Origin of the sequence: Agrobacterium sp. CFBP2214 (assembly GCF_030209895.1) — a bacterium.
In the GTDB taxonomy this organism is placed as follows: Bacteria; Pseudomonadota; Alphaproteobacteria; order Rhizobiales; family Rhizobiaceae; genus Agrobacterium; species Agrobacterium radiobacter.
Genome location: NZ_JARVRC010000026.1, coordinates 1 through 57671 on the forward strand (window position 1 = coordinate 1; position 57671 = coordinate 57671).

Consider the following 57671-nt stretch of genomic DNA (forward strand, 5'->3'; position numbering starts at 1 on the left):
GCAATATCAAAAAAATCAAGAAATGTGACAGATTACTGATTTTAAAAGGGAATTTGAGATTAATCGTACAGATTAACGGATTTTAACGACTTTCGCCGTGCAAACGATAAGTGGGGTTAGCCTTCCCCTATATAGGGTTTCCATTTCGCAATTAAAGGACGCGAGAGACCTTACGGATATCAGTCGGAAGACGGGCTGAAACGGGCGACCAGGGCATGGGCATTGCCAGGATAGGTGAAGCGCACATAGGTCACGGCGCCGGAATTGCTCCAGGTACGACGCTCGACCACAAGACAGGCCTGTCTGTCGGAGATACCGAGCAGGCGCGCGATCTCCTTCGACGGCGCCTCGGCGCTGATCCGATGTTCGGCAGTGCTCCACGGAACATGGCCAAGTAGCCAGGGGCCTGGCGCAATTTCGGTAAAATCGGTTTCAGCCGCTTCCGGCACGGCCGTCAGACTGATGAGACGCTGCTCGACACAAAATTCGCGCGCACCGGCGAAATGGATGCAGAGAATCTCGAGCAACGATGTGCCGACGGAAACGTCGAGCCGCTCACGATCCCCGCTTTTGGCGCTGCGCCCTTCGCGCTCCAGGATCTTGAAGCCATATTCGAGGCCAAGGGATTCGACTTCCGCCCCGATGTCATGAATTTGCAGAACGGCAGACTGGATCTGAGGCTGGCGAACGAAACTGCCGGATTTCTTGCGGCGTTCGATCAAGCCGGCCTTGGCGAGTTGGCCCATGACCTTGTTCACCGTCATGCGCGAACAGTGATACTGATCGGCGAGGTCTACCTCGAAAGGCAGCCGGTGGCCCGGCGGCCATTCTCCCGAAACGATCCGGCCCTCGATGTCGCTGAGGATACGCTGGTGCAGGGTTTGCCCGGCCGATGCTTTCGTCACGTCCGCAATGCCTTTCCCCACTGGCTTTTTCCCGTTTCTGCCGAGCCCATATCAGCTATCGAGAAGTTCGGCCATGACCTTGTTGAAACGATCGGATATTTCACGACGGTGGATATGCCGGCCGGCTTGCACGCGCTTTTTGCCGCGCACCCAAACGGAATCGACGCCAACACCACCCGCAAATATCCACTGATCGAGAATCTGGGATATCGGAAGATAAGAAACGGCGGAAACATCAAGAGCGACAAAATCCGCACTTTTCCCGCTTTCCAGACCATTTGGCGACGCCAGAGCCCTGCCGCCGCCTTCGAGCGCCTGCCGGAAGAGTTTTTCTCCCGTGGAATGGCCAGCATCGGCGATGACATTACGTGCCCGATGCGAGAGGCGTTGTGAATATTCGAGGGTTCGCAATTCTTCCGGCACGGAAATCAGGATGTTGGAATCGGATCCGACACCGTAATGGCCGTTTTCGCCAAGGAAAGCCGGAGCCGGGAAGATACCGTCGCCGAGATTGGCCTCGGTGATCGGGCAGAGACCGGCCACGGCACCGCTTTTCGCCATACGCCGCGTTTCGGTTTCCGTCATGTGTGTCGCATGGATAAGGCACCAGCGACCATCGACCGGCGCGTTTTCAAGCAGCCATTCCACCGGTCTCGCACCGGAAAAGGCGAGTGAATCGTCCACTTCCTTCGTTTGTTCCGCCACATGAATATGGATCGGCCCACCCTTTGCCAGCGGCTCGATGGCTGCCAGCTCGTCGCCGGTTACGGCACGCAGGCTGTGTGGCGCAATGCCGAGGACCGCACCCGGCAATTTGTCCGCCACGGCCTGTGCGCCCTGCATCAGCTTTCCATAACTGTCGAGCGAATGGATGAAGCGTTTCTGCCCATCGATCGGAGCCTGGCCGCCGAAACCGGAATGGGCGTAAAAGACCGGCAGCAAGGTGAGACCGATGCCCGTCTGCGACGCGGCCGCGCCGATGCGTTCGACCATTTCGGCGATATTGCCGTAATGCGAACCGTCCCTGTCATTATGCAGATAGTGAAATTCGCCGACCCTTCCGAAACCGGCCTCCAGTATTTCCATATAAAGCTGGGCGGCAACGGCCTCGACATGGTCAGGCGTCATGGAGAGCGCGAATTTATACATGACGGTGCGCCAGCTCCAGAAACTGTCATCACCCGGGCCGCGGATTTCGGCAAGCCCCGCCATGGCCCGCTGAAAGGCATGGCTGTGGAGATTGGGCATAGCTGGAACGATGACGGCGTGACGCTCATCCTGCGGCTGCGGGGAAACGCCGGTTTCGACGGATGAAACAATGCCGTCATCGCAGATGATGCGAACATCCTTCGCCCATCCGCCCGCCAGAAGCGCTGCGCCCGCGTGAATTGCCGTCATGCCACCCTCTCCTTTGGTTCTGTCCGGCAAGGCCATTTCAAACACGAAATTGCAGCTTGCCAAGCCGATTATTATGTATATACATTTAACTCACAAAGGAAAGGCGAAAAGCAAATGCCAGGGAACAAATCTGCAAACGGAACGGCGACGGGGAACGCCACGGCTTTGTGGCGCAACGCCCGGCTGGCAACCTTCAACCCCGACGTGGATGGCATCGGCGCCGTCGAAAACGCCGTGATTGCCGTGCGTAACGGCCGCATCGCCTTTGCCGGTCCCGAAAGCGATCTGCCTGCCGATCTGGCGACAGCCGATGACACCACCGATTGCGGCGGCCGCTGGATCACCCCTGCCCTGATCGACTGCCACACCCATCTTGTCTTCGGCGGCAATCGCGCCATGGAATTCGAGATGCGGTTGAATGGTGCGACCTATGAGGAGATCGCCAAAGCGGGCGGCGGCATCGTTTCTTCGGTCCGCGATACGCGCGCGCTTTCGGAAGAGGTTCTGCTGGCGCAGGCGCTTCCGCGTCTCGACACCCTTCTTTCCGAAGGCGTTTCCACGGTCGAAATCAAATCCGGTTACGGTCTCGACATCGAAACCGAACTGAAGATGCTGCGCGTTGCGCGCAGGCTTGAGACATTACGGCCGGTGCGCATCGTCACCAGCTATCTCGCCGCGCACGCGACACCTGCAGACTATAAGGGCCGCAACGCCGATTATATTGGCGACATTGTTCTGCCGGGGCTGGAAAAGGCGCATGCGGAAGGACTGGCGGATGCGGTTGACGGCTTCTGCGAAGGCATCGCCTTTTCCGTCGCGGAGATCGACCGGGTTTTCAAGGCCGCTAAACAGCTCGGACTTCCTGTCAAGCTGCATGCGGAGCAGCTTTCCAACCTTGGCGGTTCCGAGCTTGCGGCATCCTATAATGCGCTGTCGGCCGATCACCTGGAATATCTTGATGAAGCCGGTGCGAAGGCGCTGGCGGAAGCAGGAACCGTGGCCGTGCTTCTTCCCGGTGCCTTTTATGCGCTGCGCGAAAAGCAGCTGCCGCCGGTACAGGCACTGCGCGATGCCGGAGCCGACATTGCGCTCGCAACGGACTGCAATCCCGGCACTTCGCCGCTCACCTCCCTGCTGCTGACCATGAATATGGGCGCCACGCTTTTCCGCATGACCGTGGAAGAGTGTCTGACGGCGACGACACGCAATGCGGCAAAGGCGCTCGGCCTGCTTGCGGAAACCGGCACGCTGGAGGCCGGAAAATCGGCTGATTTTGCCATCTGGGATATCGAGCGTCCGGCCGAGCTTGTCTATCGCATCGGTTTTAATCCGCTCCATGCCCGTATTTTCAAGGGACAGAAGGTTTCCCCATGACCATAAAAGCCATCACCCTTCATCCAGGCGCCGTGACGCTTGCCGAGCTTTCCACCATATACTGGGAAAACGGTACGGCAAAGCTCGACCGCAGCTTCGATGCCGGCATTGAAAAGGCAGCAGCCCGCATCGCGGAGATTGCTGCCGGCAATGCGCCGGTCTACGGCATCAATACCGGTTTCGGCAAACTTGCCTCCATCAAGATCGACGCGGCCGATGTGGCGACGCTGCAGCGCAATCTCATCCTGTCGCATTGCTGCGGGGTCGGCGCACCGCTTCCTGAAAATATCGTGCGGCTGATCATGGCGCTGAAGCTGGTTTCGCTCGGCCGCGGCGCATCCGGCGTGCGGCTGGAACTGGTGCGGCTGATCGAAGCCATGCTTGAGAAGGGTGTCATTCCCGTCATTCCCGAAAAGGGTTCGGTCGGCGCTTCCGGCGATCTCGCGCCGCTGGCCCATATGGCCGCGGTGATGATGGGCGAAGGCGAGGCCTTTTATGAGGGAACGCTTCTGCCCGCCGGCCAAGCGCTTGCGAAAGCCGGATTGACCCCGGTGGTTCTGGCAGCCAAGGAAGGGCTTGCACTTATCAACGGCACGCAGACCTCGACGGCGCTGGCGCTCGCCGGTCTTTTCCGCGCCCATCGCGCGGCACAGGCGGCGCTTATCACCGGCGCGCTTTCCACCGATGCCGCGATGGGGTCGTCTGCCCCTTTTCATCCCGATATTCACAGCCTGCGCGGCCATAAGGGCCAGATCGACGCGGGAGCGGCGCTTCGTAATCTGCTGGATGGTTCGGAAATCCGCGTCAGCCACATCGAGGGCGACGAGCGGGTGCAGGACCCCTATTGCATCCGTTGCCAGCCGCAGGTGGATGGCGCCTGCCTCGATCTTCTGCGGCAGGTGGCCCGCACACTGGAAATCGAAGCCAACGCCGTAACCGACAATCCGCTGGTGCTTTCAGACAATTCCGTCGTCTCCGGCGGCAATTTCCACGCCGAACCGGTTGCATTTGCCGCCGATCAGACGGCGCTTGCCATTTGCGAAATCGGCGCGATCGCCCAGCGTCGTGTGGCGCTTCTGGTTGATCCGGCCCTTTCCTATGGGCTGCCGGCCTTTCTTTCCAAGAAGCCGGGGCTGAATTCTGGCCTGATGATCGCCGAAGTCACCTCCGCCGCGCTGATGAGTGAGAACAAGCAGATGGCGCATCCGGCCTCGGTCGATTCGACGCCGACCTCCGCCAATCAGGAAGACCATGTGTCCATGGCCTGCCACGGTGCACGACGTCTGCTGCCGATGACGGACAATCTCTTCGCCATCCTTGGCATCGAGGCGCTTTCGGCCATTCAGGGTGTGGAGTTGCGTGGGCCGCTGAAAACCAGCCCCGAATTGCAGAAGGTGATTGCCGCGCTACGCGCCACGATCCCGTCGCTGGAAGAAGACCGTTATATGGCGCCGGACCTGAAGGCGGCGGCAGAGCTGATCGCTTCCGGCGCTCTGGTCTCGACGATTTCAGGCGGCATTCTGCCGAAGCTGGAGGTTTGAGATGCGTGTCTTTGACATCAAGGAAGGTTCTTCGCCGATCATTCTCGGGCTACCCCACACCGGCACGGATGTGCCGGCGGATATCTGGCAACGCCTGAACGAAAACGGCAAATTGCTGGCCGATACCGACTGGCATATTCACGAGCTCTATGCGGATCTGATCCCAGAAGCGACGACGGTGCGTGCCACCTTTCATCGGTACGTGATCGACGCCAACCGCGACCCCGCCGGGGTCAGCCTTTATCCGGGCCAGAACACAACAGGGCTTGTTCCGGAGACCGATTTCGACGGCAAGCCGATCTGGAATGAAGGGCAGGAGCCCACTCAGGACGACATCGCATACCGTCTGGAAACCTTTCACGCGCCCTATCACGCAGCGCTTGCGGCGGAAATCGAACGGGTCAAATCCATTCATGGCATCGCCATTCTCTATGATTGCCATTCGATCCGTTCGCATATTCCCTTCCTGTTCGAAGGCAAGCTGCCGGATTTCAACATCGGCACGGATATGGGCGCAACTTGCGACCCCGCGATCGAAAAAATCGCTGTCGAAGCGACCGTCGCTGCAGAGGGTTACGACAGCATCCTGAACGGTCGCTTCAAAGGCGGCTGGACGACGCGCCATTACGGAAAACCGCAGAGCAGCGTGCACTCCATCCAGATGGAGCTGGCGCAGTCCACCCATCTTCAAAGCGAGACGCCGCCTTTCGCCTATGACGCGGGCAAGGCCGACCGGCTTCGCTCCCATCTCAAAACCATTCTCACGCGCATGGAAAAATTTGCGCTCGACACGAAACGATAAGGGGAAAACACATGAACAATCCACGCCATAATATTCGCGATGTCCGCGCGCCGCAGGGCACTGAACTCAATGCCAAGAGCTGGATGACGGAAGCCCCGCTGCGCATGCTGATGAACAATCTCGATCCCGATGTCGCCGAGCGCCCGCATGAGCTGGTGGTTTATGGCGGTATCGGCCGCGCCGCCCGCACCTGGGACGATTTCGACCGCATCGTCGCGACGCTGAAAGATCTGAACGAGGATGAAACCCTCATCGTCCAGTCCGGCAAGCCGGTCGGTGTATTCCGCACCCACAAGGATGCGCCGCGCGTCCTGATCGCCAACTCCAACCTCGTGCCACACTGGGCGAACTGGGATCACTTCAACGAGCTGGATAAGAAGGGTCTTGCCATGTACGGCCAGATGACGGCCGGTTCGTGGATCTACATCGGTACGCAGGGCATCGTGCAGGGCACCTATGAAACCTTCATCGAGGCCGGCCGCCAGCATTATGACGGCAACCTGAAGGGCAAGTGGATCCTGACCGGCGGTCTCGGCGGCATGGGCGGCGCACAGCCGCTGGCCGCCGTCATGGCCGGCGCCTGCTGCCTTGCCGTCGAATGTGATGAAACCCGCGTCGATTTCCGCCTGCGTACCCGTTATGTCGATGCGAAGGCGCATACACTCGATGAGGCGCTGGCGCTGATCGACCAATGGACCAAGGCGGGCGAGGCGAAATCCGTCGGCCTGATCGGCAATGCGGCGGAAATCTTCCCGGAACTCGTCCGTCGCGGCGTTCGTCCCGATATCGTCACCGACCAGACCTCGGCGCATGATCCCGTCCATGGTTATCTTCCGGCCGGATGGACCGTTGCCGAATGGCGTGCCAAGCAGGAAAGCGACCCGAAGGCCGTTGCCGCCGCAGCGCGCGCCTCGATGAAGGTGCATGTGCAGGCCATGGTCGATTTCTGGAACGCCGGCGTTCCGACGCTTGATTACGGCAACAATATCCGCCAGGTCGCCAAGGATGAGGGGCTGGAGAACGCCTTTGCCTTCCCGGGCTTCGTGCCGGCCTATATCCGCCCGCTGTTTTGCCGTGGCATCGGCCCGTTCCGCTGGGCGGCCCTGTCAGGTGATCCGGAAGACATCTACAAGACCGACGCCAAGGTGAAGGAACTGCTGCCTGACAACAAGCATCTGCACAATTGGCTCGACATGGCGCGCGAGCGCATCGCATTCCAGGGCCTGCCGGCACGTATTTGCTGGGTCGGCCTTGGCGACCGCCATCGTCTTGGGCTTGCCTTCAATGAAATGGTCAAGAACGGCGAGCTGAAGGCGCCTGTTGTCATCGGCCGTGACCATCTCGACAGCGGCTCCGTCGCCTCGCCCAACCGCGAGACCGAAGCCATGAAGGACGGCTCGGACGCCGTTTCGGACTGGCCGCTCCTCAATGCGCTGCTCAACACGGCATCCGGCGCGACCTGGGTTTCGCTGCATCACGGCGGCGGTGTCGGCATGGGCTTCTCGCAGCATTCCGGCATGGTCATCTGCGCCGATGGCACCGACGATGCGGCTCGCCGGCTGGAGCGCGTGCTCTGGAACGACCCGGCAACCGGCGTGATGCGCCATGCCGATGCCGGTTACGACATCGCCGTGGAATGCGCCAAGGAACAGGGCCTGCGCCTGCCCGGCATCCTCGGCAATTGATCCTGCCACGGCCGGAAATGGGGAACACCGTTTCCGGCCGATCTTTCAAAAGTGGACAACCATGACCCTGCTGCGCGCAAGCGACTACAAGCGAATGCCCTGGAAAAACGGCGGCGGCGAGACCGTGGAAATCGCCATCTTTCCGCCAGGCTCTTCCGTCGATGATTTCGACTGGCGTATCAGCATGGCGACGGTCGCAAGCGACGGGCCGTTTTCGATCTTTCCCGGAATAGACCGCACCCTGTCCATTCTTGAGGGAAACGGCATGGCGCTGGCAATTGCGGCCGCCGATCCACTAATGCTGACCGTGGAAAGCCAGCCCCTGCCCTTTCCGGCCGATGTGCCCGTCAATGCGACCTTACCCGACGGCGCGATCACCGATCTGAACGTCATGACCCGCCGTTCGACCTTTCGCCATGTCGTCAGGAGGCACTTCGGCCTGTTTGCGGGGAAAGCAGGCGGAAACGCGACACTTATCCTGGCACTCGATCCACTGACGGTTTCCACCGGTGATGGCAAGGAGCAGCTGGGGAAGCTGGATGGTCTGCTGATCGAAGGCGGCTTACCGTTCACAGTCGAAGCAGGTCAAAACGAAAGCGCGTTTTTCCTGATCACGCTTGAGCGCCTCTGAAGCCGTTCCAGAAAAAGGCTTCAGAGTTCCGTCCCGATAATGCTCGAACGGCTGCCGCTCAATCCAGGCCCAGCGGATCAGCCACCCGTGGCCAAAGCTCGAGGCTCGCCTTGCGATAGGGCGTTTTTGCCGGATCGGTCGGATAGGACGTCGGGGCCGCTATATAAACGATCTCGGAGGCGACGGGCGCAAACCCCGCATGAAAATGGTTGGTCGACTTGACCAGCAGCACGTCTTTTTTCGCGAAATCGATGCCGAGATTGGAAAAGATATCCGGCTCATAAGTCTGCGTCCGGCTGGTGATGAGGATGATATCGATCTCCGTGCCGAGCGGCCGCACGACAGCGGCACGGCCGAGTGTTACGCGGCTGTTGCGGAAACTCTGCCAGCCGGCCTCGGCCGTGCGCATCACCTTTATACGGAAATCGAGCGGTTCGCCGCCTTGCGGGCTGGATTTGCCGCCGATGCGCAGGTCAATCTCGGCACCCTCCCCCGCCGCGTGACAGAAAGACACGGCGATCGGGTCCCAGATCGTCGCGACAGCGAAATTGTCCATGCCGCGGTCCACCATGCGCCGCAGAATATGGGTGGCATCACCGGCAACACCGCCACCCGGATTGTCCCAGATGTCCGATACCACGACCGGCTTCTCCTGATTGCCACTGCGAATGGCGAGAACCCGATCGAGACCCGTTTCTGTATCCAGCATCGGCATGGCGGTCAGCTTGCGCATGGCATAGAGCTCGCGGCCGAGCTTTTCAGCCAGCGCCTCACCCTTCGCCCTGTTATTATCGGTGACGACAACGATGCGCGTTCCCATATCCGGTACGTCGCCGGCCATGAAACCATGAATGACCGAAATCGACAGGATGCCGTCCCTGCCCTCCATTGCCTTCAGCCGGTCAACATAAGAACGCATCGGCTCGCGGCTGGTGGGATAAATAGTGATCATGCGGCAATCGAAAGTCGAGATGACCGGATTGATCTCTCCCCGAAGCGTGCGCAGCGCCATCTGCACTACATGTTCGCCGCGCTCTTCGAAATCCGTGTGCGGAAACTCCAGAAACGTCGCCATGATGTCGAGATTTTTGACCCGGAGCGCCGTCAGGTGGCTGTGGGGATCGAATTCCGCTGCGATCAGCACTTCCGGTCCAACCATCTCGCGGATGCGGGAGAGGAAATCGCCTTCCGGATCGTCATAACCCTGCGCCACCATGGCTCCATGCAGGCCAAGGACCACGGCATCGACGGGCATGGCGGCGGCGAGTTCGGCAAGAATCGTGTCCCGCAGCGTTTCATAAGTCTGGCGCTGGATAAGTCCCGCCGGTTCCGCCCAGCAGGAGGTTCCCTCAATCACCGTGAACCCTTCCGCCTTGCCGCGACGACGCAGGATCGGCACGGGCGACGAGCAGAGCGTCGGCGTTTCGGGATGCTCGCCCGGCCCGGCATAAAAAGCCGCACGAAAAGCGTCCATATCCGTCGGCACGGGGGAAAACGTGTTGGTTTCAGTGGCGAGCGACGCCGTGAAGATGCGCATATTTCCAGATTCTCGTTGCCGGTATCTGCATTTTCGCAGCTTCCGATTCCAGTTCAATTAGCCGGGTAACTTTACCAGACGGTACCGCGTGCTGTGACCTTCTCAACGCGTGTTACGACACCGTTTCGATGGAAAACCATCCTATCGAAAAGATTGCTGACGACGCAGGTGTGGTTCGGCACGACCTTTACCACATCACCGATTTCAGGCCGCCCGGAGGCGCAGCCGGACAGATCAACGACGGCGTGTTCTTCCGAAAGCGAGACGATTTTTGCGCCCTCATAACCTTCGATCAGCCCATAATCGCTGAAACCCAGGAGATCCGAGGTCAAGGCCTTGGATCCGCTGTCCAGCACCGCCCGATCGGCCGTAGGCCTCGAAACGACGGTGGCGAGAACATGCATGGCGAGATCGCCGGTCGTGCAATGTCCCGCGCGCAGCATGGCGCGATCATTATAGACATAGGTGCCTGCCCGATGTTCGGTCGCGGAAGGAACGAGATGGGCGGAATAAAAATCGGGCGAACCGCCGCTGGAACGGACCGGGCAGTCAATGCCCCTTGCCGCAAGCAACGCCATGGTTTTGCGAAGGAAGTTTTCCACCGTCTCGGCCCCATCCGGTGCCGGATAGGTCAAAATGCCCTTGAATCTGAGGCCCGGGGCCGCAACAATCTTTTCCGCAAGCGCCAATGCCGCTTCCGGCGTCTGCACGCCGCAGCGCTTGCCGCCCGTATCGCATTCGACAAGCACGGCAAGCGGCCTTACTGCCTCGAATGTATCGGCAAGACCGGCAATCGTGACCGCGCTATCGGCAACCACGCTCAGCCCGCCGATGCGCGCATTCAACGCCTTCAGCTGCGAAAGCTTTGCTGCACCGAGAATATTGTAGGTGATCAGGATATCATCGAAACCGGCATCCGCGAAAACTTCCGCCTCACTGACTTTCTGGCAATTAATGCCGATCGCGCCAGCCTGCAGCTGCTGTTTTGCGACAGCCGGTATCTTGTGCGTCTTGATATGCGGCCGGAAAGCCTTACCGTGTTCATCCAGATAGGATTGCGCCCTGAGGATATTGGCACTGAGCCTATCCTCGTCAATGACGGGCATTGGCGTTGAAATCGCATTGAGGGGTGTGCCCGCATCAGGCCAGGGATAGGTCATCATCTACTCTCAAAAATAGGCAAATTGGGCTTCAAGCCAGCGGCTTATAAGCGATAACGTCCATTTCCACCTTGGCATCGACCATCAGCGGTGATTGCACGGTCGAGCGCGCGGGTGGATGATCGATGAAATATTTCTGGAAAACGGCGTTGAAGCTCGAAAAATCCCGCGCATCATCCAGCCAGACATTGATCTTGACCACATCGGCAAGCGTACAATCCGCCAGCGCCAGAACATCCCTGATATTCGCGACCACCTGCTCGGTCTGCGCCACGATGCCGCCGGTCACGACCTCGCCATCAACAGTCGGCACCTGCCCCGAAACATAAACGAAATCACCGGCGCGAACGGCCTTGGCAAATGGCCGACGCTGTCCGCCGGCCTGACTGTCCGCCGTCTCGTATCTTACCAGTTTCTGTTTCTGCATTGGTCCTCGCAAATTATTTTCATAATTTCAGAAATTTACAGGGTTTATAGCCTCTTTTATGACGAACTTCCATAAGCTATGTAAATTATTTAGCAATCGCGGACATTGCCCCGCAAAGACGGTCTCGGTCTTTTACCCCAGTTGATTGCGGGAATACGCACTTTGAAGGCAAAAAGCGGTACGTCACCAAAGAACGTTCGTTGCTATCGTGCGGAAAGCCCACGCGACATTCATCAGCCGCCTCGAATCCGCGAATTCGGCCTCCAATGAATAGTCAGCACATTCATTCAAAGAAAAAGTTTGCCGCGGCTAACATCAAAATCAAGAGGCGCCGAGAATGTCTGTTATGACGGCACCTCTCGCTATGGTCGATTCTTCGGCCGGATCAGCCCTGTGCAGCAACCCGATCATTCGCGGTCACTCTCCGCGTAATCTCCCGCGCGATCTTCTGTGCCTGCACACGAATATCCGGAACAGCGGTTATCTCCCAGAACCGGCCTGCCGTCAGCGCACCCGCGGCGAAAAGACCGGGCCAGCTTCGTCCGTCCGTCCGCAGCAAATGGGAGTGGTCGTCAACCTCGACCCCGAGCCCGAAAGGGTCCAGTGAAATAACACCCTCGCCGCACATGGCTTCAAGAAGCCGCGAATGACCGATGCCGGCCCGCTCCATGCCCGTGCAATTGACGACCCAATCGACCTGAAGTTCCCTCACCACTTGTGTATGTCTGCGGCGGTAACGCACGGCAATCCCCTCCTCCCCTTCGTCTATGGACCGGAGGTAACCCGCATGAATTTCCAGAATGCCGTCCGAGAGCAACTTCTCGAAAGCACCAGAGACCTCAGGCGCGATGCGGTGCCGATGGATATTCCACCAAGGCAAGGCATGCCGAAGAAACCGGCTGCGCTGCGCAGGTGTAAGGCGTTGCCACAGCAATTGTGTTTTCGGCCGCAAACCATCCATAACGGTGCGCCACGGTGCGCCATCGCTGACCTGTTTGCGTAAAGACTGCAGCAACAGGCTGATCTCCGTCGAGCCATCAGGCAGCTCAGGCTCCGTGGGGGGAGCAGGCGGGCTGACATGCGGATGCGGCACCAGGCCGCGTCGGGAGAGAACATGGATCGGGCCCTGATGCCCTTTTCCCCGCAGGGTCAGAACCTGATCGATCATCGTCAGACCCGAACCCAGAATACAGATGCGATCTCCGGCCTTGACTTTGGACAGCCATCCCGGCTGCCAGCAGTGACCGATGATACGTTGTGGCCCCTCTTCTTCCCTCGCGACAGTTTGCACCGGCAAACTCGCCGCGCCGACACCGAGACACAAAACGACATTCTGCGCGCGCAGCTGCTCGCCATTCTCCAGAGCGAAAGAAAATCCACCCTTGCCATCCGGGCGACAGGCCGAAGCCTTGGCCCGAACGAAATCCACCCGCGCCCGTTGCTCCCTGCTTCTAAGCAAACCCGCCAGCCTGTCGCGAAGATAAAGACCATAGTCTCCACGCGAGGCGAACAGCAGAGGATCCTCCGCTATCCCATTTTCCGCCAACCAGTCGACAAAATCACCGGGGCGGTCAGGGAAGACACTCATTCGCCCGGCTGGCACATTCAGCCGATGATAGGGAAGTTCGGTACGATAGGCGGTGCCGCGCCCGAAATCCGATTCATCGCCCACGATAGCGATCGAGGCTTCCGCCGGCAGGGACGATAAAAGATGAGCGGCAGTACAAATGGCCGAGAAACCCGACCCGACGAGAGCGACATCATAGGACATTCATTCCTCCAACCTGCGACAGCTTGAACAGCCAGACGACGGGCGTCGAACCCAACGATACTCTAGTCAATGAGTAGAGATTAAACATCCGCGAATGTCCACCCTTCACTTTTTGCCGCGGGATGATCGGATGTGCAGTGGGTCAAAACCAAAAAGTTAGCCGCGGCAAACTTCTGCGCGGGCATGCATTCCTTGTGTGAAAAGACGCGATCCGCGCCCGTCTGTCTGATCGTCAGGGCGAAGTTAGCCGCGGCTAACCGTCAAACTGTCACAAAAAACAAAAGTGATTCTTCCACAATGCCTTAGCGCCACTTTCGCACCTGAGAAAAAAGCCTATTGCGCCAAAAAGAGAATCGGCGCTTATATCTCAGTTGCGGAAAAAACCGCCTTTTTCGAAAAAAACCGCTACTGCAATTTCGAGCGAAAGAAGACCGATGACACAGAGTGCCGATTTAAGACGTGCCGCAGGAGCACCCGACCTGACGAGTCTTATACAACAGCATTCGGCTGCGTTGTCAGCCCAATTGCAGGCTCATAATGCAAATACATTTTCACCACACACCGAAAAGAGCATGCGCCATTTCTCACCGGCAGAAACCGCGCGGCTGATCGGTATCGGCGAGGCCTATCTTCGTCAGATCGCCGCCGAACGCCCGGAGCTCGATGCGGCCCAAGCCTCCGGCCGCCGTTCCTATTCGGTTGAGGATATGGACGAGATCAGAAAATTCCTTGATCAGGGCGCGCGCGGCACCCGCCGTTATCTGCCACACCGCCGTGATGGCGAAGAGTTGCAGGTCATCGCCGTCATGAACTTCAAGGGCGGTTCTGGAAAAACCACGACATCTGCACATCTGGCGCAATATCTGGCGCTGCGCGGTTACCGGGTGCTCGCCATCGATCTCGATCCGCAGGCCAGCCTGTCGGCGCTCTTCGGTCATCAGCCGGAGATTGATGTCGGTCCGAATGAAACGCTTTATGGCGCCATCCGTTACGATGACGAACGCAGGCCGATCGCTGAAATCGTTCGCGGCACCTATATTCCTAATCTCCATATCGTTCCGGGCAATCTGGAACTCATGGAATTCGAACATGACACGCCCCGCGCTCTGATGCGCCGCGCGCCCGGCGATACACTGTTTTTCGCCCGCATTGGCCAAGCAATTGCCCAGGCGCAGAACTTCTATGATGTCGTGGTCATCGATTGCCCGCCGCAGCTTGGTTATCTGACGCTTTCGGCGCTGACCGCCGCCACATCCGTCCTCGTCACCGTTCATCCGCAAATGCTGGATGTGATGTCGATGAACCAGTTCCTTGCCATGACCGGCGACCTTCTCGCCGAAATCGGCAGGGCGGGCGCACGTTCCGACTATAACTGGATGCGTTATCTGATCACCCGTTTTGAACCGAGCGACGGACCGCAGAACCAGATGGTCGCCTTCCTGCGCTCGATTTTCGGTGAAAACGTCCTCATCCACCCGATGCTGAAGAGCACGGCCGTCTCGGATGCCGGACTGACCAACCAGACACTTTTCGAAGTGGAAAGAACCCAGTTCACCCGGTCCACCTATGACCGTGCGCTGGAAGCCATGAACAACGTAAACGCTGAAATCGAAGGACTGATTAAAAAAGCGTGGGGTAGGGCAGCATGAGCAGAAAACAGATATTCGCCAATCTTGGTACTCCGGCCGCCGACAGCAATGAGACCGCATCCGAGCGGTCGCGTCCGCGTATCAGGCCCATCCTTGGCTCTCCGGAACTCGTGACCGATGTTCTGAATTCCCCGGTGGGAATGATCGGCCAGTCGCTCAGCGAGGTATCGGAACGCGCCAAGCGTGCGGAAGAAATCGAAAGGCAGCTCGCAGAAGGTCTCACGATCGTTTCGCTCAATCCTGCCGATATAGATCCCTCTTTCATACCTGATCGCATGCCAGCCTCCGAAGAGGCGGATGCAGGTCTGGTTGAAGCCATTCGTGAACAGGGCCAGCAGGTTCCCATTCTGGTGCGCCCGCATCCCGAGTTCCCCGGCCGTTATCAGGTCGCCTTTGGTCATCGTCGCCTGCGTGCAGTCTCCAGCCTCGGTATTCCGGTCAAGGCGGTCGTACGTGATCTCAGCGATGAGCAGCTCGTCGTTGCCCAGGGACAGGAAAACAACGAACGTCGCGATCTCACCTATATCGAAAAGGCACGCTTTGCCCAGAAACTGCAGATACGGTTTCCGCGAGATACGATCATGGCCGCCATGTCGCTGCACAAGGGCGATCTCTCCAACATGCTGTCGGTTGTCGGCCGCATTCCGGAGGATCTGGTCGATCTTATTGGCCCCGCCCCAACTGTCGGCCGTCGTAACTGGATGGACCTTGCCGATCAGCTTTCCTCTTCTCAGGTCAAGGAAGCGGCCCGTGCCTATGTGAGGGATGCCTCGGTTGCTGCCCTGCCATCGGAAGACCGTTTCAAGTCGCTTCTGGATTTTCTGAAGCCCAAGGCGCAGGCAAAAAAAACCGGTGTCTGGTCATCCGAAACCGGCGGCCGGCTGGCAAAGGTCGTCGAAAGCGACCGCAAGCTGGATATCTCTATCGACAAGAACGAAGCACCGGAATTTGCCGAGTTCGTTCTGGAACATCTTCAAACGCTGTTTGCCGAATACCGGTCCAAGCAGTGAATTTTAACTCGAACGACTAACAGGAGACGCATCACAAAAGAAAAAAGCCCCCGAACGTTGCCGCGCGGAAGCCTTTCTTTGATTTAAGCACCCGAAGAATCTCATTTCCGCGAATCATAGTCAAGAGTCTTGGCATCGAATTTTTCGGTGAGCGATTTTCTTTTGCCTTGTGAAAGGTGAAAGACATGGACAGCACATGTGTAACGACGCCCTTTGGGCGGCGAGCGATGTCGTTTGGCGTCCTCGCGACCCAGTTTGCCGCGCAGAAAAACAAGAAGATCGAAGCGGTCGATAAATGGAAACTCTATCGTTCGGTCTGTGAAGCCCGGCCTTTGGTTGGCGTGACCGATCGCTCGCTTGCGGTCCTGAACGCGCTTCTGAGTTTTTATCCCAAGAACGAACTTTCCAGCGAAGCCGGTTTGGTCGTCTTCCCGTCGAATGCGCAATTGTCACTCCGTGCCCATGGCATGGCCGAACAGACATTGCGCCGGCATCTTTCGGCTCTTGTCGAAGCCGGCCTCATCATTCGCAAGGACAGCCCGAACGGAAAACGATACGCCCGCAAACACCGGGGAGGGGAAATCAGCGAGGCTTACGGTTTTTCGCTGGCACCGCTTCTTGCCCGCAAAGCGGAAATTGAGGAACTCGCCGAACGCATCGTCAGCGAGCGACTCGATCTTCAGCGGCTTCGTGAAAGTATCAGCCTTTGCCGCCGCGATATCCAGAAACTCTGCGACATGATTGCTGCGAGCGGTCAGGTCGAAGCCTTCGAAGGGTTTCAGACACGTTACAACGCCATTGCCCGCTCTCTCGGTCGCAATTCCAAGCCCGCGGAACTCAAAGAAATCGGCGGTTTTTTGGCCTCTTTGCGTGCTGAAGTAACCAACTATCTGGAAAATATTGAAAAATCGGAAAATTTGGGCGGCAATGACTGCCAAAATGAGCGCCTCATAAAGAATTCAGAATCCGAATCCATATCTAAACGGCAGGATTTGCACGAACCGGTAACCACTGCACCTGCCAGCACGGTAAGCGCCCAGCCGGCATATGCGGCACCCATCAGTGCAAAACCTTCACCGCCATCGCCAAAGCCTGTTCTTCATAAGCAATTTTTTGTTCCTGATATTGTTTTGGTTTTGAAGGCTTGCCCTGACATCGCGCTCTATGCCCCAGGCGGAGCGGTTACAGGCTGGCGCGATCTGGAAGTGGCGACATCGGTGATCAAAACCATGTTCAACATCAGCCAGTCCGCCTATCAGGATGCGCTTGCCACATTTGGCCGACAGGGAACCGCAGCCATTCTCGCCTGCCTTCTGCAGAAAGCAGACCAGATAAGTTCGCTTGGCGGGTATCTGCGCAATCTGACCCGTAAGGCGCAGGAAGGCGGCTTCGACCTGCAGACAATGCTTCTGGCGCAGTTGAGAGGGCGTAAGGACACTATGGAGGCCAGCATGCCCTGCTGAGTTAACGGAGCGTGGAAAACGGTCTCTGCTTGCGGAAAAAGCAGACCGAAGTTACATTGACGCCGTTTCCGCAAGAAAAAGAGATTCGCATGAGGCTGCTGATATCAACAGTGCAGCCAAGGGGTTTCTATGGTTAATGCAGGGTAATGAAAACTAAGTCCGAATTAGCTTTCGTTTGCGTTTTTCCGTGATTGCTTTCAAACGCTTGAGTCGGGCATACTTTTCGTCGGAAAAGCGCTGGCAAGGGCAGAACAGTGCAATCTGTATACACCGATCACCTGTCAAAGTGGGCGTGTAGCACCGGATAAAAGGCATGTCCGGCCGCTGTAAAACCCGGGATGAGTTCCACGGGAACGCACATTTGAAAGACGACGGGCCTCGGGTGGAGGCGGGCGATGTTGAACTTTCGGCAAGGTCCCGCGTTTGCGCTTCATTGCTTAAACGGATGGCTGAGCCGATGAATTTTCCGGATGATATGGAACTCTCCGTCGCTCTCTATATGGCGGACAACGCTTTGCCCCGGGACAGGGCCATTGAAAAGCTTCTGAGGGCGGAGCTCGAAAACGCCGGCCATCTTCCCGGCGGTCAAGGTAGGCCGCCCGAAATCATCGATGGGCAACCGAGCGCGGACTATGTCCAATATAGCTCCTACCTCGATGAGGACATCTGAAAGGGGCGGAACCAAAGCGGGCGAGGGCGGTTTATGGCGCAAACAATTGTGCCAGGATGCGTCCCATGTTTCCAAGATCATTTTTTCTCGCAGCCGCGCTCGCCACTATGACGGGCTTGCCGGTATTTGCCCAACCTATCGAGGTCAGCACGCTCGAGGTTTCCAGGGCAGATAGCACCCCACTTCCGCCAAAGGTCTTGGTCCCGAACTACATCACCGACGTGTCGGGAAAAAAGGTTCGTCTGGTCGGGCCGCGTTTTTATCCCGACAGTGCGCGGGCGCTGGAGTTTCCCGGTCAAAAATTGAACCCGGTCGAAGCGGGCAGCGAAGAGATTTTTTCCCAACGGTGAGAGGCCATTGGTGAGCGGACGTATCGCGACGACCAACATCTGACGGGGGTGGCATGAGAGCCAAGGGCGAGACTTATTCACGCAAGGCGGATGGGGAACGCTGGATAAGGCAGGAGGGGCAGGATGCCGGAAAGGCCAGTTTCCCCGAATTGTTCTTCGATCTGGTCTTCGTTTTCGCGCTGATCCAGCTCTCCCACGCCCTCGCCAAAGATTTTGGGCCGACGGCAGCGCTTGAAGCGGGCATCCTGATATTATCGCTTTGGTGGTTATGGATACATACCACCTGGATCACAAACCTGTTGAACACGGAAAAGGAACCGGTCAGGATTTTGCTGTTTGTCCTGATGTTCGGTGGCGTTTTGCTCGCCATCGCGCTGCCGGAGGCTTTTGCGGAACAGGGCCTTGTCTTCGCCCTGATCTACAGCGCGATGCAGGTGGGGCGAAGCCTCTTTGCGCTGTATGCTTTCAAGGATGAAGACCGGCAGTCTTTTCTGGTCTTTGTGCGCGTGACGATCTGGCTCGCGGTATCAAGCCTGTTCTGGCTGGCCGGTGGACTGGTCGATCTGGCGGATCGCATTCTTCTGTGGGGCATCGCGCTTGCAATCGAATATGCCGGTCCCGCCTGCCGTTATGTCGTGCCGGGCGTGGCCTCAAGCGACGAGGACCGGCTGCATCTTTCCGGCGAGCATCTGGCGGAGCGATGTGCGCTTTTCGTCATCATCTGCCTTGGGGAAACGATCCTCACCACGGGGCGCACGGCCACGGAATATATGAATTCGGGTCTGACATTCATCGTCTTCTGCTCGGCTTTCGTCAGCACCGTGGCGATGTGGTGGATCTATTTTCATCACGGGCAGGAGGAGGCCTCGAGAAAAGCCGAGAACGCCGAAGAAAAAGCGAAGATTGCCCATAATCTTTTTAACTACGGGCATTTGCCCATTGTAGCCGGCATTATCCTGACGGCGGTAGGTGAGGATTTCAGCCTCTCCCACGCGCGCGAAGGCGCGACCATGCGGGAGGCGATCGCCATTCTCGGCGGTCCCGTCCTGTTTCTGGCCGGCAATATCGGCGTCAAGATTGCCGCCGCCTATCAGCGGCCGGTTTCGCATCTTGCCGGCGTGGTGGCGCTCTGCCTGCTTTTGCCGGCGCCGGGTATTCCGCTTTTTGTGCTGCAACTGGCAAGCACGGGAATTCTCCTGCTCGTCGCCCTCTGGGAATATCTGGCGCTGAAAAAAGCAGGCACCAATGCCTGACGACTAATCACGCATTGGCCAGATTACGCGCCCTGTCGTTCCAGAGCCGAAGGCTACGTGCATAGGCTTCCTCAAAGGGCAGAGTCATATCATTGACCAGCATCAGCGCGATGGCGGCGGTGGAAATGATGATGGTTTCGGCTCTTTCGTCCCTCGCCGCCCCCGTCCAGACCGCCCGCCAATATTCGAAAGTGGTGAACATGGTCGGCATTTCGGCGGGCGGCGCCTCGCGGGCGGGAATGAGGAATTCGATATCCCTGCCCTTTGAAAGGCCAAAAATCCGGGTGGTGCGGAAAGGGGTGAATTGCGCAAAATCCCGCGTATTGCCGAGAATGGCGAGGTTTTCCACCGAAAGCAGCCGCGCCGTGTCCCGGTGAAGTTCCTGATAGGATGGCCGGGCCACGCCGATGATAGTGCTTCGGGCGCGAAGCGGGTTGAGAAGATGGACGACCGTGTTGAGCGGCAGGCGCATCTCCAGAATGCCATGCAGGCCGAGCAGGCTCTGAAATTGCAGGGACAGGCCACCGATCGGCAGATAGGCGATACGTTCTGAGGATGTGGCTTCGGCCGCCTGTGAAAGCGAATGACAAAGGGGAATGCCGCAGGCCTGTGCGGCAAGTTCAAGCTTGCCGCCGTTTTCGCCCTGACCCACATGGCCGTGCAAGAGAACGCTGTATCCCGCCATGGAAACCAGGCGGGCTGAATGCAGGAACCATGGCGCATCGCGATGTTTCGGCGACATGTAGGCCGGCCAGTCAAGATCCGCCGCCGCCGGCTGCTGCCGATCTCTTTCGATATGTTGCCACATGGCCTCGATGAAGCCGGCAAGTTCGGCCGCGGTCACGCCGCGATAATGCATGGTGGCGAGCAGTGCGCCGATCTGTATGGGATCGGCATCGCCCTCGAGAATGATCGACAGCGCATCCATTGCCTCGTCTTGGGCGAGCGGACGGCTGTTGCCGATGCCCATTGCCGAGGTCGCGATATATTTGGCAAGCCGGTGCTGCGGATCGGCATTGTGCCCGATGCGGGCGAGACGGTCGGCAATATTTTCCGGTGTCGGCTGGCCTTCCAGAAGAACGCTGGGGCGAAGGGAAAGCGGCGGCGCCTTCATCAATACCGGCTGTTCCCAACCGCTTTTATCGAGGGCGGCCGGCGCCTCCGGTCTGTCCTGCGAATAGTCGATCAGGTTTTCGGCCTCCGCCGCCAGCGATCGAATGCGCAGCCGCATATTCTCCGCAAAGGGGGTAGGGCGCAGGCCCTGGCCAGTACGCAAAAAAAGCTGGTCTCCGTATCTTTCCCGGAGCTGTTGCAGAATGCGGCTCATCGAAGATGTCGGCAGTCCCATGCCCGCCGCAGCCCGGCTTACACTGCCTTCCCGCAACAACGCATCAAAAGCGACAAGTAATTTCAGCTGTCCGAGCCTGTCGGGTTTTGTCGTGGAGGCTGGTTCTTCTTTTCTCTTGCCGGTTGTCATCTTGCGATTTTTTTACTCCGCCGCTTATTCGGGGAGCCCTTTTTGCAATTTCTGGAATTTAGAACTGTTCGAAAACAAACGCGTTGCGCCCGCATCCCCTCCTAAATAAGTGGGGTTAAATTCTCAAGTTAAATGCGGGGGCGTAACATGGAATTGAAGTACCGCGGTCAGAACAGGGCTGCGACAATAATAAAGACCGGTGTTTCTGCAGCAATGGCTGGCACGGCTTTGGGCCTTGCTCTGCCGGCATTTGCGCAGCAGGCGTCCGAGGGAACCACGGTTCTTCAGCAGATTGTGGTCACCGCATCCGGCTTCGAGCAGAATGTGAAAGACGCTCCGGCCAGCATCACAGTTGTCACGCGGGAAGATCTGGAAAAAGGGTCCTATCGCGATCTGACCGATGCATTGCGCGAAGTTCAGGGCGTGTCCGTCACCGGCATTGCCAATGAAAAGGATATTTTCATTCGCGGATTGCCCGGCGCCTACACGCTGGTTCTGGTTGACGGCAAGCGGCAGAGCACACGCGATGCCCGCACCAACGGCAATTCCGGCTTCGAACAGAGTTTCGTGCCGCCGGTATCGGCGATCGAACGCATCGAGGTAGTGCGTGGGCCGATGTCCTCGCTTTATGGTTCGGATGCCATGGGCGGCGTCATCAACATCATCACCCGCAAGGTCGGCGATGTCTGGTCCGGCTCGGTCACGACCGAAGGCACGGTTCAGCAACATTCCAAATTCGGCAATAGCGGTCAGGTCTCCTGGTATGCCAACGGACCGATCCTGAAGGACCAGCTCGGCCTGCAGGTCTGGGGCAGGGGCTTCACGCGCGGCGAAGACGGTATTCTGAACGGCACCACGGGCGCCAGGGAATATGATTTCAACGGTCGCCTGACATTCACGCCGAATGAAGATCATGACATCTATCTCGAAGGCGGCAAGACGCGGCTGCGTCGCGACGCCGAACCCGGCGAGACGCTGGCAGCGACGGATGCCAACGGCACCTACAACACCAATACGCGTGACCATTGGTCCCTGTCGCATACCGGCCGCTGGGGGCCGACCACATCCGAATTCTCGTTCCAGCAGGAATGGGCGGAGCGCACCAACTTCACCAGAAATATCCGCACGGGCCGCGTGACCGAAAACCCGCGCTCGCCGGAAGTGCGCAATACCGTTCTCGACGGCAAGTTCACCACGCCCTTCGAATTGTTCGGCAACCACACGCTGGTCACAGGCGGACAATATTTCGAGGCGCGGCTGACGGACCAGAATCCGGGACGCCGCACCGGTCGCGATGAGACATTTTCGGCGACGCAATGGGCGCTCTTCCTTGAGGATGAATGGCGCATTGTCGATAATTTCGCGCTGACGGGCGGTCTTCGTCTCGATAATCACGAGAAGTATGGCAATCACTTCAGCCCGCGCCTTTATGGCGTCTGGAGTGCGACCGAAGAGCTGACCATCAAGGGCGGCATTTCCACCGGTTTCCGCGCCCCGGAAATCCGCCAGATCGCGCCGGGTTACGCCTATACGACGGGTGGCGGCGGCTGCAGCTATGGCCCAAGCGGCACCTGCGGCGTGATCATCGGTGATCCCAACCTCGAAGCGGAAAAGAGCACGAGCTACGAAGTCGCCGCCCTCTGGGACAATGGCGACGTCGCTCTCGGCGCTACCTATTTCTATACCGATTTCAAGGACAAGATCTCCAACGCGCTGGTGCTCAATCCGGATGGAACACCGGCCCGCTGGAGCGAAGACCGCAACTATCGTCTCTGGTATAACTACAACATCGACGATGCGGTCATTCAGGGTGTGGAACTGACGGCGACCTGGTATGCGACGCCAGAACTGACGCTGCGCGGCAACTATACCTATACGCATTCCGAACAGAAAACCGGTGACTACGAAGGTTTCCCCCTGGCGCGCACACCTGAGCATATGGCCAATCTGCGCGGCGACTGGGTGACCCCGATCGATGGTCTGGAAGCCTGGGCCTCGCTGAATTACCACGGATCGGAAATCAACGCCGGCCCGCGCATCGGCACGAATGGCACGCCGGTGACGATCAATGGCAAGGCCGGTCGCAAATACGACGCCTACACCACGCTGGATATCGGGGCGAAATATGCGGTCGCCGAAAATGTCGACCTCAATGCCGCCATCTACAATGTCTTCGACAAGGATGTCGGCACCGACGATTTTAACACCGTCATGGAAGGCCGTCGTTTCTGGATCAGCATGACAGCGAAGTTCTGATCTGGACACAGTCACGAAATTCAGAGGCGCCTTCTGGCGCCTCTTTTTTTGAACGTTCGTCTATTGACCTCAACTATGGTTGAGGAATTATACCGGCTGCTCTTCAGTGTGTTTCCGCGTTTTCCGAGCGGAAATCGTTCCGGAAGCAGGAGCCAGAATGGAAAATACCATCTTCAAACACAGCCTGACGGTCGGGGAGGTTGCCCGTCGCAGCGGTATTGCCGTCTCCACAATCCATTTTTACGAGGCGAAAGGATTGATCGAGGGCTGGCGCACCGCCGGTAACCAGCGTCGTTATCATCGCGCCGTTCTGAGGCGCATCGCCATCATCCGCATCGCGCAGCGGGCCGGGATACAGCTCAGCATCATCAGGGATGCGATGGCCGATCTGCCGCAAGACAGGGTAGCGACGACGGCCGATTGGCGCAGGTTTTCCCAATCCTGGCGGGAAATGCTCCAGCTTCGCATCAACAACCTGATCATGCTACGCGATCAGCTTACCGGCTGTATCGGTTGCGGGTGCCTTTCGCTGGATGATTGTCCGTTACGCAACCCGAATGATGTTCTGGCCGATGACGGCGCGGGTCCGCGCCGTCTCGTGTCCGCCGAGTGAGCAGAAGTTTCGGGACGGGGCGATTGTCCCTCACTCGGAATCGGCTGGAACCCACACGCTGACGCTGCCGCCATTGGTGGGAAAGACGCCCTTGCCGCTCTCATCAAAGGTAATATGTTCTTCACGGTGCCCGAGAAAGTCGCGCCAGACCGCCCCGGCGTGATCGGGACCGAGATCGATCTGCTTTTCCGCCGGCTCGCCATTCGACATCACCACCACACAGCCCGGCGCATCGGCGGTGCCGTGGCGAATGAAGGCAATGCAACTCGGGTCGTCGAAAATATCCGTCTGGGCTCCGTTGGCGAAAAGGCTGCGGGCCTCGATGAGTTTCGGCAGGCATTCGATGGCCGGAATGATGATCTCGTGTTCGTTGCCGTCATTTCCGGTGTCGGTATAACGGGTGCCGAACAGATCGGGATAAAAGACGCAGGGCACGCCCTCTTCGCGCAGCAGAATGATGGCATAGGCAAGAGGCTTGAACCAGGGTTCCACCGGCGCTTCCAGCGATTGCAGCGGCTGGGTGTCGTGATTATCGACCAGCGTGACGGCGTGGTCGGGAACGGCGGAGACAAGCGAGCCATCGAAGATGTTGCGCATGTCGAAATCACCGCCCTGTTTCGAGGCGTCATGGAAGCTGTGGTGAAGGGCGACGTCAAAAAGCATGAGCTGCTTGTCGACCAGTTCGAGATAGCTTTTCAGCGCCTCGAGATCGGGGTGCCAATATTCCGCCACGACGAAGAGATCCGGATCGACCGTTTCGCGCATATGGCCGACCCAGTCACGGAAGAACCAGGCCGGAATATGTTTGGCGGCATCCAGGCGGAAGCCATCCACCTGTACCTGCTCGGAGAGCCAGCGGCCCCAATATTTGAGTTCCTCGTAAACCGCCCGGTTCCTGAACTCGACATCCGCACCCATCAGATAGTCGAAATTGCCGTTTTCCTGATCGACTTCCTCATTCCATTCCCCATCGCCATATTCGTTGACGAGGCGGAAAATGCCGTCTTCGGTCGGTTCCTCGATATGGTCGACACCGCTGAAGCACTTCAGGTCCCATATGAATTTGGAATGTTTGCCGTTGCGACCGGGAAAGGTGAAGCGTGTATAGGCAAGCGCCGGAAAGTCTTCATCATCGATCTCGGTACGGTCCTCAGGATTGACGCGGCGAACCCGCACCTTTTCCTTCTCGTCGGCACCCATCTTGTGATTGAGAACAACATCGTGAATGACGCGGATGCCGTTTTCCTTCAGCGTTCGTCCGGCATGTTCGAGCGCGGTGCGATCACCATATTTGGTGGCGACGGTGCCCTTCTGGTCGAATTCGCCGAGGTCGAAGAGATCGTAGGTGTCATAACCCACCGAATAACCACCGGCGGCGCCCTTGTAGGCGGGCGGCAGCCAAACATCGGTGATACCCATTTTCGCAAGGCTTTCGGCCTTTTCGGCCACCTCGCTCCATAATTTCCCTCCGTCTGGATAATACCAATGGAAGAACTGAAGCAAGGTGCGTCCGGCCATATTTCCCTCACAGTAGTTAGCAGGTCGCGCCATAAACGGCCCGGCGGCGAAAGGGTTCCGCCGCCGGGGATGCGCGATCTGCAATTGTGAGGCCCGATGGCCCGCCCGTATATTAGCCGGCTATGTCGAGAAGAGCAGCGCCCGCCTGCAGATAGTCGCCTTCCTTGACGATCAGACGGACTTTGCCGGCCTTGGGGGCGACAATCTGCGTCTCCATCTTCATGGCTTCCATGACGGCCAAAAGATCGCCTTGCGAAACCGTGTCGCCGTCTTCCACCTTGAAGGACTGCAAGGTGCCGGAAACCGGGGCGAGGATTTCACCTTCCTTTTCCTTGGTGGCGGCGGCGCCCGGAACAGCCGCGCTGCTGCCGCTAACCGCACCGAGACTGGAGAGCAGCAGGCTGGGCAGGCCAACCGATACGCGCTTGCCGTCGATTTCCAGAAAAGTGCGAGTAACGGAAGGGTCGTCGGCCGGTGCCGGTCGTTCCATCGCATCCGGCATGGCGGCGAAATCGGTCTCGATCCAGCGGGTATGAACCTTGAAACCGTCCGTGCCGATGAAGTCTTCGGTTTCGATCGCGGCGCGATGAAATGGCAGCACCGTGGCGATGCCTTCGATGCGGAACTCCTTCAGCGCGCGGCGGGCGCGACGCAGGACCTGATCGCGGTCGGCACCGGTGACGATCAGCTTCGCCATCAGCGAGTCGAATACGCCAGGCACGCTGGAGCCGCTGACGACACCGCTATCCACGCGAATCCCGGGACCTGAAGGTGCGTCGAAAACCGAGATCGAGCCGGGTGTGGGCAGGAAACCCCGGCCGGGATCTTCGGCATTGATGCGGAACTCCATGGAGTGGCCACGCGGCTCCGGCGTTTCAAGCACCCGTAGCTTGTGGCCTTCGGCAATGCGGAACTGTTCGATGACGAGATCGATGCCTGTGGTTTCCTCGGTAACCGGATGTTCCACCTGCAGGCGCGTATTGACCTCGAGGAAAGAAATCGTGCCGTCGACGCCGAGAAGGAATTCGACGGTGCCGGCGCCGGAATAACCAGCGGCAGCGCAGATCGCCTTGGCGGCCGCATGGATTTTCTGACGCTGTTCGGCGGACAGGAAGGGGGCAGGGGCTTCTTCGATCAGTTTCTGGTTCCGGCGCTGCAGCGAGCAGTCGCGGGTGCCGAGTACCAGCACATTGCCGTGCTTGTCGGCGAGAACCTGCGCCTCGATATGGCGCGGCCGGTCAAGGAAACGTTCGAGGAAGCACTCGCCGCGGCCGAAAGCGGCTGTCGCCTCGCGCACGGCGGATTCGTAGAGATCGGCGATCTCTTCCATCTTCCAAGCAACTTTCAGGCCGCGACCACCGCCGCCATGCGCTGCCTTGATGGCGACGGGCAGGCCGTGTTCTTCGGCAAAGGCTGTGACTTCGGCGGCGGAAGAGACCGGGCCGTCGCTGCCGGCGACCAGCGGTGCGCCGACGCCGGTGGCGATGCGCCGCGCCTCGACCTTGTCGCCCAATGCTTCGATAACCTGCGGGTCCGGGCCGATCCAGATCAAGCCGGCATCAAGCACGGCCTGCGCGAATTCAGCACGCTCGGACAGGAAGCCGTAGCCGGGATGCACGGCATCCGCGCCGGCACGTTTGGCAATCGCGATCAGCTTGGTGATATCGAGATAGGTCTCGGCCGGGCGCACGCCTTCCAGCGCATAGGCTTCATCCGCCAGCCGGACGAAAAGCGCATCCTGATCGGGATCGGCATAAACGGCGACCGATTGCAGGCCATAATCGCGACATGCGCGGATGATGCGCACCGCGATCTCGCCGCGATTGGCAATCAGCACTTTTTTCATCGCTCTTCTCCTCGGAATTCTATGTTCTTGGCCGCGATTTCGGCGAATAGGCCGATCGGGCGGAATTTGATTTTGGCGTTGACGGGGATCTGCCCGGCAAGATCGAGATGATATTCCGCCACCGCGCCGATGACGGGATAACCGCCGGTCAGCGGGTGATCGGCAAGGAAGAGAACCGGCTGGCCGCTATGCGGTATCTGGATCGCCCCTGTCGCCGTGCCTTCACTCGGCAGTTCGGCGCTGTCCTTGCGTTCCACCGGCACGTCGCCGGCAAGGCGGATGCCGACGCGGTTCGATTGCGGCGTGACCTGCCAGAACTGGCCGGTCAGCGTCTCGATACCCTTCTGCGTGAACCAGTCGGTGCGGGGGCCGAGAACGACGTCCAGTGTCACGACCTCACCGGTTGCCGGAGGTTCTAAGGCCGGAACTTCGTTGATCGATACGCTGGAGAGGCCGGACTTCTCACCCTTGAGCGAAAGGACGGCGCCAGCGCCCACCGGTTCGGGACCGACAACAGCGAGCGTATCGGTTGCGAAACTGCCGAGTACCGGCTCAACATCAAAGCCGCCGCGTACCGCAAGATAACAGCGCATGCCCTTCGGCGGCTGGCCGAAAGTCACGACATCGCCGGGTTCGAGGGATACCGGGCCATCGGTCTTTGCCGCGAAGCTGCCATCCGCCGTGGTAATGGTGACGGGGCAGGGCGCACCGGCAATGCCGATGACAGTGCGGCTTGTGCTCCTGAAGGAAAAACCGCCGAGCGTCAGTTCAAGGCACGGCGTATTAACCGGATTGCCGACGATGCGGTTTGCGGCGTTGAACGCACCGCGATCCAAGGCGCCGGAAGCCGATACACCCTGCCCTGTCTGGCCGAAGCGGCCGAGATCCTGAAAGATGGCGGGCATGGGTGCGGCGAGCACCTCGAAATGTGGGCCGTCCTTTATCGGTTCTTTTTGCGAACTACGCGGTGCCGAGACGGGAATATCGACCGTCTTGCCGGCCTTGTTCATGTCGAAGAAACGCACCCGGTAACCCGGCTGGAAAAGTGCGCCGGGATCGCGGTCAATATCCCACATTTTCACCGGCGTCGTGCCGATGATCTGCCAGCCGCCGGGGCTGTTTTGCGGATAGACGCCGCTGAAGGCACCAGCCAATGCCACTGAGCCGGCGGGAATGCGGGTGCGCGGGCTTTGCCGGCGCGGCACATGCAGGCCCGGATCGCCGCCGACCAGATAACCGAAACCGGGAGCGAAGCCGCAAAAGGCCACGGTGAATTCGCTTTCGGTGTGGCGACGGATGACCTCTTCGATGCTCATGCCGGTCAGTTCGGCAACATCGGCGAGGTCCTCGCCATTATAATGGACGGGGATTTCGACGAGATTGTCCGAAGGTGCAATTTTCGCCGAGAGATCGCGGCTTGCGAGCTGCGCGGCCAGCATCTCCGCACCGATCTTTTCGGGGCGAAAGCGGATCATCAACGTGCGGGCCGCCGGCACCGTCTCTTCGATGCCCTCGACCGGATCACTCTGAAGCGAGGCGAAAAGCGCCAGCGTTTCATCGAGATCGGCAAGTTCGACAAGAATGGTGGTGAGGCTGACGGGGAGAAAACGCATCATATCCTCACGCGTGATAGGCGGAATCGGGAATATCGGTGATGAACATGTGGCCCGGCGCATGGGTGATCGCAAAAGGCACGCCGGATGCCATGACCGCGGCCTGAGGGGTCACACCGCAGGCCCAGAAGACCGGAACCTCACCCGGCTCGATCCGCACCGCATCACCGAAGTCGGGTTTGGCAAGATCGATGATGCCGATTTCTTCCGGCGCGCCGACATGCACGGGCGCGCCATGCACCGCCGGAAAACGTCCCGAAATGGTTGCCGCATCGGCAACACGCGACGCCGGGATCGGCCGCATGGAAACGACCATATTGCCCTTCAGCCGACCCGCCGGACGGCAGGGCCGGTTGGTGAGATACATTGGCACATTGCTCTTGTCGGTCATGTGGCGGATTTCGATGCCCGCTTCCACCATCGGCGTTTCGAAGGTGAAGCTGCAGCCGATCAGGAAAGCGACGAGATCGTCACGCTCAGCCCACGCAGCGGTGGCATCAGCCGTTTCCTCGGCAAGCTTGCCGTCCCGCCAGATGCGGTAGAGCGGTAGATCAGTTCTGAGATCGGCACCGGGCGCGAGAAGCGTGGTGGGCGAGCCGGGATCGGAGACATCAAGCACCGGGCAGGGTTTGGGATTGCGCTGCGCATAAAGCAGGAAATCGAAAGCCCAGTCGCGCGGCAGCACGATCATGTTCGCCTGCGTGAAGCCGGGTGCTATGCCAGAGGTTGGGGCGACGAGGCCGTCGCGATAGATGGCGCGGGCCTTTCGCGCGGCGTCCGCGTCCGTGTGGTTGAGATAGGATGTCGGTATCGTCATCGGCTACCCTTTCAGCGATTGGATGCGAAGGAGCGGATGTCGATGCCATCAGCCTCGAAACGGCGGCGGATTTCCTGGGCGATGGCAACCGCGCCGGGGCTGTCGCCATGCACGCAGATGGATTGCGCCTCGATTTTTATGATGCTGCCATCGATTGCCTCCAGCGTGCCTTCGCGGGCGAGCTGCACCATGCGGTCGGCGATCTTTGCCGCATCATGCAGGACGGCACCGGCTTCCCGGCGGGAAACGAGCTGGCCCTGAGGCGTATAGGCACGATCCGCAAAGGCTTCGGCAACGACGGCAAGACCGGACTTGCGGGCGAGATCGAGGATGGGGGCATTGGCAAGGCCCATCAATACCAGCGACGAGTCTATCGCCTTGATGCCGTCGATAACGGCCTGCCCCTGTTTCGCGTCATTGGCGATGCGGTTGTAGAGCGCGCCATGCGGTTTGACGTAACGCACCGTGGTGCCGGCAGCGGCGGCGACGCCTTTCAGCGCGCCGATCTGATAGATGACATCGGCAATCAGCTCTTCCGAGGTCGCGTCCAGATCACGGCGGCCGAAGCCGACGCGGTCCGGATAGGAGACATGGGCGCCGACAACCACGCCTTTTTCGGCAGCGGCCTTGACGGTGCGGTAGATGCCGGCCGGATCACCTGCGTGAAATCCGCAGGCGATGTTGGCGCTGGAGACGATGGCGAGCATCGCCTCGTCGTCACCCATGCGCCATGCGCCGTAACTTTCGCCAAGATCGCTGTTGAGATCGATAGCGGCCATGTTTGCCTCCCTTGAATTTATCAGTAGCCGAGCAAGGCGAAGATCGCGCCCGCCGACTTATAGGCCATATACCAGGTGAGTGCGCAGGTCAGCACGCCAAGCACCAGCAACCAGCGCGGGTAGTGATAACCGTGCATCAGATCGGCGCGTTTCCAGGCTGCATACATGAAGATCGAAAGGCCGATCGGCAGAACGAGACCGTTGAGGCCGCCGACGAAGACGAGCATGGCTGCAGGCGGTGTGGTGATGATGACATAGGCGATCAGCGAAATGGCGATGAAGCCGACGGTTGCCAGGTTTCGCTGGCGCTCCGTTATGTCAGGCTTGAAAGCCGTCAGGAACGACACGGAGGTATAGGCCGCACCAATGATGCTGGTCATGGCCGAGGCGAGGAAGACCGCGCCGAACAGGCGGAAGCCGATATCGCCGGCGGCGGCATGGAAAGCCTGGCCGGCGGGGTTTGCCGCCTTGCCGGAGAGATCGATGACCACGCCGCTGGCGACGACACCGAGGATGGCAAGGAACAGGATGTAGCGCAGCACGCCGGTAATCGCGATGCCGCTCAGCGCCGCACGATTGACCGCGTTGATATTTTCAACGCCCACCATGCCCTTGTCCAGCAGGCGATGTGCGCCAGCATAGGTGATATAACCGCCGACCGTGCCGCCGACGATGGTGGTGATGGTGACGAAATCGATGGTATCGGGCAGGAAGGTCTGGCGGAAGGCTTCCGCCACGGGCGGGCCGGAGACGTAAGCCGCATAAACGATCAGCGCGAGTTTGACGAAGGCGGCCACGAAAACCACGCGGTCCATGGCGATGCCCGCCCGGCGCGACAGGAAGATGCCGATGGCCGCCAGCGCGCCGATCGCGCCGCCGATCTTCGGGTCGAGATCGATCATGGCGTTGAAGCCGAGGCCAGCGCCGCCGATATTACCGATATTGAAGAACAGGCCGCCGATGATGACGAGAATGGCGAGCAGATAACCCGAGCCCGGAATGGCGGCATTGGCAATCGCCGGCGCGCGCATGCGGGTGATGGTGACGATGCGCCAGATATTGGCCTGCACGACGAAGTCGATCAGTATGGAAATAATGATGGCGAATGCGAATGCGGCGCCCAGTTTCACCGTGAAATTCGCCGTCTGCGTGATGAAGCCCGGTCCGACGGCCGACATCGACATCAGGAACATTGCCGAAAGCAAGGCATAACGCTGATTCTTCGCCTTGCGCGCAACCTCGTTAGGGTCGGCGGGCGAGAGCTTGTTCTGCTCCATGGATTTTCTCCGCTCCAATCGCAATCCGCCCCTCGCGGATGCTTTATGCGGCCGATCTTGTCGTGTTCCGCGAAATTGTCAATATTGTTCAACAATAAATAATAATCGTTCTCTTATTCTGTTCATTTGTTGGACGTTATGCGCAGGAATTCATCACGTTTTTTTCGTGCTTTGCTAATGCTTTGTGCTATGGGCAATCATGCCGTGTCCGAACATGCCTGTCACGGAATTCCCGATGCTGCATTGCTCTTACGGAAAGGAGCGTCATGACGGAAACGATAGAGGGTCTGCCGCTTGCGGATCGATTGGCCAAGGGTATCCGCACCCTGCTGATATCAGGCGAGCTGATGCCGGGGCAGCGCCTTTCAGAGGCAGCCTTCAGTGAACGTTTCGACGTCTCCCGCAATTCGCTGCGCGAAGCTTTCCGGCTGCTGACCAAGGACGGCCTGTTGCGCCACGAGGCCAATCGCGGCGTGTTTGTCGCCGTTCCCACCATGTCTTCGGTCATCGATATCTATCGGGTGCGGCGCATGGTGGAATGTGGCGCGCTGCGCCAGGCCTGGCACAAGCACCCCGCGATCAAAGCGATGCGGGCAGCCGTCGAAGATGCCAAGGTCAAGCGTGACGAGGCCGACTGGCTGGGCGTGGGCAGCGCCAACATGAAATTTCATGCCGCCGCCGTCGATCTTCTAGACAGCGCCCGTCTCAGCGACTTTTACGAGCGTATCGCTGCTGAGCTCAGGCTTTGTTTCGGTTTGCTGAAGGATCCCGAACAGCTTCATTCCCCCTTTGTGGACATGAACAGCAAGATTTTATCGCTGATGGAAGAAGGAAAGGCGCAGGAGGCTGGCGACGAGATGGAAATCTATCTCAATCTTTCCGAGCGGACGGTTTTGAAGGCGCTCGAACGCGCCGTCGAACACGCATCCTGATATGATGGGCGGCAGGGGAAAAAACGGCCCTTGCCGCTCCATCCATTTTTTGCATCCGCAGCCGATTGCCAAGTTTGCTGCGCTGCGTCATCAATGCTGACATGACGCTTCGCGACCTGACCATTCTCGTTATAGACGAAAACGCGATCCGCGCCTCCATCATTGAGGAGGGGCTGCGCGAAGCCGGTTATAGTCGCGTCACTGTTATCCATGAGGTGAACGGGGTCGCGCGTACCATCGAGACGCTGCAGCCCGATGTCATCTTCATCGATCTGGAAAATCCCAATCGTGACATGATGGAGCATCTGTTCCAGCTCACCCGCACGGTCGGCCGGCCTATTGCCATGTTCGTCGATCGCTCCGATACGGCCTCCATCGAGGCTGCCGTCGAGGCGGGCGTTTCCGCCTATGTGGTGGACGGGTTGAAGAAGGAGCGGGTCAAGCCCATTCTCGATATGGCGGTCAGCCGCTTCAATGCTTTCAGCCGATTGCAGCGGGAACTCGCCGATGCCAAATCGGCGCTGGAGGAGCGCAAGGTCATCGAGCGCGCCAAGGGCATATTGATGAAGATGCGCGGCCTTTCCGAAGAGGAGGCCTTTGCGCTTTTGCGCCAGACGGCGATGAATGAGAAAAAGAAGATTTCCGAGATCGCGCAAAGCGTGGTCACCGCGGCCGGTTTGTTGATGTGACGAACCGCCGGTCGGACAGTCAAGGAGTGCATGATATGGCGGCACCGGAAAAAACGGCCGGATCAGACAGCGGAGTAACGAAAGCCCCGGGCGCGCCGGCAATCGTCGGCAGCGACCGGCAGAAAATCCTGCGTGCCGGCTTTATCCCGCTTGTCGATGCATCCGTCCTGATCGCCGCTGCCGAATTCGGTTTTGCCGAACGCGAAGGTCTGTCGATCGATCTCGTCAAAGATGTCTCCTGGGCGAATGTGCGCGACCGGCTGGCGTTCCGGCAATTCGATATCGCCCATATGCTGTCGCCGATGCCCGTTGCCTCCATGCTCGGGCTCGGTTCCAACCCGTCGCCGACGATCACGCCTTTTTCGCTCGGACGCGGCGGCAATGCGATCACGCTTTCGACCCGCCTGTTTGCCCGGATGAAGGCCTTGACAGGGCTTTCCGAAATGGCGGGCGCACTCGAAAATGCCGAGGCGTTGAAGCGGGTGCTCGACGATATGCGGGCGCGCGGCGAACCGCCGCCGACACTCGGCATGACCTATCCTTTTTCATCGCATAATTACGAATTCCGCTATTGGCTCGCCGCCGGCGGCATTCACCCCGATCACGACGTCAAGCTTGTGGTGGTGCCGCCGCCATTGACGTCGGACGCGTTGGCCGCAGGGGCTATCGACGGTTTCTGCGTCGGAGCGCCTTGGAACATCGTCGCCGCCGAGCGCGGTGTTGGCCGGATCGTTGCCGCCAAGCAGGACCTGTGGCCTTCTGCGCCGGAAAAGGTCATCGGCATGCGGCCGGAATGGGCTGAAAGCCAGCAGGAAACGGTCGGCCGGCTGCTGACGGCGCTCGATGCTGCCGCGCGCTGGTGTGATGTTGCGGGAAATCACGACGATCTAAGCCGGGTGCTTGCTGATCCCCGCTATATCGGCGCGCCGGAAAGCATCATCCGCCACGTTCTTGCCGGTGAATTCAATATTGACAGCCAGGGCAACCGCCGGGTTATCGACAAATATTTCCTGTTCCACGGTGGTCATGCCAATTATCCGCGCCGGAGCCAGGCATTGTGGATTTACAGCCAGATGATCCGCTGGGGGCAGGCGGAGTTTTCGCAAGGTGGCGTAGAAGCTGCCCTGTCCGCTTATCGGCCGGATATTTATCGGGCGGCGCTGGGCGATGCCAATGCGCCTGATGATGCCGATATTCGTATCGAAGGACAGGAGGCTGGCGACCGTTTTGTGGACGGCTTCGTCTTCGATCCCGCTGACATTACAGGGTATGTGAATGGTTTTGCCGTGCGCAGTTCTGCCCCTGTTTCTACCTCCCAAGGCGAAGCCTGAGAGCAGTTCAGCCGGGCTAGCTGCGCAAATTTCAAGCGCGGAATTTTTCCAGTTGCGTAAACGATAGACAAAATTGCGGCTGGTTAAAATTTAATCGCCTGACAGAATTTCTGAAATTCTGTTTTATTTACAATAATATAGCTTCCATCTAGAAAACTGGCACGCCTCTTGCTTCTCCTTGTTTGCACCGGTCAACGGCGATCGGGGCGAGCAGGGCGCGGCATAGGCGCTTTCAAAGACACAGACGTCGCAAGGTTTTGCTGCCCGGAACACCTCCCGTTCCGCCGGTGCAAACACCGAGCGGCGTTTTTTATTTTCAGGTTTTTTCGCAAGCGAAAACGTCACCCGCAGAGGTGGCCCAATAAGGGGAACATGCGAATGAAAAAGATATTCTCCGGCGCTGTCAGCCGCCGCACGATACTGAAGACGACCGCCACCGCAGCCCTTGTCAGCGCTGTGCGCGTGGCCTTTCCATCGGGTGCTTTCGCAGCCACCGCCGAGCCGGAAGTAAAAGGTGCGAAAATCGGCTTTATCGCGCTGACCGATGCCGCCCCGCTCATCATCGCGGCGGAAAAGGGGCTGTTCGCCAAGCATGGCATGCCTGATGTCGAGGTTCTGAAGCAGGCCTCCTGGGGCGCGACTCGCGACAATCTCGTGCTTGGTGGCGCATCCAACGGCATTGATGGCGCGCATATTCTGACGCCGATGCCCTATCTCATGCACACCGGCAAGGTGACCCAGAATAATGTGCCGGTGCCGATGACCATCCTCGCCCGCCTCAACCTCGACAGCCAGGGCATTTCCGTCGCCAAGGAATATGCCGAAACCGGCGTTCAGCTCGATGCTTCCAAATTGAAGGCTGCTTTCGAGAAGAAGAAGGCCGAAGGCAAGGAAATCAAGGCCGCGATGACCTTCCCCGGCGGCACCCATGATCTCTGGATCCGCTACTGGCTCGCCGCCGGCGGCATCGATCCGGACAAGGACGTCTCCACCATCGTCGTTCCGCCGCCGCAGATGGTTGCCAACATGAAGGTCGGCAATATGGACGTCTTCTGTGTGGGCGAGCCGTGGAATGAACAGCTCGTCAATCAGGGCATCGGCTTTACTGCCTGTACCACCGGAGAGCTCTGGAAGGGCCATCCGGAAAAGGCGCTCGGCATGCGCGCCGACTGGGTGGAAAAGAACCCCAACGCCACCAAGGCGCTGCTGATGGCCGTGATGGAGGCGCAGCAATGGTGCGATGAGATGGCGAACAAGGAGGAAATGTCCACCATCCTCGGCAAGCGCCAATGGTTCAACGTGCCGCCGAAGGACGTTCTTGGACGCCTCAAGGGCAATATCAATTACGGCAACGGTCGCGCGCTCGAAAATACCGGTCTGCAGATGAAGTTCTGGCAGGACCATGCGTCCTATCCCTTCCGCAGCCATGACAGCTGGTTCATCGCGGAAAACATCCGCTGGGGCAAATTCGCGCCCGATACGGACGTGAAAGCGCTGGTGGAGAAGGTAAACCGCGAGGATATCTGGCGCGCGGCGGCCAAGGATCTCGGCGTTGCGGATCTTCCCGCTTCCACTTCGCGCGGTAAGGAAACCTTCTTCGATGGCAAGGTGTTCGATCCTGAAAATCCATCTGCCTATCTCGAAAGTCTGTCCATCAAGGCGGCCTCCTGAGGAGGAGACCCGGGCGTCGCTCCTCATCCGCCAGCAGCTCTGCCCAACCGGCGCTGCTGAAGACCGGATGAGGGGCGAGCCCAGACCGCAACCGAAATCAAGAGGAAATGCCCATGTCCGCATTGGCCCGAAAATTCAACGAAGAGCCGCAGCAGCCGGTGGCGCAGAAGGCAAACGTCGTGGCGCTTGCACCGAAACAGTCGCCGCGGATCGATCTGCGCAAATGGGGTGCTGCGGCGGCTCGTAACATCATACCGCCGCTTGTCGTTCTCGCCATGCTGCTCGGCGTCTGGCAGCTGCTCTGTTCCGCGCCCGGCTCCTCGCTGCCGCCGCCGAGCCAGGTCTTCGAGGAAAGCTACGATCTCATCGTATCGCCGTTTTTCCAGAATGGTTCGCAGGATATCGGCCTTGGGCTGCGCGTTCTGGTCTCGCTTGAGCGTGTGGCCTATGGTTTCGGCCTCGCCGCCATTGCCGGCATCATCCTTGGCGCGGTGATCGGCCAGTCGGTCTGGGCCATGCGCGGCCTTGATCCGATCTTTCAGGTGCTACGCACCGTGCCGCCGCTCGCCTGGCTGCCGCTTTCGCTGGCTGCCTTTCAGGACAGCAATCCATCGGCCATTTTCGTGATTTTCATCACCTCCATCTGGCCGGTCATCATCAATACGGCGGTTGGCGTACGCAATATTCCGCAGGATTACCGCAATGTCGCGCAGGTGCTGCGGCTCAACCAACTCGAATTTTTCTTCAAAATCATGCTGCCATCGGCCGCTCCTTACATCTTCACCGGCCTGCGCATCGGCATCGGTCTTTCGTGGCTCGCCATCGTGGCTGCGGAAATGCTGACCGGCGGCGTCGGCATCGGCTTCTTCATCTGGGATGCGTGGAATTCCTCGCGCCTGCCCGACATTATCGTGGCGCTCGCCTACATCGGCGTTGTCGGCTTCATGCTCGACAAGCTCGTGGCGGCGCTTGGCAAGGTCATCACCCGCGGCGCTGCGGCGAATTGAGAGGGCCAATATTATGAACGCTTATCTGAAGCTCGATCATATCGACAAATATTTCGAAAAGGGCGGCTCGCGCGCCGAGGTGCTGAAAGGCATCAACCTCACCATCGAAAAAGGTGAATTCGTCTCGGTCATCGGCCATTCTGGCTGCGGCAAGTCCACCATGCTCAACCTCATCGCCGGGCTGACGAAAGTCTCCGCCGGTGCGGTGCTTCTCGAAAACCGGGAGGTCAATGAACCCGGGCCTGAACGCGCCGTCGTGTTCCAGAACCACAGCCTGCTGCCCTGGCTTTCGGTCTATGAAAACGTCAATCTTGCCGTGGAAAAGGTCTTCCGCAACACCAAGACCCGCGCCGAGCGGCATGACTGGGTCATGCGCAATCTCGATCTCGTGCAGATGGCCCATGCCAAGGACAAGAAACCTTCGGAAATTTCCGGCGGCATGAAACAGCGCGTCGGCATTGCCCGCGCGCTCGCCATGGAGCCGAAAATCCTGCTGCTGGATGAGCCCTTCGGCGCGCTGGACGCGCTGACCCGCGCTCATCTTCAGGATGCGGTGATGGAAATTCACGCCCGTCTCGGCAACACCATGGTCATGATCACCCATGATGTGGACGAGGCGGTGCTGCTTTCCGACCGCATCGTGATGATGACCAACGGGCCCGCCGCCCATATCGGCGAGGTGCTTGACGTGCCGCTGGCACGCCCGCGCAACCGCATCGAGCTTGCCTCCGACAAGACCTACCTCAAATGCCGCGAAGCCGTGCTGAAGTTCCTTTACGAACGTCACCGCTTCGTCGAAGCCGCGGAGTAACGACTATGGCGCAAAAACTCGTCATCATCGGCAATGGCATGGCGCCGGGGCGCATGCTGGAGAACCTGTTCGAAACCGCCCCCGGCCTTTACGACGTCACGATTTTCAACGCCGAACCGCGCGTCAATTACGACCGCATCATGCTCTCGCCGGTACTCTCAGGCGAAAAGAGCTATGAGGACATCGTCATTCATAATGACGAATGGTATGCGGCTAATAATGTGACGCTGCACAAGGGCGCGAAAGTCACCGGCATCGACCGTGACAAGAAAACCGTGACCAGCGAAAACGGCATCACGGCCTCTTACGACAGGCTGGTGATCGCCACCGGTTCCCTGCCCTTCATCATTCCCGTTCCCGGTCATCAATTACCCGGCGTGCTCGCCTATCGCGATCTCGACGATGTGACGAAGATGCTGGAAATCGCTGAAGGCAAAGGCCGCGCCATCGTCATCGGTGCGGGTCTTCTCGGGCTGGAGGCGGCTTACGGGCTGAAGCGTCAGGGCATGGATGTCACCGTCATCCATCTGATGCCGACCATCATGGAGCGTCAGCTCGATCCGGCAGCGGCCTATCTCTTAGAAAAGGCGCTGAACGAGCGCGGCATCGACATCATCACCAAGGCCAACACCAAGTGCATTCTCGGTGAGGACAAGGTCGAGGGCATCGAGCTCGAGGACGGCCGGATCATCAAGGGCGATATGGTGGTGATGGCGGTCGGTATCCGCCCGGCCTCGGGTCTCGCCAAGGAAGCCGGCATCGCCGTCAATCGCGGCATCGTGGTGGATGACGGCATGATGACGTCGGACGCCTCGATCTACGCGCTCGGCGAATGCGCCGAGCATCGCGGCATGTGCTATGGCCTCGTTGCGCCGCTTTATGAATCGGCCCGCGTGCTGGCTGACCGGCTTTGCGGCGGTTCGGCCGAATATCACGGCTCTGTCACCAATACGAAGCTGAAGGTGACAGGCATCAACCTGTTTTCCGCCGGCGACTTCGCCGAAGGCGATGACCGCGAGGAAATCGTGCTGCGCGATGCCACCGCCGGCGTCTACAAGCGTCTCATTCTCAAGGAAAACCGCATCATTGGCGCGGTTCTTTACGGCGAGACGGCGGATGGGTCGTGGTTCTTCGACCTGATGAAGAAATCGACCGATATCTCCACCATGCGCGAAACCCTTATCTTCGGCCAGGCCTATCAGGGAGGGTCTCCGCTGGACCCTATGGCGGCCGTTGCAGCCTTGCCGGATGATGCGGAAATCTGCGGCTGCAACGGCGTCTGCAAGGGCAAGATCACTTCGGTTATAACTTCCAAAGGGCTGACCTCGCTGGACGATGTGCGTGCCCACACCAAGGCGTCCGCCTCCTGCGGTAATTGCACCGGTCTTGTCGAGCAGTTGATGACGATAACGCTGGGCGACAGCTACAATCCCGCCGCCGTGCAGCCCATGTGCAAATGCACCGATCTCGGCCATGACGATGTGCGCCGCCTGATCAAGGCCAAGGGTCTGAAGACCATTCCTGCCGTGATGCAGGAGCTGGAATGGAAAACCTCCTGCGGCTGCGCCAAGTGCCGGCCGGCGCTCAATTATTACCTCGTCTGCGACTTTCCGGATGAATATGCCGACGATTATCAGTCGCGTTATATCAATGAGCGCGTTCACGCCAATATCCAGAAGGACGGCACCTATTCCGTCGTCCCGCGCATGTGGGGCGGCGTCACCTCTTCCTCCGAGCTCCGGGCAATTGCGGATGTGGTCGACAAGTTCGAAATCCCGATGGTGAAGGTGACCGGCGGCCAGCGCATCGATCTTCTCGGTATCGAGAAGGAGGATTTGCCGGCGGTCTGGGCCGATCTCGGCAAGGCCGGTTTTATCTCCGGTCAGGCCTATGCCAAAGGCCTGCGCACAGTGAAGACCTGCGTCGGCCAGCAATGGTGCCGTTTCGGCACGCAGGATTCCACCGGTCTCGGCATCCGCATCGAAAAATTCATGTGGGGCTCATGGACACCCGCCAAGCTTAAGCTCGCCGTCTCGGGCTGTCCGCGCAACTGTGCGGAGGCCACCTGCAAGGATATCGGCGTCATCTGCGTCGATTCCGGTTTTGAAATCCATTTCGCCGGTGCCGCCGGTCTCGATATCAAGGGCACGGAAGTGCTCGGTCTCGTGAGGACCGAGGATGAGGCGCTGGAGCATATCGTGGCGCTGACCCAGATGTACCGCGAACAGGCGCGTTACCTCGAGCGCATCTACAAATGGGCCAAGCGTATCGGCTACGACGAGGTTCGTCGCCAGATCATGGACGATGCTGAAAAGCGCAAGGGCTATTTCGACCGCTTCGTCTTCAGCCAGAAATTCGCGCAGGTTGATCCATGGTCCGAACGTGTATCCGGCCACGACAAGCATGAGTTCAGGCCCATGGCGGCAATCGGTTTCAGTGAAGCGGCGGAGTGAGAACGATGGACAGCAACTGGATTGATATTGGTGACATCTCCGACATCCCGCTGCGTGGTGCGCGTTGCGTGAAAACGCCGATGGGCAAGATCGCCGTATTCCGCACGGCGGAAAATCAGGTCTTCGCGATTGAGGATCATTGCCCGCATAAGGGTGGACCGTTGTCTCAGGGCATCGTGCATGGGGCTTCGGTGACGTGTCCGTTGCACAATTGGGTGATTTCGCTGGAAACCGGCAAGGCCTTGGGGGCGGATGAGGGTGAGGTGAAGACTATCCCCGTCCGCAATCTCGACGGCCGGCTTTCCATCGCGCTTGAAACTCTGATGATTGCGGCGGAGTGAATTGCGATGGCGGCGATTTTACCCCCCTCTGTCCTGCCGGACATCTCCCTCTCAAGGGGGGAGATCAATTGCGGCACGCGCTTCCGTTCCCAGCTGGCCGCGCCGCCCGTCGATATAGAGCGGGGAGCCTTACGCTTGTCGACCTCCCCCCTTGAGAGGGAGATGTCCGGCAGGACAGAGGGGGGGAAGCGCCACGCACTGAGAGGGCAAACCCATGCCCGTTGAAACAAAAACCACCTGTCCCTATTGCGGCGTCGGCTGCGGTGTCATCGCCACCGTCAACGACAATGGCGCCGTTTCCGTCAAAGGCGATCAGGACCACCCCGCCAATTTCGGCCGGCTGTGTTCCAAGGGTTCGGCTCTGGCCGAAACCATCGATCTCGATGGCCGCCTTCTCCATCCCGAAATTGACGGCAGACGGGCGACGTGGGACGAAGCCCTTGATCTCGTCGCCACCCGCTTTTCTGAAGCCATAGCCGAGCATGGCCCGGATTCGGTGGCCTTTTACGTCTCCGGCCAATTGCTGACGGAGGATTATTACCTCGCTAACAAGCTGATGAAAGGTTTCATCGGCTCGGCCAATATCGATACGAATTCAAGACTTTGCATGTCGTCTTCGGTCGCCGGCCATCGCCGCGCTTTCGGGGCTGACACGGTGCCCGGCACCTATGAGGATATGGAGCTCGCCGATCTGGTGATTCTCACCGGTTCCAATCTCGCCTGGTGCCACCCGGTTCTCTATCAGCGCCTTGCCGCCGCAAAATCGGCGCGGCCGGAGATGAAGGTCGTCGTCATCGATCCGCGCCGGACGATGAGTGCCGATATTGCCGATATGCATCTCGCCATCCGCCCGGATGGAGATGTGGCGCTGTTTGTCGGCTTGCTGGCGCATCTTGCCGATAGTTCTGCAATCGATCACGGCTATGTGGAAAACCATACGGTCAGCTTTGGCGCTGCGATGCAGGCAGCAACCGAATACAGCCTGCCCGATATCGCCGAGACCACCGGCCTGACAATCGCCGAACTGATTTCCTTTTACGAATTGTTCGAACGCACGGAAAAAACCGTCACCTGTTACAGCCAGGGCGTCAACCAGTCGCAGAGCGGCACGGACAAGGTCAACGCCATCATCAATTGCCACCTTGCCACCGGCCGCATCGGCCGGCCGGGTATGGGCCCGTTTTCGCTGACCGGGCAGCCGAACGCCATGGGCGGACGCGAGGTCGGCGGACTGGCCAATATGCTGGCCGCCCATATGGTTATCGAAAATGCTGACGACCGTGATCGCGTGCAGCGCTTCTGGACCTCACCCGCCATTGCGCAAAAGCCCGGCCTCAAAGCGGTGGATATGTTCAGGGCGGTGGCCGACGGCCGCATCAAGGCGCTGTGGATCATGGCGACCAATCCGGTGGTTTCCATGCCGGATGCCGGTGCCGTCGAGGCGGCCATCAAGGCTTGTCCTTTCGTTGTGGTCTCCGAGGTCATGGCCAGTACCGACACGGCCCGCCACGCCGATATCCTTCTGCCATCGCTCGGCTGGGGAGAAAAGGACGGCACGGTAACCAACTCAGAGCGGCGCATTTCCCGCCAGCGCGGTTTCCTCGATGCGCCCGGCGAAGCAAGGGCCGACTGGTGGCAGATGGCGGAGGTGGGCAGGCGCATGGGTTTCGACGCCGCCTTCGATTATGGCCAGGCATCGGAGATTTTCGCCGAACATGCAGCGCTTTCCGGCTTCGAGAATGCCGGAAGCCGCGATTTCGATATTAGCGGGATCGAACGGCTCTCCTACGAAACGATGCCGCCCTTTCAATGGCCGAAAGCCCGGCTTGGCGAGACCGCCGTTACCCGCTTTTTCGCAGACGGCCGTTTTTACCATGCCGATGGAAAGGCGCGATTCATCGCCACCGCCTTGCCGAAAACCGGCAGGACATCGCCCGATTATCCGCTGACACTGAATACCGGCCGCATCCGCGATCAATGGCATACCATGACCCGCACCGGCAAAAGCGCGCGGCTCACCGCCCATATTGCCGAACCTTTCGCCGAACTTCACCCGCGCGATGCGCAGGCGCTGGGAATTGAAAGCGCCGATCTGGTGGAGCTGGAGAGCCCGCATGGCAAGGTTCTGCTGCGGGCGCTGGTCAGCGAAAGGCAGGCGCGCGGTTCGGTCTTCGTACCGATGCACTGGAACGATCAGTTTGCCTCGCGGGCGCGCATCGATATGGTTGTGGCACCTGTTACGGATCCGCATTCCGGCCAGCCCGCTTCGAAAAACGTGGCGGTGAAGGCAAGGCGTTTTGCGGCGAAGGCCTATGGTTTTGCCATTTCCCGCACCCGGCCCGATGCGCCGGATTGCGCCTACTGGGCCATCGCCAAAGCCGATGGCGGCTATCGCATGGAGCTTGCCTTTGCCGAAGAGCCGCAGGACTGGACGCTCTGGGCGCGACAGGTTTTCGGCATCGATGCCAGGATCGAGCCGCTGGGTTACAGCGACCGGCAGACGGGCGATATGCGTCTCGCCTTTTTCGACGGCGAAACACTGCTTGCGGCACTGTTCATTGCCAATGAACCGGTGGCCGTTGCCCGCAACTGGGCGATCTCGCAACTTACTGAGCGCCACGAGGATTTGCGCATGCGCTTTGCGCTGGTCGCCGGGCGTCCCGGTGCGGGCCGGGCTGATCCGGGTGCGACGGTCTGCTCCTGCTTCAATGTCGGGGTGAACCAGATCACGGCCGCTATCCGTGATGGCTGCCACAGTGTCGAAGCCATCGGCAAGGCGTTGAATGCCGGAACCAATTGCGGCTCCTGCCGCGCTGAAATCAGGGGGATCATCGATGGATGCCTTAAAACCGCAGCGGAATGAACCGGCTCGTATGGAGAAGCTCGCCAAGTTGCCTGTCTTCTGGGGACTTGAGGGCAAGCGCGTGGTTTTGGCGGGCGGATCGGATGGGGCGGCCTGGAAGGCGGAACTGCTGCTGGCCTGCGGGGCGGAACTTCATCTTTATTGTGAGGAAAGCGAGCTTTCGGAAAGCTTCGCGACGCTCGTCGCAAAAAGCCCGATGCTGATATGGCATGACCGTTCATGGGGTGCGGATATTTTCAAGGGCGCGGAACTAGCGCTGGCGGATTGCGAGACCGATGAAGAGGCGGAAAGATTTTACCATGCCGCACGAGCGGCTGGCATTCCCGTCAATGTCATCGACAAGCCGGAGTTCTGCCAGTTCCAGTTCGGCTCCATCGTCAATCGCTCGCCGGTGGTGGTGTCGATTTCCACCGATGGCGCCGCACCCATCCTGGCGCAGGCCATCCGCCGGCGCATCGAAACCTTGCTGCCGCTGGCCCTCAAGGACTGGGGCGCGCTTGCCCAGACAATTCGCGAGCGCGTCAATCTGCGACTCGTGCCGGGTCCGGCGCGACGCTCTTTCTGGGAAAAATTCGTCGATCGGGCGTTCACCGAAAGGCTGGATGAAGGCAGCGAAGAACGGCTGCTTGCGGATATCGGAACGCAGGCCGGTCGGGTGGGTTCGCGCGCCGGGCTGGTGACGCTTGTAGGCGCCGGACCGGGCGATGCCGAACTGCTGACTCTGAAAGCGGTGCGCGCTTTGCAGGCGGCCGATGTCATCCTGTTCGACGATCTTGTTTCAGCCGAAGTGCTGGAACTGGCGCGGCGGGAGGCGAAGCGCATGCTGGTTGGCAAACGTGGTGGCCGGGAAAGCTGCAGGCAGGAAGACATCAACGAGATGATGATCCGCCTCGCCAAGGCCGGAAAACGGGTGGTGCGGCTGAAATCCGGCGATCCGATGATTTTCGGGCGCGCCGGCGAGGAGATCGCCGCGCTGGAGGCCGAAAATATCCCGGTCGAAGTCGTGCCCGGCATCACTGCCGCAAGCGCCATGGCCTCGCGCCTAGGCGTGTCCTTGACCCATCGCGACCATGCCCAGTCGGTACGTTTCATCACTGGTCATTCCCGGCAGGGGAAGCTGCCGGAGAATATCGACTGGCAGTCCCTGTCGAACCCCTCCGTCACCACTGTCTTTTATATGGGCGGACGAACCGCCGGCGATATTCAGTCCTGCCTGCTTGCCCAGGGAATGCCCGCATCGACACCCGTGGTGGTGATGATTTCCGTCAGCCGCGCCAATGAGCGACGATGGTGCGGTTCGCTTGCGCAACTGGCTGCCGCGGTCGAGAGACTGGGCGTGAACGAACCTGTGCTGATTGGCATCGGTGATACGTTCCATAACGCCTCCGCGGCATTTTCCGTTACCCGCAACGAGGAAGCCGATGCTGGGCCTGTTCAAAAAGCCGGCTAACAAGATTTTTGATGGTTTCCGCTAACCGGCGATCCTTCTCACCGTAAACCCTCCCTTGACATTGGTTTTTCGTTCGCTCTTCAATAAAACGAAAAAATTGAAAGAGGAGGGAGGGTGAAATGCTGCTCACACCGCGTCAGGATGAAATCGTTGCGCTGGCGAAAGCGAACGGCCGGGTGCTGGTCGATGAACTGGCGGCGCGGTTTTCGGTGACCCCCCAGACGATCCGCAAGGATCTGAACGATCTCTGCGATACGCGGGTGCTGACCCGCATCCACGGCGGCGCGCTCTTTCCAAGCGGCAATGAAAACGTCAAATACGAGGCGCGCCGCGCCATCGCATCGTCCGAAAAACAGGCGATCGGCGCCGCTGCCGCGGCCCTCATCCCCAATAACTCGTCGCTTTTCATCAATATAGGCACCACGACCGAGGCAGTTGGTGAAGCGCTCGCGGATCATCACGAGTTGATGGTTATTACCAACAACATCAATGTTGCCAACAGGTTGAGGGTTTTCCCCGGCATCGAAGTGGTGATTGCCGGGGGTGTCGTGCGCGGTTCCGATGGCGGTATCGTCGGCGAGGCGGCGGTGGATTTCATCCGCCAGTTCAAGGTCGATTTTGCCGTCATCGGCGTGTCGGCCATCGATGAGGATGGCGCTTTGCTCGACTTTGACTTCCGTGAAGTCAAGGTGGCGCAGGCGATCATCTCCAACGCGCGCCATGTCATTCTGGTGTCGGATTCGCTTAAATTCGAGCGCACGGCCCCCGTGCGTATCGGTCATCTTTCGCAGGTGCATACCTTCATTACCGATCATTGTCCTGTTGATTCCATCCGTACCATCTGTGCTGATCACGATGTCCGACTGATCGAAACCGAGGGCCGCGACGCCTGATTAAAGGGCTCTTGGATTTCGTTTGACATTCGTTTTGTCTTCGAATTAGATGGCTGTGCTTTCAATATATCGATGAGGAGAGCGTCGATGAAAGCGCGGGAGGGTCCATGTCTGACGAGGCAATCCACGATGTTTTCGTGATCGGCGGCGGCATCAATGGCTGCGGCATTGCGCGTGACGCGGTCGGCAGGGGCTATTCCGTCGCACTTGCGGAAATGAACGATTTTGCCTCCGGCACCTCGTCCGCCGCGACCAAACTCATCCATGGCGGTTTGCGTTATCTCGAACATTACGAATTTCGTCTGGTGCGCGAAGCGCTTATGGAGCGTGAGGTGCTGTGGGCCATGGCGCCGCACATCATCTGGCCGATGCGCTTCGTACTACCGTTCCAGAAGGGTGGCGTGCGCCCGGCCTGGCTAGTGCGTCTCGGGTTATTTCTTTACGACCATCTCGGCGGCCGCAAGCTTTTGCCCGCCACACGCTCGCTTGATCTGCGCCGTGATCCCGCCGGAAAGCCGCTGAAGCCGATTTTCGCCCGCGCCTTTGAATATTCGGATGGCTGGGTGGACGATGCCCGTCTTGTGGTGCTGAATGCCCGCGATGCCGCTAATCGCGGTGCTTTGATCCTCAATCGCACGCAGGTGGTTTCGGCCCGGCGCGAAGGCGCCTTCTGGCGGATTGAAACGAAAAATGTCGCCGGAGAAGCTAAGACCCACCGGGCGCGCATGCTGGTGAATGCCGCCGGCCCCTGGGTGGACAAGGTGCTGTCTTCGACATTCGGCAAAAACAATGTCCACAATGTCCGCCTCGTGCAGGGCAGCCACATCATCGTGCGCAAGAAGTTTTCCGATCCGCGCGCCTATTTTTTCCAGAATCCTGATGGCCGCATTATCTTCGCCATCCCTTACGAACAGGACTTTACGCTGATCGGCACGACGGATCGCGACTATACCGCCGACCCCCGTGCTGTTAAGATCAGCGACGAGGAGATCAGCTATCTTTGCAATGCGGCGAGCGAATATTTCGCTGAACCGGTGGGGCCGGCGGATATCGTCTGGACCTATTCCGGCGTGCGGCCCTTGTTCGATGACGGCGCGTCAAAAGCGCAGGAAGCGACCCGCGATTATGTGCTGAAAACCGAAGGGGCGGAAGGCGAAGCGCCGCTTCTCAATATTTTCGGCGGCAAGCTCACCACCTATCGGCGGCTTGCCGAACATGCTCTTGAAAAAATCGGCGATGCGCTGGGTGAAAAGGGTGCGCCATGGACGGCGGGCTCGCATTTGCCGGGCGGAGATTTCGGTGCCGAAGCCTACGTCGCGGAAGTTTCGGCGCTGCGTTCACGTTACCCCTTTCTCGAAGAGCGTCATGCAAAGCGGCTTGTGCGCTGCTACGGAACGGATGCGACGGCGCTGATCGGCAATGCGACTGAGACGGCGGCGATGGGGCGGTTTTTCGGCGGCACGCTCTACGAGGCTGAGGTTCGCTGGCTGATGGCGAGGGAATGGGCGCTGACGGCGGAGGATATTCTGTGGCGCCGCACCAAGCAGGGGCTGTTTTTAACCCCCGAAGAGGTGCGTGGGCTGGAGGATTATATCGAAGACATTGCGGGTGAACGCTTGAAGGCAATCTGACGATCCGATCGAAAAGCGGAGGAGGCTTTGGATCACCATGCTTGAATTGCGAAACGTCTCGAAGATGGTTGGCGGTGAGTATCATATTCACCCGATCGATCTGACGTTGCAGCGCGGAAGCCTGAACGTCCTGCTTGGACCGACACTTTCGGGCAAAACGACGCTGATGCGGCTGATGGCCGGGCTGGACAAGCCGAGCGCCGGCTCGATCTTTTTTAATGGCGAGGATGTGACGGGCTTTCCGGTGCAGAAGCGTAACGTCGCCATGGTCTATCAGCAGTTCATCAACTATCCGGCGCTCTCGGTTTATGAAAATATCGCTTCGCCGATGCGGGTTGCCGGCAAGGATCAGGCGACCATCGACAGGGAAGTCAGGAAGGCCGCTGAGCTTCTGAAGCTGACGCCCTATCTCGACCGCACGCCCCTCAATCTTTCCGGCGGCCAGCAGCAGCGCACCGCGCTTGCAAGAGCCATCGTCAAGAACGCCAATCTGGTGCTGCTCGACGAGCCGCTGGCCAATCTCGATTACAAGCTGCGCGAAGAATTGCGCGAGGAACTGCCGCGCATTTTTGCGGAATCCGGTGCGATCTTCGTTTATGCCACGACCGAACCGTCAGAAGCGCTGCTGCTGGGCGGCAATACCGCGACGCTTAACGAGGGCAGAGTGACGCAGTTCAGCCGCACGATCGAGGTCTACCGGCGTCCGGTGGATATCGTGACTGCGGAAATCTTCGCCGACCCGCCTCTCAACACCATCGAGGTCATCAAGACGGGTGGGGCTTTCACCCGTGCCAATCAGGCCGTTGTCACGGTGCCGGCGCATCTTGCGGCCGTGCCGGACGGACCTTTGACCATTGCTTTCCAGCCGCATCATCTTTTCCCGCATGCGAAGGGTGAGGCGCGGCAATCCATCCGGGCGCGGACGCTGATTTCGGAAATCGCCGGATCGGAGAGCTTCGTGCATGTGGAATTTTCCGGCAGGCGCTGGGTCATGCTGGCGCATGGCATCCACGACATCGAACCGGACAGAGATATCGAGCTCTTTCTCGATACAAAACACCTGATGGCCTTTGACGCGAATGGCCGCGCCATCGGCGAAGCGGCGTAAGGGAGATCGGTCATGGCACGCATCACGCTCGATCATATCCGCCACGCCTATAATGCCAAGGCGCAGGCTGCCGGCGAATATGCCCTGAAGGAAGTTCATCACGAATGGGAGGACGGCGGCGCCTATGCGCTGCTTGGGCCTTCCGGCTGCGGCAAGACCACGCTGCTCAACATCATTTCCGGCCTGCTGCGTCCGTCGGAAGGCCGCATCGCCTTTGACGGAACTGACGTGACCGATTTTGCCACCGAAGACCGCAATATTGCGCAGGTGTTCCAGTTCCCGGTCGTCTACGACACGATGACGGTCTACGACAATCTCGCCTTTCCGCTGCGCAACCGGCATGTGCCGGAGGCCGAGGTGGACCGCCGGGTGCGGGAAATTCTCGAAATGACCGATCTTTCCGGCATGGCCAAACGCCATGCGCGCGGATTGACGGCAGACCAGAAGCAGAAGATTTCGCTGGCGCGCGGCCTGGTACGTTCCGACGTCAATGCCATTCTTTTCGACGAACCGCTGACGGTGATCGATCCGCATATGAAGTGGGTGCTGCGCTCGCAGCTGAAGCGCCTGCATCGCCAGTCCGGTTTCACCATGGTCTATGTGACCCATGACCAGACCGAGGCTTTGACCTTCGCGGACAAGGTGGTCGTCATGTATGACGGGCAGATCGTCCAGATCGGCACGCCCGCCGAGCTTTTCGAACGGCCGGGACACACTTTCGTCGGTTATTTCATCGGCTCACCGGGCATGAACGTGCTGCCCGCCAGCATCGAAGGGGCGACGGCGGTTGTCGGCGGCCTCGGCGTGCCGCTGGCAGGTGCGCCGAAGGTTGATGGAAAGCAGCGGATCGAGATCGGCATCCGCCCGGAATTCGTCCGGCTGGAACGGGGCGGTATGCCCATCACTGTTGACAAGGTCGAGGATATCGGCCGGCAGAAGATCGTGCGCGCCCGGTTTGCCGGCCAGAAGCTCGCGATCGTCGTTGCGGAAGACGAGGAAATTCCGGCGGAAGCGGGTGTTCGCTTCGATCCGGCCGCGATCGGTGTCTTTGCCGATTCCTGGCGCGTGAAGATGGGAGCCTGACCATGGAAAAGAGCTGGAACAACAAGGCGTGGTTCATGGTGCTGCCGGTGCTGGTGCTGGTCGCCTTTTCTGCCGTCATTCCGCTGATGACAGTCGTGAACTATTCGGTGCAGGATACGTTCGGCAATAACCAGTTCTTCTGGGCGGGAACGCAATGGTTCGAGGAAATCCTCAGTTCCGATCGCTTCTGGAACGCTCTCGGACGCAACCTGGTGTTTTCCGGCATCATATTGGCGATCGAAATTCCGCTCGGCATATTCATCGCGCTCAAGATGCCCAAATCCGGCATCGGCGTGCCGGTCTGCCTCGTGACGATGGCGCTGCCGCTGCTGGTGCCTTGGAATGTTGTCGGCACGATCTGGCAGGTGTTCGGCCGCAGCGATATCGGACTGCTCGGTTATTACGCCAATCAGCTTGGTCTTGACTATAACTACGTCAACGATCCGGTTGACGCATGGATTACGGTCATCATCATGGATGTGTGGCACTGGACAAGCCTTGTCGTGCTGTTGTGCTACGCCAGCCTTGTCTCCATTCCGGACGCCTATTATCAGGCGGCAAGGATCGATGGCGCGTCACGTTTTGCGGTGTTCCGGTACATCCAGCTGCCGAAGATGAAGCGGGTGCTGCTGATCGCCTTCCTGCTACGCTTCATGGACAGTTTCATGATCTATACCGAGCCTTTCGTCGTCACCGGCGGCGGCCCCGGCAATTCCACGACCTTCCTGTCCATCGATCTCGTGAAGGTCGCGCTCGGCCAGTTTGACCTCGGGCCTGCGGCAGCCATGTCGCTGATCTACTTCCTCATCATCCTGCTGCTGTCCTGGGTGTTCTACACCGTCATGACCAGCCACGACGCGGAGACTTGAGACATGAGTGCTTCGAACGTCACGACCGGTGTGGAACGTAATGGCATGGGTACTGGTTCTGCGGCAGTTGCTGCCTCGGTACGGCCTGGTTTTGCCGCAACGGCAAGGTCACGCCGTCACCATGGGCCGTCCAGGTTTTCCTGGCTGGTGCCGACGATCTATATCGTGCTGTTGCTCGTGCCAATCTACTGGCTCATCAATATGAGCTTCAAGACGAATTCGGAAATCGTGTCGTCCATGACGCTTTATCCGCACCAGCCAACGTTGCAGAACTACAGGACGATCTTCACGGATTCATCCTGGTATTCGGGTTACATCAATTCGATTACTTACGTCGTGATGAATATGGTGATTTCGGTCGCGGCGGCGCTTCCAGCGGCTTATGCCTTCTCACGTTACCGTTTTCTGGGCGACAAGCACCTGTTCTTCTGGCTGCTGACAAACCGTATGGCGCCGCCCGCCGTCTTCGCGCTGCCTTTCTTCCAGCTTTATTCGGCATTCGGTCTGATCGACACACATATCGCGGTGGCGCTGGCGCACTGCCTGTTCAACGTGCCGCTGGCGGTGTGGATTCTCGAAGGTTTCATGTCCGGTGTGCCGAAGGAAATCGACGAGACCGCCTATATTGACGGCTATTCCTTCCCGAAATTCTTCGTGAAGATCTTCATGCCGCTCATCGCTTCCGGCATCGGTGTCGCCTGCTTCTTCAGCTTCATGTTCTCGTGGGTCGAGCTTCTGATCGCCCGCACGCTGACGACGACGGACGCCAAGCCGATTGCCGCGACCATGACGCGAACCGTTTCCGCCGCCGGCATGGACTGGGGCCTGCTTGCCGCCGCCGGCGTGTTGACACTGATCCCCGGCGCGCTGGTGATCTGGTTCGTGCGTAATTACATCGCCAAGGGCTTTGCGCTGGGGAGGGTTTGACCATGACGAAGATGCCCGATTTTACCTGGATGGCCTGGACCTGGCAGACGGCTGCGTTTTTCGGCGCCATTGCCGTGCTGCTCGTCGGCATGTGGTTCTGGGAATATCTCTCGCCCGGCGGCAATCCCCGCTTCGGCATCTTGCGCTTCGAGACCACGCGCGGCGACCGGTTGTTCATCTCGCTGCTCGGCAGCGCCTTCATTCATCTCGCATGGCTCGGGCTGGTCGGCCCGAACCTGTGGTGGGCTCTCGCTCTGTCTGCGGTCTACGCCATCGGCGTTTTCCGTTTTGTCTAGAGCAGGAAAAAGGTGCGGCGGAGGAAAACCGCACCAGCAGACTTCATGCAATCGCAAACCCTTGGGAGGACTGATATGCGACGGCATCTGATGACGACGACGGCGGCCATGCTGCTGGCAATGACGGGTTCCGCTTTCGCCGGAATGGAGGAAGCAAAGCAGTTTCTGGACAAGGAAATCGGCGATCTCTCGTCGCTTTCGCGTGGCGATCAGGAAAAGGAGCTGCAATGGTTTGTCGATGCCGCGAAACCTTTCGCGGGCATGGAGATCAAGGTCGTTTCCGAATCGCTCACGACCCATGAGTATGAATCCAAGGTTCTGGCTCCGGCCTTCACCGCCATTACCGGTATCAAGGTCACGCACGACCTGATCCAGGAAGGTGATGTGGTCGAAAAGATTCAGACCCAGATGCAGACCGGTCAGAACCTCTATGACGGCTGGGTCAATGACAGTGACCTCATCGGCACCCATTGGCGTTACCAGCAGGTGCGCAACCTGACCGACTTCATGGCCAATGAAGGCAAGGACGTCACCAATCCCGGTCTCGACCTCAAGGATTTCATCGGCAGCGCCTTTACGACGGCGCCGGACAAGAAGCTCTACCAGCTTCCCGACCAGCAATTCGCGAACCTCTACTGGTTCCGTTATGACTGGTTCAACAACGAAAAGAACAAGGCCGATTTCAAGGCCAAATATGGTTATGACCTCGGCGTGCCCGTCAACTGGTCGGCCTATGAGGATATTGCCGAATTCTTCACCGGCCGCGATGTCGATGGCAAGAAGGTCTTTGGCCATATGGACTATGGCAAGAAGGACCCGTCGCTCGGCTGGCGCTTCACCGATGCCTGGCTTTCCATGGCCGGCAACGGCGACAAGGGCCTGCCAAACGGTCTGCCGGTCGATGAATGGGGCATCAAGGTCAACGACAAGTCGCAGCCGGTCGGTTCCTGCGTGGCGCGCGGCGGCGATACCAATGGTCCGGCTTCCGTCTATTCCATCGAGAAATATCTCGAATGGCTGAAGAAATATGCGCCGCCCGAAGCGCAGGGCATGACCTTCTCCGAATCCGGCCCGGTGCCGGCGCAGGGCAACATCGCCCAGCAGATCTTCTGGTACACGGCCTTCACGGCAGATATGGCCAAGCCCGGCCTGCCTGTGGTGAACGAGGACGGTTCGCCGAAATGGCGCGTCGCACCTTCGCCGCATGGCGTCTACTGGAAGGACGGCATGAAACTCGGTTATCAGGATGTGGGTTCGTGGACGCTGATGAAATCCACCCCCGACGACCGCGCCAAGGCCGCCTGGCTTTACGCGCAGTTCGTGACCTCCAAGACCGTGGATGTGAAAAAGAGCCATGTGGGTCTGACCTTCATTCGCGACACCACCATCCACCACAAGAGCTTCACGGACCGGGCCACCAAGCTCGGTGGTCTCATCGAGTTCTATCGTTCACCGGCCCGCGTGCAGTGGTCGCCAACCGGCACCAACGTTCCTGACTATCCGAAGCTGGCACAGCTGTGGTGGCAGGCGATCGGCGATGCGTCTTCGGGCGCAAAGACGGCTCAGGCGGCAATGGACTCTCTCTGCGCCGAGCAGGAAAAAGTCATGAGCCGTCTGGAACGTGCCGGCGTGCAGGGCGATATCGGTCCGAAACTGGCGGAAGAGCACGATATCGAATACTGGAACAAGGATGCCGTTTCGAAGGGCAATCTGGCGCCGCAGTTGAAGATCGCCAACGAAAAGGAAAAGCCGGTCACCGTCAATTACGACGAACTGGTCAAAAGCTGGCAGAAGTAATTTCTGCATGAAATCTTAAACCGGGGCGGCTTTGCCGCCCCGTCATTGCGTCTGAAAGGGAGTAGCATAATGGGCGGTTATATTCTGGCGATCGATCAGGGAACGACATCGACAAGGTCGATGGTCTTTGATCGCGACATGCGGGTCATCGGTGTCGGGCAGCGAGAATTTCCGCAACATTTCCCGGCCTCCGGCTGGGTCGAACACGATGCAGAGGATATCTGGAAAAGTGTGCTGGAAACCATCCGGTTGGCGCTTGCCGATGCCGGCATCGCCGCATCCGATATCGCGGCGATCGGCATCACCAACCAGCGCGAAACGACCGTGCTTTGGGACCGTAATACCGGTGAGGCCGTGCATCGCGCCGTCGTCTGGCAGGATCGGCGCGCCGCGCCTGTCTGCGAGGATCTGAAACGCCGGGGACTCGAGCCGCTTTTTTCGAAAAAGACCGGGCTGCTGCTCGATCCCTATTTTTCCGGCACGAAGTTGAAATGGCTTCTCGACAGCGTCAGCGGCCTTCGCGAAAAAGCCGTGAAGGGGGAAATCTGCTTCGGCACGGTCGACAGTTTCCTGATCTACCGTCTCACCGGTGGCCGCCGCCATGTGACCGACGCCACCAATGCCTCGCGAACGCTGATCTACAATATCGAAGACAACGCCTGGGATGATGAACTCCTGTCGATCCTCGATATTCCGCGCGCCATGCTGCCGGAAGTGCTGGATTGCGCCGCCGATTTCGGCGTGACGGACAGGTCGCTGCTGGGTGCGGAAATCCCGATCCTTGGCGTCGCCGGCGATCAGCAGGCGGCCGTGATCGGCAACGCCTGCTTCGAGCCGGGCATGATGAAATCCACCTATGGCACCGGCTGCTTTGCGCTTCTCAACACCGGCACTGATCGCGTCGCCTCCACCAATCGCCTGCTGACGACGATCGCTTACCGTCTCGATGGCGTCACGACCTATGCGCTCGAAGGCTCGATCTTCATCGCCGGTGCTGCCGTGCAATGGCTGCGTGACGAGCTTGGCTTCATCTTGGTTGCATCAGAAGTCAGTGCGCTCGCCGAAAAGGCCGATCCCAGGCAGCGTGTTTATCTCGTACCGGCCTTTACCGGTCTTGGCGCGCCTTACTGGGACGCCGAGGCGCGGGGTGCGATCTTTGGCCTGACACGCGGCACCGGCCCGGCGGAATTTGCGCGCGCGGCGCTGGAAAGCGTGGCCTACCAGACCTTCGATCTGCTGGACGCCATGCGCAAGGACTGGGCGGGTGATAATGGCAAGACGGTGCTGAGGGTCGATGGCGGCATGGTCGCCTCCGATTGGACGATGCAGCGACTGGCGGATATTCTCGCAGCACCTGTCGATCGTCCTGTCTTCCTGGAAACGACCATTCTCGGTGCCGCATGGCTCGCAGCATCACGCGCTGGCATCTGGCCGGACCGCAAGGCCTTTGCCGACCATTGGCGGCGTGACCGCCGCTTCAGCCCGGATATGGAAGAGGGCGAGCGGAAAAACGCCATTGCCGGCTGGCGCGACAGCGTCGGCCGCTGCCTCTCGAAACGGGAAAACTAGAGTATTTCCAGCAAAGGTGTGAAGCGGTTTTGCTTTCGGAAATGCGTCAGGAAATCTATACGAAGCTGCCGGGTGCGATGCTCTTGCTCGACACGAGATCGGAAAGGGCGCGCACCAGCTTCGTATCCGCGCCCTTGCTGGGCTGAAGCACGAATTCCACATCCTCCAGAGCCGGCAGCACACCCGCCGCAATCTCCTTGAGGCCTGCCGGCGCCATGCTGCGCGGCTGCACCAGAATGCCCATGCCCGCTCTTGCAGCAGCGGTAAGTCCGCTAAGGCTGCCACAGGTGCAGACGATCCGCCAGGAGAGGCCGGCCCGGTCCAATGCTTCCTGCGCCGCCTTTCGGGTGATGCTGGGCGGCGGGAAGGCGATCAGCGGCAGGGCGTCCGGCTGGTTCAGCATGCGTTCCGGGTCGCGCGCCAGCCAGACCAGCGGTTCGCGGTAAAGGAAGTGACCCAGTTTGTCGCCGAGGCGGCGTTTGGCGAGCACCACATCCAGCTCACCATTATCCTGCATCTGGTAAAGCACGCCGCTCAGCGAGACCGTCAATTCGAGATCCACCAACGGATAAAGGCGGATGAATTCCTCCAGAATGGCCGTCAGCCGGCTGGCGACGAAATCCTCCGAGACGCCGAGCCGCAGCCGCCCGCGCAGACGGTTTTCGCTGAAGAGCGATGAGACCTTGCTGTCGATCTCCAGCATGTTGCGGGCATAACCAAGCAGCGCCTCGCCCTCGCCAGTCAGTTTCACCTGATGGGTGCTACGGGCGATCAGCCGGCGGCCAAGGGCTGCCTCAAGCCTTTGAATATGCTGGCTGACGGTGGATTGGCCAATACCCAGCCGCTCGGCAGCAAGCGTGAAACTGCCGGTTTGCTGAAGCATGACGAAGCTGGCAAGATGTTGAAGGTTCAGCATTATCTCAAATCGTGATAACTGTTAATCTTTGCATCCGAAATCATGATGAGCGATAGTGACGCCCGTTTCAAGCAAAACCGATGCCGGAAAGACCTCCCATGACCCGCTTCCTGCCCGATCGTTTCACCATGATGCTGGTGGCCACCGTGATTTTGGCCTCCATCTTGCCGATTAGCGGCGAGCCGGCGGAGTATTTCGGCCTTGCGACGAAACTGGCGATCGCGCTTCTCTTCTTTCTGCATGGTGCGCGGCTTTCGCGGGATGTGGTGATTGCGGGCATCCTGCACTGGCGCCTGCATCTGGCGATCCTGCTCGTCACCTTCGGCCTTTTCCCGCTTCTCGGCGTGGCAATCGGTTTCATTCCCGAAAGCATCCTGCCGGCACCGCTTTATATGGGTGTGCTGTTTCTCTGCGTGCTGCCATCCACCGTGCAGTCTTCCATCGCCTTCACCTCCATGGCGGGCGGAAACGTGCCAGCGGCGATCTGTTCGGCCTCGGCCTCGAATATCTTCGGCATGTTCCTCACGCCATTGCTGGTTGGCCTGCTGTTTACGGTGGGCGGCCATGGCGGCGGCTTTTCGCTGGACGCGTTCCTGCAAATCTTCCTGCAGCTTCTGTTGCCGTTCATCGTCGGGCAGGCTCTGCAGCCCTGGATCGGCGACTGGATCCGGGCGCGCAAGAAGCTGCTGTCCCCGGTCGACCGCGGCTCGATCCTGATGGTGGTCTATCTCGCATTCTCTGACGCTGTCATCGAGGGCATCTGGCACACGTTTTCGCTCAGGGATATCGGCGTTGTCATCCTTATCAACATCGTGCTTCTGGCGTTTGTTCTGTGCGTAACCATGTTCGGCAGCCGTCTGCTCGGTTTCGAAAAGGCCGATGAAATCACCATCACCTTCTGCGGATCGAAGAAGAGCCTCGCAAGCGGTGTTCCCATGGCGGGCGCGATTTTCGCCGGCCAAAGCATTGGCGCGATCGTTCTGCCGATCATGCTCTTCCATCAGATACAGCTGATGGTCTGCGCGGTTCTTGCCCAGCGTTATGCCCGCAAGGCGCATGAAAAGGCAGCAATAGCGGAAACGGCTGCTGCAGAGGGTGCGGCGGCATCCGCTCGCTGACAGGATTTCCGCAAACAAAAACGGCCCCCTAAGGGGCCGTTCTTTTTGCATGTCAGAAAAGCTTAGTTGACCTGAGCCGGGGAAATCTGGGCTT

Annotated in this window: 48 protein-coding genes (1 of these 48 running past the window's edge); 33 read left to right on the forward strand and 15 right to left on the reverse strand. The window is 59.2% G+C overall.

Annotated features, from left to right (window positions below):
• Positions 1 to 179: 179 nt before the first annotated feature.
• Positions 180 to 905: a histidine utilization transcriptional repressor HutC gene (hutC, locus tag QRN60_RS25690; protein ID WP_174075239.1), complete on the reverse strand. Its 726-nt coding sequence runs from the start codon at positions 903 to 905 to the stop codon at positions 180 to 182.
• 51 nt (positions 906 to 956) lie between these two features.
• Complete coding sequence (locus tag QRN60_RS25695; RefSeq protein WP_112295341.1) at positions 957 to 2303, reverse strand: formimidoylglutamate deiminase; 1347 nt, start codon at positions 2301 to 2303, stop codon at positions 957 to 959.
• Between the two features lie 114 nt (positions 2304 to 2417).
• On the opposite strand from QRN60_RS25695, the gene hutI reads away from it, so the two are divergent.
• From hutI to QRN60_RS25720, 5 genes are all read left to right on the forward strand, one after another.
• Complete coding sequence (hutI, locus tag QRN60_RS25700; RefSeq protein WP_077998620.1) at positions 2418 to 3677, forward strand: imidazolonepropionase; 1260 nt, start codon at positions 2418 to 2420, stop codon at positions 3675 to 3677.
• A complete protein-coding gene (gene hutH, locus QRN60_RS25705; protein ID WP_099086304.1) occupies positions 3674 to 5218 on the forward strand; it encodes a histidine ammonia-lyase in 1545 nt (514 codons plus the stop codon). Before hutI ends, hutH begins: the two co-directional genes overlap by 4 nt.
• A 1-nt stretch (position 5219) precedes the next feature.
• Positions 5220 to 6020 carry an N-formylglutamate deformylase gene (hutG, locus tag QRN60_RS25710; protein WP_003505805.1) on the forward strand — a complete coding sequence of 267 codons (801 nt, stop codon included), beginning with the start codon at positions 5220 to 5222 and terminating at the stop codon, positions 6018 to 6020.
• 11 nt (positions 6021 to 6031) lie between these two features.
• Positions 6032 to 7705, forward strand: coding sequence for a urocanate hydratase (gene hutU, locus QRN60_RS25715; protein WP_003505808.1), 1674 nt, complete (start codon positions 6032 to 6034; stop codon positions 7703 to 7705).
• Positions 7706 to 7766: 61 nt separating this feature from the next.
• Positions 7767 to 8336, forward strand: coding sequence for a HutD/Ves family protein (locus tag QRN60_RS25720; RefSeq protein ID WP_080867027.1), 570 nt, complete (start codon positions 7767 to 7769; stop codon positions 8334 to 8336).
• Between the two features lie 58 nt (positions 8337 to 8394).
• Here QRN60_RS25720 and QRN60_RS25725 read toward each other — a convergent pair whose 3' ends face one another.
• The 4 genes from QRN60_RS25725 to QRN60_RS25740 form a co-directional block, all read right to left on the reverse strand.
• Entirely contained in the window at positions 8395 to 9873 is a 1479-nt protein-coding gene (locus QRN60_RS25725) for a M81 family metallopeptidase (RefSeq protein WP_112295342.1), read from the reverse strand.
• Positions 9874 to 9944: 71 nt separating this feature from the next.
• Entirely contained in the window at positions 9945 to 11033 is a 1089-nt protein-coding gene (locus QRN60_RS25730) for a D-TA family PLP-dependent enzyme (protein WP_112295350.1), read from the reverse strand.
• Between the two features lie 31 nt (positions 11034 to 11064).
• Positions 11065 to 11460 carry a RidA family protein gene (locus QRN60_RS25735; protein ID WP_003505815.1) on the reverse strand — a complete coding sequence of 132 codons (396 nt, stop codon included), beginning with the start codon at positions 11458 to 11460 and terminating at the stop codon, positions 11065 to 11067.
• A 385-nt stretch (positions 11461 to 11845) separates the two neighbouring features.
• The gene (locus QRN60_RS25740) at positions 11846 to 13231 is read right to left on the reverse strand and encodes an FAD/NAD(P)-binding protein (protein WP_035212939.1); all 1386 of its coding nucleotides are present in this window, start codon (positions 13229 to 13231) and stop codon (positions 11846 to 11848) included.
• A 434-nt stretch (positions 13232 to 13665) separates the two neighbouring features.
• On the opposite strand from QRN60_RS25740, the gene repA reads away from it, so the two are divergent.
• The 6 genes from repA (at position 13666) to QRN60_RS25770 (ending at position 19626) form a co-directional block, all read left to right on the forward strand.
• The gene (gene repA, locus QRN60_RS25745) at positions 13666 to 14880 is read left to right on the forward strand and encodes a plasmid partitioning protein RepA (RefSeq protein ID WP_026363408.1); all 1215 of its coding nucleotides are present in this window, start codon (positions 13666 to 13668) and stop codon (positions 14878 to 14880) included.
• The gene (repB, locus tag QRN60_RS25750; RefSeq protein ID WP_003505821.1) at positions 14877 to 15890 is read left to right on the forward strand and encodes a plasmid partitioning protein RepB; all 1014 of its coding nucleotides are present in this window, start codon (positions 14877 to 14879) and stop codon (positions 15888 to 15890) included. The genes repA and repB overlap by 4 nt, the downstream gene beginning before the upstream one ends.
• Positions 15891 to 16117: 227 nt before the next feature.
• A complete protein-coding gene (repC, locus tag QRN60_RS25755; RefSeq protein ID WP_236761745.1) occupies positions 16118 to 17353 on the forward strand; it encodes a plasmid replication protein RepC in 1236 nt (411 codons plus the stop codon).
• A 457-nt stretch (positions 17354 to 17810) separates the two neighbouring features.
• On the forward strand, positions 17811 to 18023 hold the full coding sequence (locus tag QRN60_RS25760; protein WP_003505824.1) for a hypothetical protein: 213 nt from the start codon (positions 17811 to 17813) through the stop codon (positions 18021 to 18023).
• Positions 18024 to 18088: 65 nt separating this feature from the next.
• Complete coding sequence (locus tag QRN60_RS25765; protein WP_107676730.1) at positions 18089 to 18373, forward strand: hypothetical protein; 285 nt, start codon at positions 18089 to 18091, stop codon at positions 18371 to 18373.
• 53 nt (positions 18374 to 18426) lie between these two features.
• The gene (locus tag QRN60_RS25770; protein ID WP_129565468.1) at positions 18427 to 19626 is read left to right on the forward strand and encodes a low temperature requirement protein A; all 1200 of its coding nucleotides are present in this window, start codon (positions 18427 to 18429) and stop codon (positions 19624 to 19626) included.
• A 7-nt stretch (positions 19627 to 19633) separates the two neighbouring features.
• On the opposite strand, the gene QRN60_RS25775 is transcribed toward QRN60_RS25770, so the two are convergent.
• Positions 19634 to 21103, reverse strand: coding sequence for a glycosyl transferase family protein (locus QRN60_RS25775; RefSeq protein ID WP_129565467.1), 1470 nt, complete (start codon positions 21101 to 21103; stop codon positions 19634 to 19636).
• Positions 21104 to 21250: 147 nt separating this feature from the next.
• Between QRN60_RS25775 and QRN60_RS25780 the strand changes: the two genes are divergently transcribed.
• Both QRN60_RS25780 and soxR read left to right on the forward strand, forming a co-directional pair.
• Entirely contained in the window at positions 21251 to 23359 is a 2109-nt protein-coding gene (locus tag QRN60_RS25780) for a TonB-dependent receptor plug domain-containing protein (protein ID WP_129565466.1), read from the forward strand.
• Between the two features lie 157 nt (positions 23360 to 23516).
• The gene (gene soxR, locus QRN60_RS25785) at positions 23517 to 23972 is read left to right on the forward strand and encodes a redox-sensitive transcriptional activator SoxR (RefSeq protein WP_003505833.1); all 456 of its coding nucleotides are present in this window, start codon (positions 23517 to 23519) and stop codon (positions 23970 to 23972) included.
• 30 nt (positions 23973 to 24002) lie between these two features.
• Here the strand turns inward: soxR and amyA are convergent, their stop codons facing one another.
• The 6 genes from amyA to QRN60_RS25815 form a co-directional block, all read right to left on the reverse strand.
• Positions 24003 to 25490 carry an alpha-amylase gene (amyA, locus tag QRN60_RS25790; protein WP_129565465.1) on the reverse strand — a complete coding sequence of 496 codons (1488 nt, stop codon included), beginning with the start codon at positions 25488 to 25490 and terminating at the stop codon, positions 24003 to 24005.
• 112 nt (positions 25491 to 25602) lie between these two features.
• On the reverse strand, positions 25603 to 27336 hold the full coding sequence (locus tag QRN60_RS25795) for an acetyl/propionyl/methylcrotonyl-CoA carboxylase subunit alpha (protein ID WP_003505838.1): 1734 nt from the start codon (positions 27334 to 27336) through the stop codon (positions 25603 to 25605).
• Entirely contained in the window at positions 27333 to 28949 is a 1617-nt protein-coding gene (locus tag QRN60_RS25800) for a 5-oxoprolinase subunit B/C family protein (RefSeq protein ID WP_129565464.1), read from the reverse strand. Before QRN60_RS25800 ends, QRN60_RS25795 begins: the two co-directional genes overlap by 4 nt.
• A gap of 7 nt (positions 28950 to 28956) precedes the next feature.
• A complete protein-coding gene (locus tag QRN60_RS25805) occupies positions 28957 to 29766 on the reverse strand; it encodes a putative hydro-lyase (RefSeq protein WP_003505842.1) in 810 nt (269 codons plus the stop codon).
• A gap of 11 nt (positions 29767 to 29777) precedes the next feature.
• On the reverse strand, positions 29778 to 30545 hold the full coding sequence (locus QRN60_RS25810; RefSeq protein WP_003505845.1) for a LamB/YcsF family protein: 768 nt from the start codon (positions 30543 to 30545) through the stop codon (positions 29778 to 29780).
• 20 nt (positions 30546 to 30565) lie between these two features.
• Positions 30566 to 31822, reverse strand: coding sequence for an NRAMP family divalent metal transporter (locus tag QRN60_RS25815; protein ID WP_003505852.1), 1257 nt, complete (start codon positions 31820 to 31822; stop codon positions 30566 to 30568).
• Positions 31823 to 32088: 266 nt separating this feature from the next.
• Between QRN60_RS25815 and QRN60_RS25820 the strand changes: the two genes are divergently transcribed.
• The 19 genes from QRN60_RS25820 (at position 32089) to glpK (ending at position 55543) form a co-directional block, all read left to right on the forward strand.
• Complete coding sequence (locus QRN60_RS25820; RefSeq protein ID WP_020812594.1) at positions 32089 to 32754, forward strand: GntR family transcriptional regulator; 666 nt, start codon at positions 32089 to 32091, stop codon at positions 32752 to 32754.
• A gap of 101 nt (positions 32755 to 32855) precedes the next feature.
• The gene (locus QRN60_RS25825; protein WP_080865065.1) at positions 32856 to 33443 is read left to right on the forward strand and encodes an ANTAR domain-containing response regulator; all 588 of its coding nucleotides are present in this window, start codon (positions 32856 to 32858) and stop codon (positions 33441 to 33443) included.
• 35 nt (positions 33444 to 33478) lie between these two features.
• Positions 33479 to 34774: a CmpA/NrtA family ABC transporter substrate-binding protein gene (locus QRN60_RS25830; protein WP_129565463.1), complete on the forward strand. Its 1296-nt coding sequence runs from the start codon at positions 33479 to 33481 to the stop codon at positions 34772 to 34774.
• Between the two features lie 378 nt (positions 34775 to 35152).
• Entirely contained in the window at positions 35153 to 36445 is a 1293-nt protein-coding gene (locus QRN60_RS25835) for a CmpA/NrtA family ABC transporter substrate-binding protein (protein ID WP_003505860.1), read from the forward strand.
• Between the two features lie 113 nt (positions 36446 to 36558).
• Positions 36559 to 37452 carry a nitrate ABC transporter permease gene (ntrB, locus tag QRN60_RS25840; protein ID WP_003505862.1) on the forward strand — a complete coding sequence of 298 codons (894 nt, stop codon included), beginning with the start codon at positions 36559 to 36561 and terminating at the stop codon, positions 37450 to 37452.
• A gap of 13 nt (positions 37453 to 37465) precedes the next feature.
• Complete coding sequence (locus QRN60_RS25845; protein WP_129565462.1) at positions 37466 to 38263, forward strand: ABC transporter ATP-binding protein; 798 nt, start codon at positions 37466 to 37468, stop codon at positions 38261 to 38263.
• Positions 38264 to 38268: 5 nt separating this feature from the next.
• Entirely contained in the window at positions 38269 to 40716 is a 2448-nt protein-coding gene (gene nirB / locus QRN60_RS25850; RefSeq protein WP_020812588.1) for a nitrite reductase large subunit NirB, read from the forward strand.
• Between the two features lie 5 nt (positions 40717 to 40721).
• Positions 40722 to 41057, forward strand: a complete 336-nt coding sequence (gene nirD / locus QRN60_RS25855) for a nitrite reductase small subunit NirD (protein WP_003505867.1) — start codon at positions 40722 to 40724, stop codon at positions 41055 to 41057.
• Between the two features lie 214 nt (positions 41058 to 41271).
• Entirely contained in the window at positions 41272 to 43920 is a 2649-nt protein-coding gene (locus QRN60_RS25860; RefSeq protein ID WP_129565461.1) for a nitrate reductase, read from the forward strand.
• Positions 43892 to 45370 carry a siroheme synthase CysG gene (gene cysG, locus QRN60_RS25865; RefSeq protein ID WP_020812586.1) on the forward strand — a complete coding sequence of 493 codons (1479 nt, stop codon included), beginning with the start codon at positions 43892 to 43894 and terminating at the stop codon, positions 45368 to 45370. The genes QRN60_RS25860 and cysG overlap by 29 nt, the downstream gene beginning before the upstream one ends.
• Before the next feature lie 119 nt (positions 45371 to 45489).
• The gene (locus QRN60_RS25870) at positions 45490 to 46263 is read left to right on the forward strand and encodes a DeoR/GlpR family DNA-binding transcription regulator (RefSeq protein ID WP_003505873.1); all 774 of its coding nucleotides are present in this window, start codon (positions 45490 to 45492) and stop codon (positions 46261 to 46263) included.
• 107 nt (positions 46264 to 46370) lie between these two features.
• Positions 46371 to 47894: a glycerol-3-phosphate dehydrogenase gene (locus tag QRN60_RS25875; RefSeq protein WP_099086289.1), complete on the forward strand. Its 1524-nt coding sequence runs from the start codon at positions 46371 to 46373 to the stop codon at positions 47892 to 47894.
• A 37-nt stretch (positions 47895 to 47931) separates the two neighbouring features.
• Positions 47932 to 49002 carry an ABC transporter ATP-binding protein gene (locus QRN60_RS25880; protein ID WP_060723061.1) on the forward strand — a complete coding sequence of 357 codons (1071 nt, stop codon included), beginning with the start codon at positions 47932 to 47934 and terminating at the stop codon, positions 49000 to 49002.
• Between the two features lie 12 nt (positions 49003 to 49014).
• Positions 49015 to 50085, forward strand: coding sequence for an ABC transporter ATP-binding protein (locus QRN60_RS25885; RefSeq protein WP_003505886.1), 1071 nt, complete (start codon positions 49015 to 49017; stop codon positions 50083 to 50085).
• Positions 50086 to 50087: 2 nt separating this feature from the next.
• Positions 50088 to 50954: a carbohydrate ABC transporter permease gene (locus QRN60_RS25890; protein ID WP_003505888.1), complete on the forward strand. Its 867-nt coding sequence runs from the start codon at positions 50088 to 50090 to the stop codon at positions 50952 to 50954.
• 3 nt (positions 50955 to 50957) lie between these two features.
• Positions 50958 to 51881 carry a carbohydrate ABC transporter permease gene (locus tag QRN60_RS25895; protein ID WP_003505890.1) on the forward strand — a complete coding sequence of 308 codons (924 nt, stop codon included), beginning with the start codon at positions 50958 to 50960 and terminating at the stop codon, positions 51879 to 51881.
• Positions 51882 to 51883: 2 nt separating this feature from the next.
• Entirely contained in the window at positions 51884 to 52177 is a 294-nt protein-coding gene (locus tag QRN60_RS25900; RefSeq protein WP_003505892.1) for a DUF2160 domain-containing protein, read from the forward strand.
• Between the two features lie 75 nt (positions 52178 to 52252).
• Positions 52253 to 53974 carry an ABC transporter substrate-binding protein gene (locus QRN60_RS25905; RefSeq protein WP_003505894.1) on the forward strand — a complete coding sequence of 574 codons (1722 nt, stop codon included), beginning with the start codon at positions 52253 to 52255 and terminating at the stop codon, positions 53972 to 53974.
• Positions 53975 to 54043: 69 nt separating this feature from the next.
• A complete protein-coding gene (gene glpK / locus QRN60_RS25910) occupies positions 54044 to 55543 on the forward strand; it encodes a glycerol kinase GlpK (RefSeq protein WP_129564756.1) in 1500 nt (499 codons plus the stop codon).
• A gap of 55 nt (positions 55544 to 55598) precedes the next feature.
• Here the strand turns inward: glpK and QRN60_RS25915 are convergent, their stop codons facing one another.
• Entirely contained in the window at positions 55599 to 56459 is an 861-nt protein-coding gene (locus QRN60_RS25915; protein WP_060723063.1) for a LysR family transcriptional regulator, read from the reverse strand.
• Positions 56460 to 56557: 98 nt separating this feature from the next.
• On the opposite strand from QRN60_RS25915, the gene QRN60_RS25920 reads away from it, so the two are divergent.
• Positions 56558 to 57577, forward strand: coding sequence for a bile acid:sodium symporter family protein (locus QRN60_RS25920; protein WP_060723064.1), 1020 nt, complete (start codon positions 56558 to 56560; stop codon positions 57575 to 57577).
• A 62-nt stretch (positions 57578 to 57639) separates the two neighbouring features.
• Here QRN60_RS25920 and hspL read toward each other — a convergent pair whose 3' ends face one another.
• Positions 57640 to 57671, reverse strand: partial view of a heat shock protein HspL gene (gene hspL, locus QRN60_RS25925; protein WP_003505905.1) — the 3' end only. It continues 451 nt past the right edge of the window; 32 of the gene's 483 nt are visible here — the last part of the coding sequence; its start codon lies beyond the right edge, outside the window; it ends in the stop codon at positions 57640 to 57642.

What these genes read in the sequence shown, in the direction of transcription:
- QRN60_RS25835 (WP_003505860.1), top strand. Translation starts at nt 35,153, where the DNA reads ATGAAAAAGATATTCTCCGGCGCTGTCAGCCGCCGCACGATACTGAAG.
- QRN60_RS25885 (WP_003505886.1), top strand. Translation starts at nt 49,015, where the DNA reads ATGGCACGCATCACGCTCGATCATATCCGCCACGCCTATAATGCCAAG.
- QRN60_RS25920 (WP_060723064.1), top strand. Translation starts at nt 56,558, where the DNA reads ATGACCCGCTTCCTGCCCGATCGTTTCACCATGATGCTGGTGGCCACC.
- QRN60_RS25820 (WP_020812594.1), top strand. Translation starts at nt 32,089, where the DNA reads ATGACGGAAACGATAGAGGGTCTGCCGCTTGCGGATCGATTGGCCAAG.
- QRN60_RS25890 (WP_003505888.1), top strand. Translation starts at nt 50,088, where the DNA reads ATGGAAAAGAGCTGGAACAACAAGGCGTGGTTCATGGTGCTGCCGGTG.
- QRN60_RS25875 (WP_099086289.1), top strand. Translation starts at nt 46,371, where the DNA reads ATGTCTGACGAGGCAATCCACGATGTTTTCGTGATCGGCGGCGGCATC.
- ntrB (WP_003505862.1), top strand. Translation starts at nt 36,559, where the DNA reads ATGTCCGCATTGGCCCGAAAATTCAACGAAGAGCCGCAGCAGCCGGTG.
- QRN60_RS25845 (WP_129565462.1), top strand. Translation starts at nt 37,466, where the DNA reads ATGAACGCTTATCTGAAGCTCGATCATATCGACAAATATTTCGAAAAG.
- nirD (WP_003505867.1), top strand. Translation starts at nt 40,722, where the DNA reads ATGGACAGCAACTGGATTGATATTGGTGACATCTCCGACATCCCGCTG.
- cysG (WP_020812586.1), top strand. Translation starts at nt 43,892, where the DNA reads ATGGATGCCTTAAAACCGCAGCGGAATGAACCGGCTCGTATGGAGAAG.
- QRN60_RS25915 (WP_060723063.1), bottom strand. Translation starts at nt 56,459, where the DNA reads ATGCTGAACCTTCAACATCTTGCCAGCTTCGTCATGCTTCAGCAAACC.
- QRN60_RS25760 (WP_003505824.1), top strand. Translation starts at nt 17,811, where the DNA reads ATGAATTTTCCGGATGATATGGAACTCTCCGTCGCTCTCTATATGGCG.
- amyA (WP_129565465.1), bottom strand. Translation starts at nt 25,490, where the DNA reads ATGGCCGGACGCACCTTGCTTCAGTTCTTCCATTGGTATTATCCAGAC.
- QRN60_RS25825 (WP_080865065.1), top strand. Translation starts at nt 32,856, where the DNA reads ATGACGCTTCGCGACCTGACCATTCTCGTTATAGACGAAAACGCGATC.
- QRN60_RS25730 (WP_112295350.1), bottom strand. Translation starts at nt 11,033, where the DNA reads ATGACCTATCCCTGGCCTGATGCGGGCACACCCCTCAATGCGATTTCA.
- QRN60_RS25795 (WP_003505838.1), bottom strand. Translation starts at nt 27,336, where the DNA reads ATGAAAAAAGTGCTGATTGCCAATCGCGGCGAGATCGCGGTGCGCATC.
- QRN60_RS25815 (WP_003505852.1), bottom strand. Translation starts at nt 31,822, where the DNA reads ATGGAGCAGAACAAGCTCTCGCCCGCCGACCCTAACGAGGTTGCGCGC.
- QRN60_RS25830 (WP_129565463.1), top strand. Translation starts at nt 33,479, where the DNA reads ATGGCGGCACCGGAAAAAACGGCCGGATCAGACAGCGGAGTAACGAAA.
- QRN60_RS25880 (WP_060723061.1), top strand. Translation starts at nt 47,932, where the DNA reads ATGCTTGAATTGCGAAACGTCTCGAAGATGGTTGGCGGTGAGTATCAT.
- QRN60_RS25740 (WP_035212939.1), bottom strand. Translation starts at nt 13,231, where the DNA reads ATGTCCTATGATGTCGCTCTCGTCGGGTCGGGTTTCTCGGCCATTTGT.
- hutU (WP_003505808.1), top strand. Translation starts at nt 6,032, where the DNA reads ATGAACAATCCACGCCATAATATTCGCGATGTCCGCGCGCCGCAGGGC.
- QRN60_RS25735 (WP_003505815.1), bottom strand. Translation starts at nt 11,460, where the DNA reads ATGCAGAAACAGAAACTGGTAAGATACGAGACGGCGGACAGTCAGGCC.
- hutH (WP_099086304.1), top strand. Translation starts at nt 3,674, where the DNA reads ATGACCATAAAAGCCATCACCCTTCATCCAGGCGCCGTGACGCTTGCC.
- QRN60_RS25720 (WP_080867027.1), top strand. Translation starts at nt 7,767, where the DNA reads ATGACCCTGCTGCGCGCAAGCGACTACAAGCGAATGCCCTGGAAAAAC.
- QRN60_RS25860 (WP_129565461.1), top strand. Translation starts at nt 41,272, where the DNA reads ATGCCCGTTGAAACAAAAACCACCTGTCCCTATTGCGGCGTCGGCTGC.
- QRN60_RS25905 (WP_003505894.1), top strand. Translation starts at nt 52,253, where the DNA reads ATGCGACGGCATCTGATGACGACGACGGCGGCCATGCTGCTGGCAATG.
- repA (WP_026363408.1), top strand. Translation starts at nt 13,666, where the DNA reads ATGACACAGAGTGCCGATTTAAGACGTGCCGCAGGAGCACCCGACCTG.
- hutI (WP_077998620.1), top strand. Translation starts at nt 2,418, where the DNA reads ATGCCAGGGAACAAATCTGCAAACGGAACGGCGACGGGGAACGCCACG.
- nirB (WP_020812588.1), top strand. Translation starts at nt 38,269, where the DNA reads ATGGCGCAAAAACTCGTCATCATCGGCAATGGCATGGCGCCGGGGCGC.
- QRN60_RS25870 (WP_003505873.1), top strand. Translation starts at nt 45,490, where the DNA reads ATGCTGCTCACACCGCGTCAGGATGAAATCGTTGCGCTGGCGAAAGCG.
- QRN60_RS25800 (WP_129565464.1), bottom strand. Translation starts at nt 28,949, where the DNA reads ATGCGTTTTCTCCCCGTCAGCCTCACCACCATTCTTGTCGAACTTGCC.
- QRN60_RS25900 (WP_003505892.1), top strand. Translation starts at nt 51,884, where the DNA reads ATGACGAAGATGCCCGATTTTACCTGGATGGCCTGGACCTGGCAGACG.
- soxR (WP_003505833.1), top strand. Translation starts at nt 23,517, where the DNA reads ATGGAAAATACCATCTTCAAACACAGCCTGACGGTCGGGGAGGTTGCC.
- QRN60_RS25770 (WP_129565468.1), top strand. Translation starts at nt 18,427, where the DNA reads ATGAGAGCCAAGGGCGAGACTTATTCACGCAAGGCGGATGGGGAACGC.
- QRN60_RS25895 (WP_003505890.1), top strand. Translation starts at nt 50,958, where the DNA reads ATGAGTGCTTCGAACGTCACGACCGGTGTGGAACGTAATGGCATGGGT.
- repB (WP_003505821.1), top strand. Translation starts at nt 14,877, where the DNA reads ATGAGCAGAAAACAGATATTCGCCAATCTTGGTACTCCGGCCGCCGAC.
- QRN60_RS25725 (WP_112295342.1), bottom strand. Translation starts at nt 9,873, where the DNA reads ATGCGCATCTTCACGGCGTCGCTCGCCACTGAAACCAACACGTTTTCC.
- QRN60_RS25780 (WP_129565466.1), top strand. Translation starts at nt 21,251, where the DNA reads ATGGAATTGAAGTACCGCGGTCAGAACAGGGCTGCGACAATAATAAAG.
- hutG (WP_003505805.1), top strand. Translation starts at nt 5,220, where the DNA reads ATGCGTGTCTTTGACATCAAGGAAGGTTCTTCGCCGATCATTCTCGGG.
- repC (WP_236761745.1), top strand. Translation starts at nt 16,118, where the DNA reads ATGTCGTTTGGCGTCCTCGCGACCCAGTTTGCCGCGCAGAAAAACAAG.
- QRN60_RS25775 (WP_129565467.1), bottom strand. Translation starts at nt 21,103, where the DNA reads ATGACAACCGGCAAGAGAAAAGAAGAACCAGCCTCCACGACAAAACCC.
- QRN60_RS25695 (WP_112295341.1), bottom strand. Translation starts at nt 2,303, where the DNA reads ATGACGGCAATTCACGCGGGCGCAGCGCTTCTGGCGGGCGGATGGGCG.
- QRN60_RS25805 (WP_003505842.1), bottom strand. Translation starts at nt 29,766, where the DNA reads ATGACGATACCGACATCCTATCTCAACCACACGGACGCGGACGCCGCG.
- QRN60_RS25765 (WP_107676730.1), top strand. Translation starts at nt 18,089, where the DNA reads ATGTTTCCAAGATCATTTTTTCTCGCAGCCGCGCTCGCCACTATGACG.
- QRN60_RS25810 (WP_003505845.1), bottom strand. Translation starts at nt 30,545, where the DNA reads ATGGCCGCTATCGATCTCAACAGCGATCTTGGCGAAAGTTACGGCGCA.
- glpK (WP_129564756.1), top strand. Translation starts at nt 54,044, where the DNA reads ATGGGCGGTTATATTCTGGCGATCGATCAGGGAACGACATCGACAAGG.